Below are 57,671 nucleotides of genomic sequence, written 5' to 3' on the forward strand. Positions count from 1 at the left end.
CCTGGTCGGCAACCGGATCCTGCTGACCACCGTCGCCGCCGTGGTGCTGGTCGGCACCGTCCTGCCGGCGGTGGCGGAGGCCGTCTCCGGCACCGCACTCGCGGTGGGTCCGGTCTATTACCACCGCACGGCGGTGCCGCTGGCGATCGGCGTACTGGTCCTGATGGGGCTGGCCGCCCTGTTGCCGTCGAGCGGCACGTCACCGGGTGAGACCGCCCGCCGCGCGGTCGGTCCGGTCGCCGTCGGACTGGCCACCATCGCGGTGACCGGCTTGTCGAGCCGTCCCGGGCCGATGGCCCTGGCCGCCTTCGGCTGTGCCGGCTTCTCGCTGGCCGCCACCGTGGCCGGACTGTGCCGCCGGTCACCCGACAACGGTCGCCGGAGCATCCGGTGGGCGCGGCTCGGCGGCACGACGGCCCATCTCGGAGTCGCGCTCGTCGCCGTCGGTGTCGCCGCCTCCTCCACCTACACCGTCGCGGCGCAACGGCAACTCGCGGTCGGTGAGGCGCTGCGGGTGCCGGGTGCCACGGTACGGCTGACCGCGGTTGACCGGGTCCGCACGGACGCCGGAATGGCGGTCCGGGTCCGGCTGACGCTCGGAGCGGTAGACCGCCCCGACGGGACGCTGGTACCGGAGCTGACATACCACCCGCATCACGACACCACTGTTAGTCTCCCGGCCATTCGGTCGGGACCACTGCGGGACACCTACACCACCCTGCTGGCGGTCTCGGCCGACGGCCGGTCCGCCACCGTCCGGCTGGCGGTCAACCCGATGGTCGCCCTGATTTGGGCCGGCGGATCGCTGTGCGTTCTCGGCGGGCTGCTCGCCCTGGCCCGCCCGTTCGGGCGCAGCCGATCCGTCTCCGGAAGTCGTGCCGGCCGCGACCGGTCGGGGCCGCCGGCGGCGGTCAGCCGTTCCGGCGTGGCGGTACCGGACGGCCCGGGGGAGGTGCCGTGATCGCGTTTGTTCATCGGCGACGACCGGCGTTCTCGCTATTCCGCCTCCGACGGCGGCGGACGCCCCTGACGCTGGTGCTCGGCCTGGTGACGGTGCTCGGGGCGGTCGGGCTGGCTGGCACCCGTGGCGGTGGCCCGGCCGTCGCGCCGGGCGGCGCGGGTGCGGTCGCACCGTCACTGGCCGGACGGACCCTGGCCGGTGCCCCGTTCGACCTCGCCGGGCTGCGGGGACAGGTGGTGCTGGTCAACGTCTTCGCGTCCTGGTGCGGCCCGTGCCAGGACGAACTGCCGCTGCTGATCGACGCGGGACGCCGGTGGTCCGGGCGGGACCTGCGGATGGTGGGCCTCGCCGTCAGGGACAGCGAGGTGGCTATCCGCGCGCTGCTCGACCGGACGGGTGCCCGGGACCTGCCCGTGCTGCCCGATCCGGCCGGCGTTACGGCGGTGGACTGGGGGATACGCGGGGTACCGGAGACGTTCCTGCTGGACCGCTCCGGACGGATCGCCGACCGGATGACCGGGCCGGTCACCACCAGGTGGCTCGACGAGCGGCTGACGCCGCTGTTGGAGTCATGACTCCCCGTCGATTCGCCGCCACCATCGGCCTGACCGTTCTCGTCGTCGCCGCGCTGCTCGGCGTCTGGCGCTCCGTGACACCGACCGGCGACGGTGATCCGGCCCGGCGACTCGCCGCCGAACTGCGCTGCCCAACCTGTCAGGGCGAGTCGGTGGCGGACTCGCGCTCGCCGATCGCCGCCGCGATGCGCGAGGTGATCAGCACCCAGCTCCGTCAGGGCCGTGGTCCGGACGAGATCCGCTCGTATCTGGTCGACCGCTACGGGTCGGAGGTGCTGGCCGCGCCGCCGGTACGGGGCTGGGGGCTGCTGTTGTGGAGCACGCCGGTACTGGGCTTGGCGCTGGCCCTGGTACCGGCCGTTCGGGCCGCCCGTCAGCGTGCCCGCGCCGGTACCACCGGCACCGGGCGTCCGAATCCGTCCCGGCGCGCTCGCGCCGGCCATCGACTCCGGCACGGTGTCACCAGCGTCACCGCTGACCGGCTCTGGCACCTCGGCGCCGCCCTGGTCCTCGCCGTGGTCGGCGCCGTCGCCCTGGCGGCGCCCCACCCCGCTCCGCCGAGCCCCGTTCCCGCCGACCCTGTTACCGATCAGGTGACGCTGGCCCAGTCGTTGGAGACACAGGGGCACTACGCGACAGCGGCCGAGATCTATCGGACGGTGCTGGACCAGCGACCGGCCGACGAGATCCGATTGCGGCTGGCCTTCACACTGATCCGACTCGAACAGCCCGGCGAGGCGGCACGCCTGGCCAGAGCGGTCCTGGCCCACCGCCCCGACAGCCCGGACGGCCTGCTGATCCTGGGACTCGCCCAGCGCGTGACCGATCCGGACAGCGCGAGCGTGACGCTGCGCCGCTTCCTCACCCGGGCGCCGGACCATCCCGCCGCAGCCGAAATCCGCCGACTGCTCGGTAGCGGCTGAACCATCGAGATCCACGAGACAGGCACTACCGGCGGGCGGTCCGTACCGCCGCCAGGAGGTTGCGTAGCTCGGCGCTGAGCCGGCTCGTCCGGCCACCGGCCGCGCTCAGCCGGGTGAGCCCGACGACGGTGAGGAGCACACCGGTGCCCAGGTATCCGGCGGCCAGCAGCAGCGCCGCCCGCCGCGGTGTCCGATCCGACTCCGCCAGCGACAGCACGGCGGCGGATGCCGATCCGAGCCCCAGCACGACGGCGACACCCGCCCCGGCCAGCAGCACGGCGCCCACTCCGGCCCGGCGCAGCGACTCCGCCAGGTCACCCCGGAACCGCGCCGCCTCCTGGACGGCCAACTCCCGGATATCCCGGACGAGTCGATCACCGGGTGACGCCGTCCGGTCAACCGCCTCGCCCGGCCCGTCCGCCTGATACACGCCCTCACCTCCTTGCCCCCGGGGCTACCCCGGCAGCAGGTGTTCATGCCCAGCCCAGCCAGCGCTCGACCGGTCACCCCTCGGGTGTCCGGTCGACGCCGTCCCACCCGCTCGTCCGGTCCCGGAGTTCGTCAACGAGCAACGTGTCACGCCCGACACCGGATCGGTAGGCCGAACGCCCGACGAGTTGTGCCACCACCGGCGCGGACACCAACTGGAACAACACCACCAGGACGAGGGCGAACATCTCGCCGCCAGCGATCTGCGGGGCGACCCCGACACAGATCAGCGCCAGACCGGGCACCTGTGGTTTCGTCGCCGCCTGCAGCCGGGCGGTCGCGTCCGGCAGCCGGGCCAGACCCAGCCCGGCCAGGACCGCCAGTACCCCGCCCGTCACGAGGGCCACCGCCGCCAGTACCTCACCGGCCAGGGTCAGCGGGCCCATCACGCCCCCTCGGTGAACCGCAGGACCGACACCGTGCTGAGAAAACCGACCAGGGCCACCACCACAAGCAGGATCACGTTGGCAGCGGCATCGCGCAGCGCGGCCTCGACAGCTATCCCGCTGATCACCACGACGACCAGGGTGTCGAGGGCGACCAGCCGGTCGTGCAGGGTCGGTCCACGGAACAGCCGTACCAGGGTTAGGAAGCCGGCCACCGCCAGCAAGCCGGCGGTGACGACGAGGGCACTACGCACGATCGCTCCCTTCCGATCCGGACTCCTGACTCTCCGGGATGTCCTCGCCGAGCGTTCTCAGCACGTCGTGGGCCGCCCGGCAGGCGTGGCGGCGAGCCCGTTCCAGTCCCTCGCCACCGCGTACGTCGAGGACGAAGACGTAGATCTCTCCGGCCTCGGGGACGACGCCGAGCACCAGCGTTCCGGGCTCGAGAGAGAGCCGGTTGACCACCACGGTCAACGCGGTGGCCGACGGGCGGCCCACCGGCACCGCCAGCACCGCCGATCGGGTCCGCGGCCCGTGGGCCAGCGTCGCCCAGGCCACCTGGACCGACGAAGCCAGGACGTCCGTCGCGAACCGGACCAGCGACATCGGCAGCCGACGCCACCGTGGACGCGCCACCACCGGTAGTGCGGGCAGCCGACCGGCGGCGAGGCACAGCGGGCCGACCAGAAGCGCCGAGCCGATTGCCAGCAGACTGCTCGACCCCCAGAGCAGCAGCCAGAGCAGAGCCAGCCAGACGGCGAGGGCCAGCCGCTCCAGGACGCCGTTCACTCCACCTCCCGGTGGCCGAGCACCGCGCCGCGGTAGCCGTCCCGGTCCAGTAGGTCGGCTGCCGCCCGCTGGCTCAGGGCCGCCAGCGGCCCGGCGGTCGCCGCGACCGCCAACCCACTCAGGACCGCGGTCAGCGCGGCGAACCGCATGACCCGACCGGGCAGACGGCCACCCGGGGAGCCGGCCGCCGTCGCTCCGCCGGCGTCGACGGGGGCGGCCGACCGGCTCCAGAAGACCCGCAGCCAGATCCGCATCAGCGCGGAGAGCGTGAGCAGGCTGGTGAGCAGGGCGACGGCCGCGGTGGCGAGTACCGCCGGACCGGCCTGCGCCACGGCTGCCTGCAGCAGCGCGAGTTTTCCGACGAACCCCGCGAACGGCGGAAGACCTCCGAGGCTGAACGCCGGAATGAGGAACAGGGCCGCGACCACCGGCGCCGTCGCGGCGAGTCCACCGAGCCGGGCCAGGGAAACGCTCTGCCGCTCCCGTTCGATCAGGCCGCTGACCAGGAAGAGCGCGGTCTGCACGGTGATGTGGTGCACGAGGTAGAGCACCGCACCGGCCAGCCCGGCCACCGAGAAGATAGCGAGCCCGAAGAGCATGAACCCGACGTGCGAGACGAGCGTGAAGGACAGGATCCGGTTGAGGTCGTCCTGGACCAGTGCCCCGAGCACGCCGACCAGCATCGTCAGCGCGGCGATCACCAGGAGCAGCGTCCAGGGCTCCTGCCGGGGGAAGAGGAGAGTCTGCGTCCGGATGATCGCATAGACCGCCACCTTCGTGAGTAGCGCCGCGAAGATGGCGGTCACCGGAGCGGCGGCGGTCGGATAGCTGTCCGGTAACCACCAGTGCAACGGGACCATGGCGGCCTTGATCCCCAGCGCGACGAGCAACAGCAGCGCCAGCAGGCCACGCGTGCCGGGCGGCAGGTCCGCCGTGACCGCGCTGAGTTGGGCGAGGTTGACCGTCCCGGTGACGGCGTAGACGAGTCCGATCGTGGTGAGCAGCAGGATCGAGGCCGTCAGGCTGGAGACGACGTATGTCAGACCGGCCCGGACCCTGTCGCGGGTCGCGCCCAGGATGATCAGGACGTAACTCGCCATCAGCATCACTTCGAATCCGACGAAGAGGGTGAACAGGTCCCCGCTGATCAGCACCAGGGCGATTCCCGCGAGCAGGACCAGGTAGGTCGGGTGGAACACCGAGGGCACGTCTTCGACGCGGCGTTCGGCGCTGCCCTGCCCTACTGCGAAGACCAGCACGACCAGGCACACCAGGACGGCGACGACGAGGACCAGTGCCGAGAAGCGGTCCGCCACCAGGGTGATGCCGAGCGGCGGCTGCCATCCTCCGACCTGGATCGACTGGGTGCCGAGGCCGTCGACCCGGACCAGGAGTAGGACGCTGTCGATCAGTACCACCGCCAACACGCCGATCCCGAGGATCCGCTGCACGACCAGGAAGCCGGCCAGCAGGGCGGAGGCGCCGGCGGCGAGCAGCGGGACCACTACGGGCGCCGAGACCAGGACGGCACCGCTCACGGCCACTCCGCATCAGGCTGCCGGCCACCCAGCCGCCGGTCCTCGACGTCGTCCTGCACGCCGTCCTCCCGGTAGAGCCGCACACTCCGGTCCGTCAGCGCCAGTAGGAGGGCGGTGACCGCGAACGTGATGACCACGGCGGTGAGCGCCATCGCCTGCGGTAGCGGATCCGAAGCGTCCGTCGGGGTGGAGGTGCCGGCCTCGGGAACGTGCTTCGCCGGGCCGCCGGACAACAGCAGGGTGAGGTTGGCCCCGTGGCCGAGCAACACAAATCCGACCACGATCCGCAGCAGTCCGCGTTGCAGCAGGAGGTAGCTCCCTCCGGCGAAGAGCGCCCCGACGATCAGGGAGAGGCTGAGATTGCCCTGGCTCACCGCGCTTCCTCCGCCGACCGGCCCTCGCTGGACCGGCTCCGGTCGTCCTCGCCGAGGCCGCGCAGCACGTCCAGCACGAGACCGATCACGATCGACGCGATTCCTGCCTCGAAGAGCAGCGACGTAGTCAGCTCGAGGTGCGTTACCGGGCCGAAGGTGACCGTCCAGGCGGCGCCGGCGAGGAGTTCGCCGGTCAGCAGCAGGCCGGCTACGCCGTAGCCGGCACAGGTGAGCAGGCCGGCACCGAGCAGGACCTTGGCCGGGACGGGTGCTGCCGCGTCGACCTCGCCGGGACCGCCGGCAAGGCGACGCAGCACCAGGCCGAGGCCGGCGACAAGCCCGGCCGCGAAGCCGCCGCCGGGACGGTGCAGACCGACCAGCAGCAGGTAACCGGCCACGAGCAGCACACTGGGGTACACCATCCGGGTGATGACCTCGAGCAGCACGCTGCGCTGCTCCGGTCGCTGCCGGTCGGCGGCGAGCAGCCGCCGGGAACGGGGCTGGCCGGCGCTCATCTGGTTCCCTCCACGGTCTTGCTAGGGCCGCTCGCCGGTTCCGGGTCTCCGTCGCCAGCAGGGCCGGTGCGGGAGTGACTGGGCCCGGTCCTGCCTCGGCTCGCGAGCACCAGCCCGGCGATCCCTGTCGACGCGACCACGAGCACGGTCACCTCGCCGAGGGTGTCGAGTGCCCGGAACTCGGTCAGAATCACGTTGACGACATTCGGGCCACCCGCCTCCGGCGCCTCCCGGAAGTAGCCCGACGCCGCGCGGGACGGCACGCGAGCGGCGGTCATCGCCAGGGTGACACCGGCCATGAACGCTCCGAGCAGCAAGGCGACGCCGGCGCGCAGCAGACGGGCCGGGGTACGTGCCTGGCGCGTCCTGGGGGGCATGCGCCGCAGTACCAGAACAAAGAGGATCAACGTCAGCGTCTCCACCAGGAACTGAGCCAGCGCGAGATCCGGCGCTCCGTGCACGACGAAGAGCCCGGCGACGAGGTAGCCGACGGCCGAGAGCAGCAGCACCACGACGAGCCGCTGCCGGGCCAGAAGCAGTGCCAGCACGCCTGCGGCCAGTCCGACGCCGAGTACCGCCTGCTCAGGCGCGTCCCAGGCACGGATCTGGCGAGGAAGACCGACATCGGCCAGGAACACGGCGCCGGGACCCAACACCACGACGGTGATGATCACGATGAGGTATCTCGGCAGCGACCCCACCTGTGTGCGGGCCGTCAGGACCCGGGCGGCGGTGATGACGGCTGTGACGAGTCGGTCCTGAACGAGCAAGGCGCCGACGATGCGAGGCCGCAGGAACCTCGCCGCAGGCGTGAGTGGCCTTCGCAGCAGGTGCAGGAGCACGCCCGTGATGAGAGTGAGAAGGGAAAGTCCGAACGGCAGCCCGACGCCATGCCACAACGCGAGCCGGTAGTCCGCGGACGACCCGGTGTAGACCTCCGCGTAGCGGGCGCCGATCGCGCCGGCGGCGGCCGGCAGGCAGCCGAGGGCCAGCCCGGCTCCTGCGCAGGCAAAGGTGGTCGTCAGCGACCAGCGGGACACGTGCCGCAGACGGGCCGGTACGCCGGGGCGATCGGCGAACACGCCCTGGAGGAAACGCACGGTGTAGGCGACCGTCAGCGTGGACCCCACGAGCAGACCGACCAGCACCCATGCTCCGCCCAGACCGTGCCCGATGAACGCGTCGAAGGCGGCTTCCTTGCCGAGGTATCCCACCGTCGGCGGCAGGCCCGCCATGGAAAGGCAGGCCAGGACTGCCACCAGCACAAGTCCGGGTGAAGCGTGTCGTACTCCGCTCAGCTCGCGCAGATCCCGGGTGCCCGCCCCGTGGTTGACGACCCCGACCACGAGGAACAGCGTCGACTTGAACAACGCGTGGGCGAGCAGGACTGTAGCGCCGGCCAGGGCGGCGGTCCGGGTGCCGGCCCCGACCAGGACGAGGATAAAACCGAGTTGTGCGATGGTGCCGAAGGCGAGCAGTCGCTTGAGGTCCGTCTGGACGAGTGCGCGGGTACCGCCGAGCAGCATCGTTGCCAACCCCACTCCGAGGATCAGCGGACGCCACGTCGGAACGTCGGCGAAGCCGGGCGCCAGCCGGGCGACGAGGTACACCCCGGCTTTGACCATCGCCGCGGCGTGCAGGTAGGCGCTGACCGGTGTCGGTGCCACCATGGCCTCGGGCAGCCAGGGATGGAACGGAACCTGGGCGGACTTGGCCACTGCTCCAACGAGGATCAGGACGACGGCGATCGACACCGTGGGACCTCGCGGCGGCGCTGCGAGCAGTGCGGAGATCCGGTATCCGCCCGCCGCGCGTGCCAGGAGGATCAGGCCGAACAGCATGACAAAGCCGCAACCGCTAGTCACCAGTAGAGCACGCAGGGCGGCGCGGCGCGCCGAACGGTGCCGACCGGAGTCGGCGATCAGCAGAAACGAGCAGACGGTCGTCAGCTCCCACGCCACGTACAGCGCAAGCAGGTGATCGGCCATGACGAGGGCCAGCATCGCCCCGGCGAAGAGCACCAGCGCGGCGCTGACCTGGCCCAGCCCGTTTCGTCGGCCGGCGAAATACCGGACCGCATAGAGCAGGACGACGGTACCGACGCCGCTGACGACCAGTCCGAGCAGCAGGGCCAGCGCGTCCAGCCGCAGCGACAACTCGAGATTGAGCGCCGGGGCCCAGGCGAAGGAGAACCTCCGCTCCTGGCCGGCAAGCACATCTGGTAGCGCGGTCAGCAACCATCCGAAACCGACCGCGGGGGCGACCGCGCCGAGGGCCAGGACCCGGGCGCCCCAGCGTCGAGCGAGCCCGGCGCAGGTAGCCGCGACGAGCAGGTGTATTCCGAGGACGGCCGCCATGCCGAGCTATCGGGCGAGTTCGGGCCGAACAACAAGCCGCGGATGAATCGACACGGCATTCTCTCCTTCGCTGATCCTACCGTTCCGCCCAGCTCTGGTCGGAAACGCGGCATACCCGCCGACTTCCCCCGAAAACCTGCCTCGGCAACGAACGGGTGGATCTGCACCAGCGCTCACATTCGCCGCATGCGGTGGCGCGGTGTGTGCGAGGATGAACGGGCATATTGGCGGAAATCGGACGAGGTGGACGAGATGAAGGTCCTACTGGTGCATCCGAGCGTCCTGATGTACTCGGAGCTGTTCCTCCGCCTGGAGCCGTTGGGTCTCGAGTGCGTGGCCGCCGCGCTACGGGAGGCCGGCCACGACGTGCGGCTCGTCGATCTGCAGACCCACACCAAGGCCGAGCTGGCCAGGGAATTCCTGAACTTCGGGCCGGACGCGGTCGGCTTCGGGCTCAACTACCTGGCGAACGTTCCCGAGGTCATCGAGCTGGCTCGCTGGTTCAAGGAACAGCCGCCGTCGCCCTACGTCTTCGTGGGCGGGCATTCGGTCTCGTTCATCGCCGAGCACATCCTGGGGCAGGCCGAGGGAGTGATCGACGCCGTCGTGCGGGGCGAGGGAGAGACCGGCTCGGTGGCGCTGCTGGCCGCCGAGCGCGACGGCGCTGCCCACGAGGCACCCGGCGCCGTGACCCTCCAGGGCCGCGGTCCGCAACCGAAACTGCTGGACTCGATCGACGCGCCACGCCCGGCCCGCGACCTGGTCCGCCGCCGTAACCGCTACTTCATCGGGGTCCTCGACCCCGCGGCCTCCGTCGAGTTCACTCGGGGCTGCCCCTGGGACTGCTCTTTCTGCTCGGCCTGGACGTTCTACGGCCGCAGCTACCGCAAGGTCTCCGCCCCGGTCGCCGCCGAGGAGATAGCCAGGATCAGTGAGCCCGGCATATTCATTGTCGACGATGTTGCCTTCATTCGACCCGAACACGGGCACGCGATCGCAGCCGAACTGGAGCGCCGCAAGATCCGCAAACAGTACTATCTGGAGACTCGGGCCGACGTACTGCTGCGGAACACGGACGTATTCGCCCGATGGAAGAGACTCGGCCTGAACTACATGTTCCTCGGCATGGAGGCACTGGACGCCGAGGGACTGGACCTCTTCCGCAAACGCATCAGCCCGGACGAGAACATGAAGGCGCTGGAACAGGCCAGAAAGCTCGGCCTCTCGGTCGCCATCAACCTGATCGTCGACCCGCAGTGGGACTGCGAACAGTTCCGACTCGTCCGCGAATGGGCTCTGAGTGTGCCGGAAATCGTCCACCTTTCGGTGATGACGCCCTACCCGGGCACGGAGATCTGGCACACCCAGTCCCGAGAGCTCACCACCTTTGACTACCGGCTGTTCGACATCCAGCATGCGGTGACGCCGACCCGGCTGCCGCTGCACGAGTTCTACCGGGAACTGGTACGCACGCAGTCGGTGATCAACCGTAAGCACCTCGGTGTCGTCGCGCTGGCCCGGACCGCCGGACTGGTCTCCCGCCTCCTGGCGCGTGGCCAGACCAACTTTGCCAGGATGCTGTGGGGGTTCTCCCGGGTGTACAACCCGGGTCGGCTCCACGCGGAGCACCAGCGGCCGGTCCGATACCAACTTCCGCAACCCCAACCGCAACCGGTGGGGCCGCGTGATCGCAAACAGCTCTACATACACCTCGACCGCCCCGCCGGGCCGAGAACGGCACGGCTGCGCTCGAGGCATCCTCCCGTGACCAACGCCGCCACCGACTCTCCCGAGTCGGGAACCGGCGCATCAACCGGGTCCTGCACATCATGACCATCGTCCAGCTCCGCCGTGGCACTCCCGGCCGCGCCTACTACCGGCGCCGCCTCGCCGAGGGCAAGACGACGATTGGAAGCGTTCCGTGCGCTCAAACGGTGGCGGCGATTCCGGTGCGTCCAGCCAAGCCGTTGGAAACGGCTAGTGATCGAGGCATGCACACAATGTAATGGTTGCCAATAGGTTCCGGAGCGGTTCTCACGGAATCCGACACAGCTAGTGCTATGACTGGAGCCGTTGGCCGGGTTGCACGACGCACCGGTCAGCGTTCGCGGTTCGGCCGTGGTTAGGAGTCGGACTGTCGGGAGAACGATTGATGAGAGTCAGCGGTGTGATGCATCCGGCGCCGGGCGTTGACTGTGCGCTCGACGCCGGTCCGCAGTGCCTACTTCCTCTTGTTCTTGCGGGTCACAGCCGAGGAACGTGTACGCCATGCCGAGTGGGTACGGCGCTGCACCAGGTGCCGGCCCGCTCCGGTGTAGCCCGCCAACCAGCATCTTCGCGTTCAAGGATCTCGGAGACGTCCGGAGCTTGGACGGGCTTGGCGATGTAGTAGGTGGTGCGGTCACGCAGCTTGACCTTCAGCGCCCGTTCGGCGGCCGGGCCGCTGGTACCGGTCGCCTCGATGTCGCGAGTCATGCCGTCGTGGTCGCGGAACCGGGCCCGGGCGCGAAACCGGTTGGGCCGGAGCTTCTCGGTGCGGATCTTGCCCCAGGTGCCGATGGGCAGTTCAGGTCGTGCCACGGCTTACCGTTCCGGGTCGGTGTGGTCGTCGAGCCAGCGCTCGATGTCGCTGCGCCGGTAGCGCAGGGTGTTGCCGACGCGGATGGCGCGTGGGCCCTTGCCTCGGCTGTGCCAGGCGTAGAGGGTGTTCTTCGGCTTGCCCAGCCAGACGGCGACATCGTCGATGGTGAGCAGGGGGTCGGGCCGCCATTCGGGGGCGGTCGACGCGCTCATGGCCGGTCTGCCGTGTCGGACGGGCCAGGCGGCGGGAGCGGTTCGCCAGGCGGCATGGACACCGGTGCGGCGTGCGAGTAGGGCGGGCATGGATCGGGCGTCCTTTTAGCGCGTACCTCAGATTGGGATTCGTCAAAGTCATTGCGGCTGGTAGCGCCTGTTGGCGCGGCGGCACCGTAGCTTGACTCACCGCCATCGGTCGATCCTGTGCTGACATCGTTCTCCGCGATTCGGGTCACGTCGCGGGAACCGTCGTGGCGTCGTCTCGTGAGTCGCTGGGGGTCGTGATCGGTCGGAGTTGGGGCAGATTCAGCCATCGCGACTCCCGGAGCGGTAAAGACCATCAAGTCGACGTGGAAGCCTTGGTCGCCGTGACCGGGTGATCTGGAACCAGGTGGGCGTGCCCACCGGTTCCCTCGGTCGCCCACCGTGTGTGGGTGGTGCACGCTACTGGACTATTGCGGGTCCGATCAGTCCGGCACCGGGCCGGGGTGGTTTGCCAGGCGTGTCGCCCGCCGGACGGGTCTCTGGACTATTGCGGGTCCGATCAGTCCGGCACCGGGCCGGGGTGGTTTGCCAGGCGTGTCGCCCGCCGGACGGGTCTACACGCTGATGAGTTCGAGGCTGCGGGCGGGCCGTGGTGCGCACTGGTGCTTCGAGCCGCCGTCGATTGTTGTCAATGGGCAGGATGCTTGGGCCAGGTCCAGGCGACTCTTGCGATTGCGAGGAGGATCGTCATCTCGATGACAGTCCCGAGGATGTAGTAAATCCACGTTCCGCCGACGATCGTCACGGCCACGGATACCACATAGATCAGGCTGACGACGATGTTGGCCACTCTGTTTATCTTTGCTCGGGCGAAGAGCGAGACGATGACCATCAGGCATGGAATCACGATGAAGATCGTAGTGAAGACGAGGAAAGCCTGATTGATCTCTAAACCTGTGCCGGATACCTTGCCGGCGAGTACTCCGTTGATCACGTCGGCCCGGAAGAAACCGAAGATGTCGACGTACGCGAACACGAAGAGCAGGGAGATCCATAAACCACAGAGCGCGACCTTCACATCCACCTTCGTATCGTGAAGCTCTGTTGCCCGATTCCTGTCCACCGACGGTCTCCTTCTGTTGGTGAGCCGAGTAGAGCCGAACGGTTTCCAGTTTCGAGAGGACCGACGCGGAGCACACGAGTCCTGTGGCCAAGGTTGACCTGGCCGATGGGCCAGGTCAGGGACTGTTCCTGGGGCTGTCCCGCCGCCATCGCGCAATCGCTACTGTGACAGTCATGTGGAATGCCGCGACGGCGGTGTGGGCCGAACCCGCCGGGAAGAACCCGCCGGCGCGCGGCCGGGACGACTGGGTGTTCGCCGCGATCGTGATGGCCGGAGTCGCGCTTGAAGCGGTCCTGCGTCGTGATCTGGTATGGCGACCGGTCGCCGTCGCCTTCGGATGCGGACTGGCGGTTGCGGTCCTGTTCCGGCGAACCCATCCGCTGTCGGTCGTGGCGTTCGCCTTCGGCACGTTCGCGGCGCTGGATGTGGCCACGTTCGTCGCGGGCGCCGAACCGGTGGTGTTGCACAGCGGATGGGCTGTGTTGATACTTGCCTACCCGCTTTTCAGATGGGGTGCTGGCCGCGACGCCGCCATCGGGCTCGCCATCATGGCTGTCGCTGTCAGCGCCAGCGTCAGCACCGATTTCACCGGGGTCGCCGAGACGATCGCCGGGACTGCGGTGTTGCTGTTCACGGCGGCACTGGGGGTGTCCATCCGCTACCGGGTCACAGCTCGCGAGCAGATGGTCGAGCATGCCAAGCTGCAAGAGCGAGAGCATCTGGCGAGGGAACTGCACGACACCGTCGCCCATCACGTCTCCGCGATCGCGATCCAGGCTCAGGCCGGACTGTTCCTCGCGCGGTCGTCGTCGCTCAGCGGGGCAACCGAGGCTTTGGAGACCATCGACCGCGAGGCAGCCCGAACGCTCGCGGAGATGCGCACGATGGTCAGCGCACTCCGGGACCGCCAGAAGCGGCCCGCCATGGCCCCCCAACGCCGCATTGCCGACATCGAACGTCTGGCCGCGAACAGCACCGACTCGCTTCGCATCGACGTGGAGCTGCGCGGTGAACTGACGAATCTCCCACCGGCTCTGGAGGCCGCCATCTACCGGGTCACGCAAGAATCGGTCACCAACGCCCAGCACCACGCACAGCAGGCAACCCGGGTCGAGGTCACCGTGATCGGAAGCGCCACCGACGTGCAGGTGACGGTCAGCGACGACGGCGCCCGCACCACGCCCGCCCCGAACCAACCCGGGTACGGGCTGGTCGGCATGACCGAGCGAGTCACCCTACTGGGTGGGACGCTCACGGCCGGACCGAATCCGGATCGCGGTTGGGGCGTCCGGGCGGTTCTCCCACGCCACGGCACGGCGATATGACCATTCGCGTCCTCATCGCCGATGACCAGGGCATAGTCCGTGCGGGACTGTCAACAATCCTCAACGGTCAGCCTGACATCGACGTGATCGGGCAGGCCGCCGACGGACGTGAAGCCGTCACGCTCGCTCGCGAACTGCGACCCGACGTCTGCCTACTCGACATTCGCATGCCGAACCTCGACGGCATCGAAGCCACTCGCCTGCTCGCCGGACCAGGAAACGCCGATCCGATCGCCGTCGTGGTGATCACCACCTTCGACACCGACGAGTACATCTACGGAGCCCTCAAGGCAGGTGCCCGAGGCTTCCTCCTCAAAGGCGCCGAACCCGACCAACTGATCCAGGCAATCCACGCCGCAGTCCGAGGCGATGTGCTCATCGACCCAGGGGTCACCGGTCGACTCCTCGCCACTTTCTCGACCAACACCCCCGCCACCGCGCCCGCCCAACCCATCGACGCCCTCACAGAACGTGAGGAGGACGTGCTCCGCAGGGTCGCGCGAGGAAGGACCAACGCCGAGATCGCCGAAGAACTTCACATCAGCATCAGCACCGTCAAGTTCCACGTCACCAGTCTCATGACCAAACTCGCTGCCCGAAACCGAGTCGAACTCGCCATGTGGGCCTACGAAACGAACCGCATGAAGTAGACCGCCATCGGGCAACCTCGGCCGGAATCCCGGCAATCCGCGATCCCTACGGTCAAGGCGTGGACCAGACATGCCGGACAATCCAAGCAGCAAGCCGCCTGCGCATGATCACGTGCACGCACATCGGCAAGAGCGTGCGCCGGCCAGGCTGGCTGGGTGCACGGGTGTGTCAGACACACACGAAGGGCTCTGGCTCACATTCGGTGGTAACGGTCGGTAGCGGCGCCGCGAGCCGTGCTCGCGAGCCTCCGGCGCTGACTCTTCAAGGCTGGTCGGCTTCGAGGGAGAAGACCAACCATGATCCGCAGGAAGCTTTATCCCGTTCCGTCCAATTTGGTCACGATCGTCGCTCACGCAAGCAATCCGCTACACGCCGCTACCACCGAATGTGAGACAGGGCCGAATGTGAGACAGGGCCGTTAGTTGTACACACCCACCGGCGGTGGGTAGCTCGGGGTTGTCCGGCCGTCGGCGCGGAAGCTCTCCGGTGGACCGAGGTAGCTGGTGCGCAGGCCCCCGGTGTCCAGGATCAGTTTCTGCACCACCACGGTGGGATCGACCAGCCAGAACTTGACGGTGTGTTTTCCAGGGGTAGCCACGGTGAAGGTGGTTGAGGTTCGGTTGACGGCGTCGAGGGTGTTGCGTGCCCAGCCGTTGTTCATGGCGGTGTCGTCCGACCCGGTGGCGGTGGTGGCATTGATGACCTTGGGTTCCTGGTCGTCGATGGAGATCGCGTACTTGAGGCCGTCGCCCGGCCGGACGTTGTTCCTCGGTGACAGGTACGACCACAGGGTGACCGCCCCCGCCTTGGTGAGGTTCACGTCGTACTCCAGACGGGGGCTGTTGCCACCCGGGGTCTGGTTGGGGCCGGTGACGGAGCTGGCCCGCATCCCGGACTCGGTACGCCCGATGTCCGGGACAACTTGCCAGGAGACGCCGTTGCCGTTGACCGCGGTGGTGTAGTGGTCGGCGTCCATCGAGACGTAGCCGCCGGCCTCCACGAAACCGGTGAGCGGTGCGGGCGGGTTGGTGGGCTTGATGACGGTGGCCTGGACGGTGACGGTCCTACCCGCGCCGGTGACGGTGATCGGGACGGTGGTGGTGCCGGCGGGGGCCTGGCTCCAGTCCACGCTCAGCACTGAGCGGGCCTGCTTGCTGACGGTGCCACTGCTGTTGGTGGCCTTCAGCCAACCGACCGAGGGGGTGACCCGGTAGGTGAAGGCGGTGGTGCCGCGGTTGAACACGTCGATGTACTGCGCCGGTGCGGTCTGGTACGGGCTGAATGCGGGCAGCACCGGTGTGCCGGACGCATTTGGCCACCAGTTCAGCGACCCGTCGATGGCGACGCCCAACGATGCCGCGCTCGGGACTGTGATCCGTTGGACCGCTGGGTAGATGGCGTCGATGGCCGGTTCGTTCCAGCCGTTCCCGATCTTCGCGACGTCCCCGTAGCCGAATTTGGCCTGGGACTGCCAACCCGTCCACTTTCCACCGGCCAGGGTGGTGTTGTAGTAGGTCTGCATCGCCTTGTCGTCGTTGAACCGTGCCTCCGCGGTAGCGGCGAGATCGTTGGTCGAGGCTCGGCCCTGGGCGGCGTAGAGCCGGTTGAGGAACTGGGCTTGCCGTAGGTGGTACATGTTGGCGGTGGCCTTGATCGCGTAGTAGACCAGGCCGTAGTAGGCGTCCTGGTCCGCGGCCGGCAGGCCGGCCTTGATCTGGTCGGCGCGGGCCAGCAGGGCGTCCCAGTCTGCGGTGACCCGGTTCAGTTCGTCGTAGTTCTCGATGCTGAACGGTGTCATTGTGTCGTCGACCGTGACCGTGCCCGTGCTGCCCGTGTACCGGCGGTTGGTCGCCTCCGGTTTGCGGCGGGCCTGCAACCGGCCGTAGTCGTAGACCAGATCACCGACCGCGGCGGCTGCGGCGCCACCGAAGTTCTGCGCCGCGTATCGGCGGGTCCAGTCATCGATGCCGTCCGCCTGCACGGAGTTCGGATCCCAGGCGTAGTCCAGGAAGAATTGCGTTGGAGCCTCCTCGTTCTTCAGGTCACCGGCATTGACCACCCACAGCCGGTCGATGCCCGAGGTGTAGGCGGTGTGCAACTGCTCCCAGGTGTTCGCCAGGTTGATCGTGTCAACCCATTGGTAATTACGGCCGAGGCCTTCGTAGTCAAAGTGGTAGTACATGCCGTAACCGCCGGCGCGGGCCGGCATGCTGCGGTCCGGCACCTTGCGGATGTTGCCCCAGTTGTCGTCGGTGAAGACCACCGTAACGTCGTCCGGCGGGCGTAGCCCTTGGTCCCAGTACCGCTGGACCTCTTTGTAGAGCGTGAAGACCTGCGGGATCTGGTGCAGCGGCTTGCTGCTCTCCTCGTCCAGGATTTGCCGTTCGGCGGAGATGATGTTGCGCATCAGGTCGATCCCGGGGCCGTCGGGCAGGCTGGTGTCACCGTTGCCACGCATGCCGAGGGTGACGACGCCCTCGAAGCCTTGCTGCTCCATCCGCTTGATGCCGTCTCGCCAGTACGCCTTGACCGCGGTGGAGTTGTTGACGAAACTCCACTGCCCGTTGCCGCCGTACGCGTTGGGGTGGCGGTTCCATTCCTCGATTCCGCGCATCATGGGCGCCTCGTGGGAGGTTCCCATTACCACGCCGTACCGGGTTGCGGTCGCATGGTTGTCCGGGTCGTCCTCGGCGAACGCTCGTCCCCACACCGCCGGCCACAGGTAGTTCGCCTTCAAGCGCAGCGCGGTCTCGAAGACCTTCTCGTAGTACTTCTTGGTCAGGCCTGCGGGGCAGCAGGGCGCCAGACCGGGTCCGAACGTCGCGCGCGCCCAGTTCCCGGTCGACGGGTTCTCGTCATTGATGAAGAACCCACGGTACTTCACCGCGGGGGTCCCCTGCGTGTGCACGCCCGGGGTGACGTAGATCGTGCTGTTCTTGCGGGCCGGCACATCGTTCCAGTACCACCAGGGCGACACCCCGATCCGCCGGGACATGTCGTAGACGCCGTAGATGGTGCCCCGCTGGTCGCTGCCGGCGATCACCAACGCCTTGCTGACCCCGGGCAGTGGGTTGTCCACCACCTGTTGCAGCGACGTCTCCCACTTGCCCCGCACCGTGCTGACATCGAGCTTGCCGCCGGACACCAGTCCGTCGATGAGGCGACTCTTCCCTATCGTCCCCACCAGGACCGCTTCGCCGTTGGTAGGCGTCGTGTTCGACAACGCCGGCTGTACGCCGGTGACCTTCTGCACGTCGCTGCGCAGGTCGTTGACGACCCGGACGACACCGGCGTAGTCGCCGCCGTCCACGACCAGTGGCGCGGCCTTGCCGTCGCCCGCCACCGCGAAGCCGCCGCTGACCGGCTCGAACGAGATGTACTCGCCGTCGGCTGCGCTGGCCTGCTGCGATGTCGCCACCACGGTTGCCGCGGCGACACCGACCAATAGCAACGACAGCGCGCCGGCCACAGCACGCGGTCGTCGACGCCCGCGCCGTCGACCGACGGGCTTTGCGTCCACGCTCCAGATCCGTTTCATACTGCCTCCTTGTTGGATGACCGCGCACGACAGAAGCCCACGGGCTATGCCGCCGCGCAGCTGACCGTGACGGCGCTTCCGGAGCCGGTGCCCTGGAAGCCGAAGCTGGCCGACGCCCCAGGGGTGAGCGTGCCGTTGTAGGTCGTGTTCGAGGCCGTCACTGTGCCGCGGGTACCGGTGAACATGGCGTTCCAGCCGTTGCTGACGGCGGTTCCGGACGGAAGGTTCAGGGTCACGCGCCAGCCGCGGATCAGTGCAGAGCCCGCGGTGACGTCCACACCGGCGACGAAGCCGCCGTTCCACGAGTTGGCGACCTGGTACGAGGCCGAGCATCCACCTTGGGCAGGGCTCGAGGCGGTGCTGGAGGTCGGCGGCGTTGAGCTGGGCGGCACGGGTGAGGTGGGGACGACGGGCGTATCGAACAGCGAGGTCGGTACGGCGGCCCCCAGGGCCGCGTACCCGGCCTGGTTCAGGTGCAGGTGGTCACCGGTGTCGTAGGCCGGCCGGATGCGGCGAGGGTTCGACGGGTCGCGTACCACCTGGTCGAAGTCCAGCACGGCATCGAACGCGTTGCTGGTGCGGATCCATGAGTTGACCGTCTGGCGAGCGGCCTCGTGGGCACCGGCGTCGTCGTCGTGACCGCTACCGCCGAACGGGGTGATCGTGGCCCCGTACGCCTCGATCCCGGCGGCGTGGGCGCGCGTGATGAACGTCCGATACGCCGCGATTAGATCGTTCGCGGTGCTCGGCGATCCCCTGGAGCCGAGATCGTTGACTCCCTCGAAGACGATTAGCCACTTGACTCCACTCTGACCGAGCACGTCACGGTCGAAGCGTTGCAAAGCGGTGGGGCCGAGACCTCCGCTGAGCACCGCGTTGCCGCCCGCAGCCTGGTTGGCGACGGCGACATCGGCCGTCGCGCTCTGCTGCTGCAGGCGCTCGAACATCTTGTCCGGCCACCGGTCATTGCCGTTCGTGGTGGAGCCCCGGCCGTCGGTCAGTGAGTCGCCGAGCACCACGACCGCGCCGGTGTCCGCCGACGCCGACACGTCCAGGCCGCTGACGAAGTACCAATGATCGACCGCGGTGGCGTTGGACAACGTCGTGTCGTTGAGATGGTTGCCCCGCACCAGATACGACGTCGTGCGGGACCCGGGGTGCGAGGTGATGCTGCCGGATGACTGCCCACTCGCGAGGTAGAGCGTCACGGTGAGGTTGGCCCCGCTCGGCACGGTCTTGTCCAGCGGGTCGGAGATCGCCTCGGCGCCTACCGGGACGGTGATCGACGGCTGGCCCCCGAAGGTGACCGGCTGGGCGGTGCCGGGCTGGATCCCGCTCGCTCCGGCCATCCCGCCGGCCGGTAGCGCGACCGACGCGGCGGTGATCGGCAGAACAGCGCCGCCGAACACATTGTTCAGGTGCAGGCGGAACCGTGATCCGCCGACCGTGATGCGGATGGTCTGGCGCAGTGTGGTGTCCGCCATCACCTGACTCCCCTGTGTGAACGGCGGGGGCGGCATGTTCGACGGCTCGGTGAGCTGCGGCATGGACGTCCAGGTCGCCACCCAGTGGTCCGCCTCGGCGTTCGCGGCCAGTGCGTCGGCGGCGACATTCGGAGCGGCCGTGACGGCGGCGGCCGACGCCACGCCGAGGATCGCTGTAGCGACCGCCGCTGTGATGGGGACCGGAAAGAACCTGAATCTGAGCATGACCCACCTTTCTGCGACGAACGTTTGCGATCGACGCCACGCCGAAAACACCGGTGCTGCCCCTGGTGTCAACGCCCCACAGCCGACGATCCGCACTGGACTCCGAACGCCGGGAGCAGGTAGCGGTGAGACCGCTGCCGGCGTACCCGGTGCCCTGGAAGCCGAACTCGGTGGAGCCACCGACCGGAATCGACCCGTTGTGGGAGACGTTGCTGAACTGCACGGCGCCGCTGGTACCGGTGCGGTCCGCGTTCCACGAGTTGGTGACCGCCGGGCCGGACGGCAGGTTCGCGACGACCCGCCAGCCGTTCACCGGCGCCGAGCCCCCGCTGGCCTTGACCGTGGCGACGAAACCACCGCTCCACGAGCTCAGCGACACCGAGGCCGAGCACCCAGCGGGCTGCTGGGACACCGGCGGCTGCGGAACGGGCGGCTGCGACACCGCGGCTGCGACGTTGGGCCCCGGGTCAGATTCGGCGTGGTCCAGGTACGCCAGTCCGCCAGGCTGCCCGACGCCTTGCAGGAAATCCGCATGGCGCCCGGATCGTTGCCGGTCTTCAGCAGGAACTTCTTGATGGTCTGCGTCAGCGGGGTCTTCCACTCGGGCCGGTTGGCGCAGTGGCTGCCACTCGCGACGTCGGACCAGTAGGTGATGTTGGAACCGGCGCCCAGGGCGTTGTAGACCTCGGCACCGCCCAGGGCCGCCTTCGGACCCAGGTTTTTTGATGTGCGGATTGTCCATGACGAACAGACCGCGCGGCGCCACAAGAGCCAGCCACCAACTCGTGGGTGTCCACCGGCAGGTTGTTCGGAGCGCCGGTGTACGAGCCGAAGGCGTCACCGAACCACGGCTACTCACCATACGCGCTGCCCAGCCTCTGGCCCCCCTCGGCGCTTCTCACCGACGTATCGCTCGGTCAGCCTCTTGATCTCGGCGCGCCGGCAGCGCCAGTCGGCGGTGCTGGTGATGCGAGTGCCGTCGATCCGGGTGAAGGGGTCGGGGGGGTTGGCGTTGGCGGGGGTGGAGCCCGGCAGGCTCACCGGGCAGTCGGCGCCGTCGTCCTCGACGCCGACTGCGGCGAGGGTGACGGTCTGGGCGTTCACGACGAAGGTGATCGCGGCGGCGTCGGTGAGGGCCGCCGCCGCGAACGCGACAAGCCTGGTACGGCACCCGGAACGGCCCGAGTCGATGATCACCGGGTTTCTCCTTGCGGGTTTGGGACGGAAGGGGCGGTGAGCAACCGGATGATCACGGATAGTCCCGTTGGTTGCCGCGAACCTCAGCTATATCGACCATCGCCGATGAGTGTCGACGTCGTCAAGATGGTACGGCGAAATTTCGCGAAAGTTCGCATCCTGGGTCGCAGCGCTTCGCTCAGGTTCAATTACTTAAAGTGATTGAACGTCACGGCAATCCGTTCGCTTGAACCCTCGACACGTGCGGCGCCAGGTCGTGACACAAGGACGACGACGACCTATGAGCTGGCTCATTGGCCAGCTCATGGAGCGACGCCTTGCCCAATGCGTTAGACGGACGGTGATGACGAGGCAACTTCTGTAGTTGCGCGAAATGTTATCGATAACATTTCTTTCGCACCCGGCGTAGCCGGTATCGGTTCGTCGGTCGGACGTAGGTTGGACGTAGACTCCGGCCGTGAGCGAGCACGGCCGACCCCTGCCCCGCCGCAAAGCTCGCCGTGGGGATGTACACATAGCGACGATCGCCGAACTCGCCGGCGTGTCACCACCCACCGTGTCGAAGGTCCTCAACGGCCGCAGCGGAGTCGGGGAGCAGACCCGTCAGCGAGTCGAAGCGCTGCTACAGGAACACGGATACCGTCGGCCGTCGGTGAGCAGGGCGACACCGGCGCTGGAAGTGGTATTCGGATCGATGGTGGGCTCCATCGCCATCGAGATCCTGCGCGGAGTGCAACAGGTTGCCATCGAGCGCGACTGCAGTGTCAGCTTCACCGACATACGCCCACACGACCGCTGGCTGGAACCGCTGCTGCTGCGACAGCCCACCGGCGTCATCGCGGTCTGCCCCCTACTCACCGGCCAGCACGCCGAACTGGCGGCCAGTGGCGTTCCCATGCTGGCCCTCGACCCGGTCGGCGGTCTGCCCGTCCCCGCGGTCGGATCAAACAACTGGAGTGGCGCCCTGACCGCGACCCGACACCTGCTCGAACTCGGTCACCGGCGGATCGCAGTGATCACCGGGGCCGTCGAGTACCTTTCCGCCCGAGCCCGGCTGGACGGCTTTCGAGCCGCCCTGGACCACGCCGGCATCCTGTTCGACGAGAACCTCGAGCGCCGCGGCGTCTTCACGTTCGACGGTGGACGGAAACCCGCCCAGGAACTCTTGGCGTTACCCGAAAGACCCACTGCCATCGTATGCGGCGACGACCTGCAAGCCATGAGCGTTTATGAAGCGGCCCGACAGGCCGGCCTACGCATACCCGACGACCTCAGCGTGGTCGGCTTCGACGACATCGACCTGGCAGCGTGGCTCGCGCCTCCCCTGACCACAGTGCGCCAACCATTCGCCGAGATGGGCGTCACCGCAGCCCGACTGGTGCTCGAACTCGCCGACGGCAAGATCCTGGAACAGGACAGGTACGAACTCGGCACCACCCTCGTCGTTCGCGCCAGTACCGCGCCGCCCCGATCCTTTTGAGCGTCCAGGCGACGCCGGGTACGATCTGGACCGCCTGGCCGGGCCGACGGGGGTCCGCGCAACAGATGGAGACACGATGAGCACGACCACCAGGGAGACGACCCAGGCGACGCGGGTTAGCAACGGCCGATCTTTCTGAGGATGACTTTCGGCCGGAGATGATCGAACAGGATGTGCGAGGCCTGACCCGCCAGGAGCCCGTGGTTCTGTGCCTCACGGCCCTCGATGAGCCTCCCGCCACGTCCAGGCCTCTGTGCGTGGCCGGCACCTGCTTGGCGATCGAGGAATGCCCAAAGAGCGAAGACCGACGTCGGCCTCGACCAGTACCAGGTGCGGCCTTACGACCCCGGCACTGCCGCTAACCCTCGTACTGGCCCACGCCTACCTCGACGTCCACCCGGCACCCCGCCACGACGTTGGCAAAACCGTCGAACGCGAGTGCACTCTCACCGCCCGACAACAGCAGAGACCTTAAAGAACAAGCCGAGTGAGAGCAGCGGTACCTGTCCTTTTTGGAGCGTCGTATCGCGACGCTGCGCCTGACGGCTTGGACATGCGAGAGACCGCCGAAACAGCTGGGTAGGTCGAAGTCGACGCGGCAATCGATCGGCGATCGTCACCCTGGTCGACCGGCACAGCCGCTACCTGCTGCTGGCGCAGCTACCTGACGGCCACGACGCCGCCGCGGTTCGCGACGCCCTCACCGCGCTGCGTAGCTGCCGGCAAGTGCCCGGCACACACTGACCTCGGACCAGGGCACGAGCTGGCCCACCACGAGCACATCGCTGAAGAGCTGACGCAGAATTTGTTCTTTGCCTACCCGGCGAGCCCGTGGCTGCGCAGCACCAACGAGAACACGACCGGGTTGGTGCGCCATTACTCCTGAAGGGCACTGACCTGTCCATCCACGGCCCGGAGGAGCTTCGCCGGGTGCAGGACCGCCTCAACAACAGACCTCGCATGACCCTTGGCTGGCAGTCCCCAGCCGAGATCTTCGATGGAGCAGTGAGACCATCATGACCAGCAGCGTTGCGACTATCGATGGAATTGGCCGGTTTGGGAAGTCGACATCACTGACCCGCATGATGGCGTACATCATAGGTGCGCAGCCGGCCGCACATGCCGAAGCGGCGGGTGGGGCTGCCCGGCGCCTGGAGCAGCGCGGCGGTGCGCAGGTGACTCGCGTATCCGTGCTCGAGCGCGTCGAGTACGTGGGCGGTGTGGCTGGTTTCCCGCGCGACAGTCTCCTGCCAGGTGCGGCGCCACCCGGCGACCAGAGGGCGGACGAGGGCGGCCGCGGTGTCGTAGAAGCGTTCGAGGGGCTTCGGGTCGCCACCCTGGAAGCTGCGGGCGAGCTGGTGGAAGCCTTCGACCGCGAGGTCACGCCGGCGTCGTGCGGCGGCGTCGAGTTCTGACTCGGGTGCTGTGTCGGGCAGCGTCGCATGTTGCCGGTAGCGGGCGGGGTCGGCGACGATCTCGGTCGGGAAGGTCATGACCGCGTCGCCGGCTTCGGGGAGGCCGGCGTTGGCCATCACGACCACGACGCGTAGGCCGCCGTGGTTGATGGCGCGGTGGATAGTGCCGGGCGTGAACCAGACGGTGCTGCCTGGTTCCAAGGGTGTCTCACGGGGCCCGGAGAGGTCGAGGGTGTGCAGTGCGCCGTGTCCTTCGACCACGACGTACGCCTCGGTGGAGGCGGTATGTAGGTGTGGGGTGCCACCGGCCAGCCCGTCCGGGCAGGTGCTGGTGTAGACGTCGAGGTGGGTGACAGAGGTGCCGCCGGGAAAGGTCTTGCTCATCTGGACAGCTCCGGTAGGGTCGCGGGCCGCAGAATGAACCGGCCGAGTTGCGCGAGATGGGATCCACCAGGATCTCGACGACGGTGCTTGTCAGAGATTGCGAGCCCGGTTGGACATATCCGTCAGTCCCGCCGAGGCGCTGGGCCGACAGACTCGCGGATGATGATCCGATTAATGGGGCCGTGGGAAGGCAGCGAGGGTTGTTCGCCGCGTACTGCGGCGAGGAGTTTGTGAATCGCTTCATGGCCCTGAGCTTCTCGATCCACCGCGACCGTAGAGATCGATGGCGAGGCGTAGCGACCCATGTCGAAGTCGTCCCAGCCGAAGACGCTGACGTCGTCCGGGACGCGCCATCCTCGCTCCAGTGCCGCCCGGATGGCACCCATGGCGGCCAGATCGTTGGCCGCTATGACGGCGGTGACCTTGGAGCCGGCCGGGAGCCCTTGGACGGCCTCGTACCCGGACTTGCCGGACCAGTCTCCCTCAGCCACGCCATGCGACGTGAGGCCGAGTTCCTCGATCGTTGTCTCGTAAACCCGTACCCGGTTGCGCGCCGAAGTGTAGGTCTGAGGGCCCGCTACGTGAAGGAAGTCCCTATGCCCGAGTGATGCCAGATGCTCGACGATGTTCCGAACTACCGAGGCGTCAGCAAGGTCTCCCTGACTACGCAGTTCGTCGTCGTAGTCGCCGGTGGCGATGATGGGCACGGGTGATCGACTGGGGTCCAGGTCGAGCGGACTGAGGGAGAGCACTCCCTCGACGCCGCCGCTCGACGCAAGCTCGAGGACGCGTTCGGCCCGGGTGCGGGCGTCGCCGGCCAGCGTGACGATCTCGAGCTGATAGCCCTCGGCCTGGGCGATCGTCGACGCGCCGCCGAGGAACTGCGAATGGAGCAGGCCGGGCCGGGACGGGAGCACAATCGCGAGGCGGCCACTGCGCCGCGTGCGCATCGATCGAGCGACGGGATTCGGGCGGTAGTTCAATGCCACCACGATTGCCTCGACCTTGGCTCTGGTGGTCGGCTTCAGACTGTCGACGCGACGGAAGTAGCGAGACACCGTCTGATGGGAGACGCCGGCCTTCCTCGCTACCTCGTGGATCGTGATTCGTGGTGGACCAGGGGCGGTCATCCATGTCCTCTCTACGGCGGCGTCATCAAACCTAGCCGATGAACCGTTGACACGGAAGTGATCGATCACTAGCGTCCGTCGCCAGAAAGTGATCCATCACTTTCTGGCGGCTCAGCCGCCGGACTGCACCGAAGCGAGGGAGTCCGACGTTGCCTACTCCTGTCCGAGTCGCCGTCCTGGGCGCTGGTGGGATCGCCCGAACGAGCCATCTGCCGGCCCTGCGGGAGATGGGAGCCGCCGTCGAGGTCGTCGCCGTGTGCGACGTCGACGCCGAAGCCGCGCGGCAACTCGCCGAGGACTGGGAGATCCCTCGTCACACCACTGACTTCGACCAGTTGCTGGCTGACGACGCCCCGGACCTGGTGATCGTGTGTACACCACCGTCTGCACACCGCGAGGCGGTCGTCACCGCCCTGGCATCAGGCGCCTGGGTCTGGTGTGAGAAGCCCCCGGTGCTGTCGCTGGCGGAGTACGACGAGATCGCTCGTCATGAGCGCAAAGGCGGCCCGTATGTCAGCTATGTCTTCCAGCATCGCTTCGGATCTGCCGCCCGACGGCTGCGGGAACTCGCGTCCAGTGACGCCTTGGGCAAGCCACTCGTTGCCTTGTGCAACACCCTCTGGTATCGCCCCCACGAGTACTTCGACGTGCCGTGGCGCGGTCGATGGCAGACCGAGGGCGGAGGCCCGACGATGGGCCATGGAATCCATCAGATGGACCTGCTTCTGTCGTTGCTCGGGGACTGGACCGAGGTCATGGCGACCGCCGCGACACTGGATCGTGACACCGAAACCGAGGACGTCTCTTTCGCCATCGTGAGATTCCGGTCAGGCGCGCTCGCCTCGATCACGAACAGTCTCCTTTCGCCGCGCGAGACAAGCTACCTGCGCTTCGACTTCACTCAGGCGACAGTCGAGGTGGAGCACCTGTACGGCTACGACAACACCAACTGGCGCTGGACCCCGTCGGCGACAGTCGAGGCGGCTCTGGCCAACTCGTGGCCGCCTACCGAGGATCGGCCCAGCTCTCACGCTGCCCAGTTGCGCCAGTTGATCGACAGCTATCGGTCTGGTGAACGACCGGCCGCAAGCGGACCCGATGGACGCCGCGTGCTCGAGCTCGTGGCGGGGCTGTACCAATCCACCTTTGAACGTCGGGCGGTTCGACGCTCAGAGCTCGATTCCTCGAACCCCTTCTACGGATCGATGGCCGGACACTCGCCCACCACGTTCACCGACATCCTCAAGCCGAAGGAGGAAGAGAGCCATGCCTAGCGCGCTCGATCTGTCTGTTCGCGAAGAGGACAAGACGCTCATCATCAGATACGGCGACACCGAACTCGGCCGTTATGTGTTCATCCCCGATGCTGCCGCTTACGAAGCCCCCAAACCGTACATGCATCCGATCCGAAGCCTCAGTGGTGTCCCGATGACGGTCTACCGGCCTTGGGACCACCGTTGGCACAAGGGCCTGCAGATGACCTGGTCCCACGTGTCCGGGCAGAACTTCTGGGGCGGGCCGACCTACTCTCACCCTCGCGGCTACCAGGATGCCGACAACCTCGGTCGGATCGATCATGTCAGGTTCGAGAAGGTGACCTGCAAAGAGGGCCGGGCGGTGATCGACGAGCGGCTTTCCTGGATCACCTCGACGGGGTATCCCTGGATCGACGAGCACCGGCGGCAGGTCATCCACGACGTCGATGCCGACCGCGGACTGTGGGCGCTGACCTTCGAAACTCGGCTGACGAACATCGCTGGGCGATCGCTCGACTTCGGAAGCCCGACCACCCACGGACGCCCCGAGGCGGGGTACGCCGGCCTCTTTTGGCGTGGCCCACGCTCCTGGACCGGTGGCAGGATCGCCGGACCCATGCCGGCTGCCGGTGGCGAACTGATGGGAAGCGACGCGCCTTGGCTCGCCTTCAGTTCCGAGCACGACGAGGTCGATCGTGGCGGGACCGTCCTCACCATTGCCGGTCATTCGAGCACGGACGTCCCGATCAGGTGGTTCGTTCGGCGGGAACCTTTTGCGGCCATCGCGCCATCGCCGTCTTTCGAAGAGGAGTTCACCCTCCTCGAGAACGAATCGCTGCAACTCCGTCACAGGTTCGTGTTCATCGACCACATCTGCGATCAGGAAGAGCTGACGAGGCTGAGCGCCGAGTTCGCCCTATGACCCCCGGATGCGCACTTTGCCCCCGAGCTCGACGCACATACCGAAACCCCGGAACCTCGGACAGTGTTAGGAGGTGAAGCAACATGAGCCTGGCAGAGCTGCAGCGGCTGGCCGCGCGAACCCAGAAAGGTTCAGCCAGCCAGACGCCGGACAACAAAGCCGCACTGGTGTTCCTCGGACCGTGGGTGCTCGGCTTGCTGTTACTGACTCTGGGTCCGATGATGATGTCGCTGTACCTGGCGTTCACTGATTACAATCTGTTGCAGGATCCGAAGTTCATCGGCCTGGACAACTTCGAGCGAATGCTCGGTGACGACCGGCTTCACCAGGCGCTCAAAGTGACCTTCACCTACGTGCTCTTCGCGGTCCCGGGGCAGCTCGTGGTGGCGCTTCTGTTGGCAATGGCCTTGGACCGTGGAATGCGCGGGCTGACGTTCTATCGGTCGGCTTTCTACCTACCGTCCTTGCTCGGCTCCAGCGTCGCAATCGCAGTGTTGTGGCGCCTGATCTTCGGGGGCGACGGACTGGTCAATCAGCTACTCCGGCTATTCGGCGTGGACGCTACCATCGGCTGGATCTCGAACCCCGACACCGCCCTGTGGACAATCGTCCTGCTACATATCTGGACCTTCGGCTCCCCGATGATCATCTTCCTTGCCGGGCTGCGTCAGATTCCCCGTGAATACTACGAGGCTGCGTCTACTGACGGCGCCGGACCGGTGCGGCAGATGCGGTCGATCACGCTGCCGCTGTTGACGCCGATCATCTTCTTCAACCTGGTCCTGGCGGTCATCAACTCGTTCCAGGCCTTCACCCAGGCCTTCGTCGTCTCCGGCGGCACGGGCGGCCCTGCCGACTCGACCCTTTTCTACACGCTGTACCTCTACCAGGAGGGCTTCGGCGCCTTCCGCATGGGATACGCCTCGGCGCTGGCCTGGCTGCTGGTCGTGCTCATCGGGGCGTTCACCGCCCTCAACTTCTGGGCCTCCAAGCGTTGGGTTCACTACGATGACTGACAACTCCGCTCCCACGCTTTCCAAGCAAACGCCCGCCCCACTGCCGTCGGCGACCGAGGCGGATGATCACCGGGCCGGTACGCGATCCAGGAGACGACGCCCGTCCAGGCAACTGGTTCGGCACGCCGTGCTGGTTTCCGTCGTCGCGGTCTCGCTCTATCCCGTGCTGTGGTTGATCGTGAGTTCCCTGCGCCCTGACGGCCACATCTTCAACAACCCGTCACTGGTTCTGAACACGTTTGCGGCGGAGAACTACACGCATGGCTGGAACGCGCTCGGGCGACCGTTCAGTCTCTACCTCCTAAACTCGGCGGTCGTGGTGCTCGGTGCGGTGGTGGGCAACCTGATCAGTTGTGCGATGGCGGCGTACGGATTCGCAAGGTTGCGGTTCAAGTTTCGGAAGCCGGCCTTCGCGATCATGCTGGTGACGATCATGGTCCCCTTCCACGTGGTCGTCGTACCTCAATACATCCTCTTCGCCCAGATCGACGCAAACGATTCGTTCCTGCCGCTGATCCTGCCAAAATTCCTCGCGACCGACGCGTTCTTCATATTCCTTATGGTGCAATTCCTGCGAGGTCTACCGCGCGAACTTGATGAGGCGGCGCGGATCGACGGTGCCGGCCACGGTCGCATCTTCTTTCAGGTCCTTCTGCCGCTGATGAAGCCCGCACTGGCAACCACAGTCATCTTTACGTTCCTGTGGACCTGGAACGACTTCTTCAGTCAACTTGTCTACCTGACGGATCCGAACCTCTACACCGTCCCGGTCGCGTTGCGCTCGTTCATCGATGCACAGTCGCAATCGTCGTTCGGGGCGATGTTCGCAATGAGTGTTGTGTCGATTCTGCCAATGCTGCTGGTGTTCACATTCGGCCAGAAGTACCTGATCCGCGGCATCGCGACGACCGGTGGCAAATAGCAATCGGCGGTCGGACAGCGGCCGTTTGAAGAGGAGTACCCGAGAGAAAAGGACGTGCCATGCAATCCACCCCGACATTGCGCCGCTCGTTGGCCGCGCTGGCCGCTATCCTGGCCGGCGTCCTGACCCTTGCAGCCTGCGGTACCGCGGACAATTCCGGAGGCGACTCGAAGCTGTCTGACGGCGAAGTGACCCTCCGAGTCACCTGGTGGGGCGCGGACAACCGTCACAAGCGCACAGCGGACGCCATCAAGACCTTCGAGAAGAAGCATCCCAACATCCACGTTCAAGCCGAGTTCGTGGACTGGAGCGGGTACTGGGACAAGCTCGCGACGTCGACGGCGGGTGGCAACGCGCCGGACGTCATGCAGCTGGACCAGATCTACCTGGCCTCTTACGCAGACCGGGGCGTACTGGCGGACTTGGAGAGGCTTTCCCAGCTGCGCACCTCGGACCTGGGCTCGGCCCTGGACATGGGCCGATCGAACGGGACCCTTCACGGGATGCCGATCTCGACCACTCCCACTGCGGTTCTCGTCAACCAGGACAAACTCGACGAACTCGGTCTCAAGCTACCGGATACCAACACCTGGACCTGGCAGCAGTTCAACGAGTTTGCCAGGTCGGTGACAATGGCTTCTGGCGGAAAGGTCGTGGGTATCGGGCCGTGGAGCTACGAGTTCTCGCTGCAGCTGTATGCGCGCCAGCGCGGCGAGTCGCTGTTCACTGACGGACAAGTCTCGATCAGCTCCGACACGCTCGCCGGGTTCTACCAGCAAGCCCTGGACTGGACGACGTCGGGAGCAGCCCGCTCGGCCTCTCAGATCGCCGAGCAGACCGGGGTACCGCTCGACCAGACCGACATGGCGACCGGGAAGTCGGCGATGGCCTTCGTTCCCGCGACGACGATCAGCGCATACTCAGCGGCTTCCGGCGGCGCGAATCTGCAGCTTGTGAAACTTCCCACCGACGACGCGAACGCCAGGCCTTACATGTACCTCAAACCGGGGATGTACTGGGCGGTGTCATCGCGTAGCAAGCACCCTGCTGAGGCTGCCCTCTTGGTGGACTTCCTGGTCAACAATCCCGAGGCAGCCACGATCCTCGGCATGGAACGGGGCATACCGGCGAACCCCAAGATCCGAGACTCGCTCGCGCAGTCGCTGAGCCCCAACGAGCAGAAGGCCGTGGCCTACGTCCGATCCCTCGAGAAGAACCTCGGGAAGCCGCCGGAGATCGTGCCGAACGGCGCCAGCGACATCGACCCCCTCATCCAGCGCTACCTCATGGAGGTTCTGTTCAAGCGACAGACCCCGAAGGCAGCCGCCGAAGGCCTGATCAAAGACCTGCGATCGTCGATCGACGCCGCCAAATAGTGTCGCCCTCGTATCGGCCGATGAGGGATTTGGCCAGCGAGCCGAGTGAGGAATTGCGGCTTAGATCGTGAATCCCGGAGTGGGTCAATCGCCATCGCGACTGCCGCCGTCGTTCGGACCTGCACCTCTCCCTGTTGATTCATCCCACGGAAGCACTCCCCGCAATCGAGGAGAACATCATGAATCATCGAAAATCCTTGATCGCCCTGGGGGCGGCGAGCGCAGTCTTTGCTGGTTGCGTTCTCCCAGCCACCCCGGCCTCTGCGGCGCCAGCGACGTTCAGCGTGAACTTCGCCGTTGACGAGGGTCCAGTACAGCACGCTGCCAGCGGATTTCTCCACGGCATCAGCGCCACGTCACCCGAGCAGTACCTTGTGGACGGCGTCAACGTGACAGCGATCCGCGGTGCGGACTACCACCCGAACCTGCCCAGTCTCTACGACCCCGCCACGAACGCACGGGTCGAAGCAACCGGTGCGGACACGATGGTGGGCCTGTACTACTACCGCTCGGATCCGACGAACCCCCTGCACACCTATTGGCCGGGGGATGGGGGTGACTGGCAGACATGGCGGGACATCGTGACCAACGTGTACACGGAGTCGGTTACTCGCGGCTACCATGTCGACTCCTGGATCGCCTGGAACGAACCGAACCTGCAGTGGAACACCAGCGCGCATCCCTACAGCCGCTTCCTGCAGACGTTCGATGTCGCTCACGACACACTCAAGGCGATCTCCCCGGATATCAAGATCCAGGGACCCGAGATCTATGGTTTCAACTTCCCCCTGCTCACCCAGTTCCTGGACTACTGCAGGGCGAACGACTGCCTGCCCGACATGCTGACCTGGCATGAACTCTCGTCCACACCCAGCAACGTCGAGGCGAACACGGCGCGTATCAAGCAATGGATGGTCGACAGCGGCATCCAGCCGATGCCCTTGGCTGTCACGGAGTACCAGGGTGGAGGCTACGGGTCACCGACGCCATACAACGTCGGTGACAACGTCGCCTGGTTGGCACAGATCGAGCGCTCGACGGACAACGGTCTTGCCTACGGGCTGTACTCGGCTTGGGAGTGGAACGGCGACGACCCGAACTTTCGCGCGACCCTGGGTAACGCCACGGCCAGGTCGGCAGACCTGCCCAGGGGAGTTTGGTGGAACTACAACACTTACCGTGAGATGACGGGTCGGCGCGTCGGTGAGACCTCCAGCGCCGGTGTCGACGGGTTCGGAGCCGTTGACGCCTCGATGAAACGGGCGACCTTCCTCGTGGGAAACCAGGAGGCCACCAGCAAGGAGATCGACCTGAGTCTGGTGAACCTTGATTCGGCGCCGTACCTGGTGCGTAAGGGCAAGATCCACCTGACGGTCTCCAAAATTCCCAATACCGGCACGGTCACTGAACCCACGCAGGTGATCGACGCCGACTTCCGGGTGAAGGGAGGCAACGTCACCCTGCCACTTCCATCGTTGCCGGGTCAGGGTGCCTATCGCATCTCCATCTCGCAGGCGGTGGCCGAGATCAAGACCGTCAGCTATGAGGCCGAGAGCCTTCCTGCGGCTGCTTCACCGGCCGTCCCGTATCGAGTCATCGACGACCCGCGGGCCAGCGGAGGAGCGGCGACCGTGCTGGACGCGGACTCCGTCGGGAGGTCGGTGCGATATAGCGTCGCCGCGCCGACTACCGGCGTGTACGACGTCAGCGCGACGCTGAAGAAGGCGACTGCTCACGGGATAGTGCAGCTGTACGTCAAGGGAAGAGCGTACGGAGGGCCGCGAGACGAGTTCGGCACGACGGAGCAGTACTACCGGTCAGGCTTCGGCATGATCCCTCTCGACCGTGGACCGAACGTGCTGGAGTTCCGCGTTGTGTCGCGTCACCCGCAGTCGGATTCATACAAGTTCGTCCTCGACAAGCTGGAACTGAAGAAGGTCGGCTGAAGTCACTTGCTGGGAGGTCGCTCGACTGGGTGGCCTCCCAAGCAGCGTGGACCCACGGTCAGACACTGGGCCTTTTTCATCCTTGAGCCTTTTTCATCCTTGATAGGTCGGGTTCTCGACGTGGTGCAGGGCCAGGATGGCCTGCAGGATCGTGGTCGTCCGGGACGGGCTGCAGCGCAGCTTGGTCAGGACTTTCCAGATCTTGAGGGTGGCGACGGCGCGTTCGCCACGGGCGCGGATGCGGGCGTGGGCCTTGTTCACGGCCTTCTGGCGGTGTGACAGCTTCGGTCGGTGACGATGACGCTTGAACGGGGTGCGTACGCTGCCGCGGGCGCCTGTCGGGTAGCGACGGCGCATTGCTGCGCCGCCGCCCCTCAGAACCGTACGTGCGCATTCCTGCGCATACGGCTCAAGCAAGCCCTAAGGCGCATGGGCAGGCAGAAGTGCTGGATCACTGTCGCTGTCGACGCTGTTTCGGTGCGAGCAGTGGGTGTGTATCAAGCGGAGCGCGACGGGTTCGTCCGACGTGCCGCGTCCCGGGTCGGCGGTGATCGCGCGTCTGCGGACCGCCTTGCGGGTCACTTTGAGCCACTGTTCCCATTCCTGAGGATTTTGTGGCTCGTGGTCGGCGTGCAGCAGCAGCCCTCCGCAGAGCGGGCATCGGCCGTGTTGTGCCTGTAAGAGGCGTAGGTCGGCTCTGCCCAGCGGGGGTTTGCGTTTGCGTCGCCGCCCGGTCCAGTAGTCGGCAAGGGCGGGGTCGTCCGGAGACGCTCCGCCCTTGACCATCTGGTGTCGGACGATCTTCGCCCAGGCGAACTTCCTCAGGTAGGCGCCACTGTCGCGGTGCCCGAACACCCATCGGTCTCGCCTGGACGGGTTGAACGCGCCGAAGTACTGGTTCATGATCCAGTACTTCGATTTGTTCGGATGGGAGAACGTGGCCCATTTGTGGGCCAGCTTCCACATGTGGTCATCCAGCGCGGCGAACGCTTCGCTGGACACCACCTTCCGGTAGTAGGCCGACCAGCCCCGAATGATCGGGTCAAGTCGATGGATCATTGCTTCGGCGTTGGCCCCTCGCAGGGCCCGCGTCTCGGCGGTTAACCGTTCCCGGATGCGTCGCAGTGCGACCATGCTCGGGTTGATCAGCAGCTTGCCGTTTGGGTATCGGCGGACGTTGTCAATCCCCTGGAATCGTGGAGGGCTCCGTTAGGCGGCCTGGACCTCCAGGGCGCGGGTCTCTGATCGTTCGTAGTCGATGGGTGAGCGCCAGTCGCAGACGGAGTGCCGGCGGCGCCGGTTGTAGAACTCGGTGATCCGGGTGGCGATCTTCAGGCGGGCCTCGGTGCGGGTGCGGAAGTGGCGGCGGTGGACGTACTCGACCTTGATGGTGGAGAAGGTGGCCTCGGCGACGGCGTTGTCGAAGCACGACCCGACCCGCCCCATCGACTGGCGTACCTTCCAACGGGCGCAGGTCCGGGCGAAGTCGGCCGAGCAGTACTCGGCCCCTGTCGCTGTGGAAGATCACCCCGTCGACGTTGCCGCCTCGGGTGACGGCGGCCATGTTCAGCGCGGCGGCGACCAGGCCGGCGTCGTGGTGGGCGCCCGTCGCGTAGCCGAGAATCCGACGTGAGTACAAGTCGATGACCGTCGCGAGGTAGAGCTTGCCCTCGTCGGTGCGGATCTCGGTCATGTCGCCGCACCAGGCGACGTCCGGCGCCGGCGCGGTGAACGCCCGCTTGACCAGGTCCGGCGCGGCCGGACGTGTGCCCTGGCGAGTCAGGCTCCGGCGGCGACGCCTGACCCGGGCGGCCATGCCGGAATCGGCCATGAGCTGCGCGATCGTGTTGTCCGAGACCTGCCAGCCCTGCTCACGCAGCTCGATACCGATGCGGGGACTGCGGTAGGTGCCGCCCGAGTCGTGGAACACCTTCTGGACCGCGGCCGCCAGCCGGACGCGCCGGTCGTCGCGGCGGGTTGGCGGCCGGTCACGCCACTTGTAGAACCATGACTCGGACACCCCCAAAGCCCGACAGGCCACCGCGTGCGGCACGTCGTGCTCGGTGCGCTGGGAAGCGATGAAGGCGGCCACGCTCACCGGCCCGTCGCTTCCTTGACCCACAGGACCACGGATCGCTTGAGGACTGTGAGGATCAACTGGTGCCGCCCGGTGGGCGGGGGCTGACTCAGCTTGACACTGGCCCTGCGGGCGCCTTCGTGATGACCCGTCGACCTCGCCACGGGCGGCACCGACCTCGGCCAGCGCGGATGTGTCCCGATAGGGGCCTCGTCGATGCACCGTCACAGTCCTGACCACCGCGTCTGGTCGACGTCAGTCCCTGACCCCGCGTCGAAGGATCTGGCTTGACCACCGACACCCCGACCAATACCGCCACCGTGGATGAGGAGATCATCCTGGGGGTGGACACGCACAACGATGCCCACGTCGCTGCAGTGATCACTGTGCTGGGCGCCCTGGTGGGCACCCGCACATTCCCGACCACCACCACCGGCTACACCGACCTGGTGGACTGGGCCCGCCGACACGGCCGGCTGCGCCGCGCCGGCGTGGAAGGCACGAGTTCACACGGCACCGCACTGACCCGGCATCTGCATCGCGACGGGCTGCAGGTCATCGAGGTCAACCGGCCCGACCGTGCCGTGCGCCGCCGACGGGGCAAGACCGACGCGGTCGACGCCGAGAACGCCGCCCGCGCTGTACTGTCCAGTCAAGCCACCGGCCTGGCCAAGAGCGGCGACGGCGCCGTGGAGATGATCCGCATGTTCAAGATCGCCAAAGACTCGGCGGTCAAGGCCCGCACCCAGGCCATCAACCAGCTCAAGGCCGTGCTCGTACGAGCCGACCCGACGCTGCGGGAGTCGCTGAACGGCCTCGGTCGCGTCGCGCTGATCCGCGCCTGCGCGACCTTGCCCACCACCACCGAACACAGCACCCACGCGGCGACCAGCACCGTCCTGCGCAGCCTGGCCCGCCGCGTCCTGGCCCTCACCGACGAAACCCGAGCCCTGCAACAGCAGATGAGCACCGCCATCACCGCCTGCGCCCCGCAGCTGCTCGACCAGTACGGCATCGGCCTCGACACCGCCGCGGCGCTGCTCATCACCGCCGGTGACAACCCCGACCGGCTGACCAACCAGGCCGCGTTCGCCGCCCTCTGCGGCGTCAACCCCATCGAGGCGTCGTCGGGCAAGACCACCCCGACACCGTCTCAACCGCGGCGGCGACCGACGCGCCAACAGCGCCCTCTACACCATCGTCCTGACCCGACTCGGCCGCGACCAACGCACCCGCGACTACGCCACCAAACGCTCAACCGAGGGCAAATCCACCAAGGAAATCATCCGCTGCCTGAAACGCTACGTCGCCCGCGAGATCTTCCCCCTCATCACCGCAGCCCTGCCACCAGCACCAACACCGACCCAGACGACTTGACAACCATAGGGGCGTCATCACGCTCCATCGCCAACCCGGCGTTCTCCCGCCGCAGCCGGGCCAGCTCCGCCCGCTCGTCCTCGGCCAGCTGCCCCGCAGCGGCCTCACCGCGAGTCTCACCGTCCCTCTTCACCCAGTTGGCCAGGGTCCCGCTGTTGATCCCCAAGTCACGGGCGACCTGAGCGATCGACTTACCCGTCTCACGCACGATACGCACCGCGCCCGCCCGGAACTCCGGATCGAACTGCCGTCTCGTCCCAGCCATGAACCTCTATCCCTCAAGCTCTGGCCCCCACGCTACGAGGGGAAGGGCATAGCCCCAGATTGTTGAGGTCGCGGGCGATGGCGGCGTTGAGCTCCACATCGTCCAGGCGCGACTGGAGCCGCTGCTGGTTCTCGGTGATGGCCGCGGCGAAGGCGGCACGCGCTTCCTCGTAGCGGCCGGCCGCGTACAACTCCTCGCCCGTAGCTCGCTTTGTCTTAAATGGATTCCAGCGCGCCATCGCCCGAGTCTACCTCCACCTTCCCCAGCCAGACCCTGATCACAAAGGTCTCTAGCTGGTCTAGAAGGGCGGGTGTTCAGGTTCAGGGGTGGGAGATTGGCGGATGTCGGCGGTCCAGTCGTCGATGTCGTCGGGCCATGGTGTGGGGCGGCCGTTGTCGTCCCAGAAGCCAGTTTCGGCGTCGGCGGCGTGCAGGGCGGCATTGAGTCGCTCGCGTTCGGTTCGCTTCGGGATGTCGAGGCCGGGTGCCGGATTGGTCATGCGGCCTTCTTCTGGGACAAATCCGCGACCTGCAAGCCGAGTACGGCGAAGGAACCTCCCAACGCATCGCAGTGGAGAACACCAACCTGAAGCAACGCGTCCGCCAGCTCACCGAGAACAACAGGCTGCTCGACCAGAAGCTCCAGGCGGCCCGCTCCAACAACCGTTTCCTCGACAAGCGCCTCGCCGACATCGAAGCCGAGCTCGTTGACAACCAGATGCCCCGGCCGGTCGCCCCGGTCCTTCGTGACGTCAGGTCTTCATCGCACAGATGTATCGGCCGCGGACCGCGCGATGTCGCGGGCGAGGTGCGAGGTACGCAGCCCGACCGACCGCAGTCGGCGCAGGTCTGCGGGCGTGTCATGCATGAGCTGGACGTGAAAGTAGTTGACATGCTCCAGGACTGCGAACAGTGCGAAGGCAAGTCCTGGCCAGGAGGTGCGCCCAGGATCCATCGCGGCGGCTTGTCCAGTGGCCACGAGGCCAGCGGCCAGGAGTAGCGGGTTGACGATGCGGGCCGCGCGAAAGGTCGCCAACGCCGGAAGGTGTCCTCGGCGAACGCTTATCTGATGCAGCTTGGCCACCCAGTACGCGGCGCCCTCGATCAGCAGTAGCGCAAACAGGCCGAAGCCGACCAGGTTGGCTCCCGTAGCGGGTAGTCCGACCAGGCCGAACCATACCCAGCCTTGCAGTGGGATGTTCATCAATTCCAGGGCGGCCAGCGAGCGCAGCCGGTGAACAGTCCGACGAGGTGTTGCGCCGGTGGGGGCGGTTTGCACGCTAGCCATTATGGATCATGATTGCCTGCGCTACACGTCCTGTCATGCCGCGATCCGCGCCTGAGGCATCCACTAGTGCGCTGACCATGAATGTTCACCGGGTTGGCGTGTTGGTGTGGTCGCAGCAGCCGGTGCCACTGTGAGGGGATCTGGTGAGGGTCCAGTGGAGGTGGACCAGACCCGTTGGTGTGATGATCTTTGCGATGGCAAACTGCCTTCATGGCTGAGCCTGTGACCGATAGGTCCAAACATCACCGTTTCTGGCTGGTGGCTGTGGTGTTGGTGCTGGGCTGGCTGGCGCTGGCCGCTTCGTACTACCTGGTGTTGCCGTTGTTCGGCGTGCTGTCGATGGTGACGTGGTCGTTGATCTCGGTCTGTTGGCTGTGGGTGATCGTCGTACCGGTACTCGCTGCTGGCAGGCTGGTGTGGCATGGGGCGGTGCGGCTGGCAGTGGTCGTGAGCTTGCTGGCCGCGCTCACCGGAGCCGCCTTGTGGACATTGGGCCTGCCGCAACGCACTCCGGAGGGCCAGTTCCGACAGCACCGCGGTGACCTTGCACGGTTGGCTGCCGACTACCGGGCCGGGCGGGTCAACGGCGATACTGCCCTGCCCTGGCGGCTGCGATTTTTGTCCGTGGATGGGCGGGCTCATCACCGCTGCGGGTCGACCGATCCGCAGACCGGCCGCAAGGACTGTGCGCTGTTTCTGCTGCTGTGGCAGGACTGGCGCGCCGAGAGCGGGATCGGGTTTGCGTACTACCCGACGCGGCCCGGCCCAGACGCGTCAATCCTTACGGCCGAAGGTGACATTGGTGAGCCTGTTGGCGAGTTCGGAGCGGGCTGGTGGTTGGTGGGCTAATGGCCCGCTGATCGGATGGTCGACGCCGGCAAGAAGATCGTCGGACGTAAACGCGGCATCGTCACCGACACCCTCGGCCTGCTCCTCGCCGTCATCGTCACCGCGGCCAGCGTCAGCGACAACACCATCGGCGTCGACCTCCTTGATCAGGCCAAAGCCGCGCATCCCGCCCTGGCCAAGACCTGGGTCGACGCCGACTTCAAGAACAAGGTGATCGAACACGGTGCCACCCTCGGCATCGACGTCGAGGTCGTCGCCAAAGACCCGCACGTCAAAGGATTCTCGGTGGTCGAACGCCGATCGGTCATCGAACGCACCCTGGGCTGGATCATGCTGCACCGGCGCCTCGCCCGTGACTACGAAGCCCTACCCCACAACTCCGTCAGCATGATTCGCATCGCGATGATCGACAACCTCACCAAACGGGTCACCGACGAAACCACCCCAACCTGGCGAGACATCTGAAGATGACATCACTCACAAAATACTTGAATCAGACGCCCTCTTGGAATACATCGACACCTGGTACAACACCCGCCGGAACCAACGAGCTCGGCTACCTCAGCCCGGACGAATACGAGACCGCCTGGCAAACCTACACCGAGCCAGATAACCTCACCCCTGCCCGGACCGGCGGCAGACAACCACCGGCCGGAACGTCCACCCTCACCTTCGCCAAGAGCGATCCCCGGCAGACCGGACAACCCCAGCCCGGCGTCGACCTCGACTACGTCGACGTGATCCTCGCCCGGTAGGAAGAGGCTGGCGTAGCCACCGGTACAGCTTGCCCTGCCGGTGGCTGCGCGATCTTACGTCGGAGAGACAGCCCGGGCCTCGCGGGCACCGGCCGGGCATGCAGGCGCACACCGTCGCGGACATGGCCGCCGGAGCCCTCCACAGTCCAGGCCGCCCGTCCCACACCTACCGCGACGCGATGCCGTCGTCGACGCGTCGGTTTCCCGACCGGCGAGCAGACGCGGTGCGGGCCGCCGCGCTCAAGCGGCGGCCCGCCTGTCCGGCTGTCCGGTCTGCCCTACCTGTGGGGCGAGGGCAGCACGGAGGAAGGCTCGACGACGTCGATGATCGCGGTTATCGCGCCCCGTTCGGTCATGCCGGCGACGACCACCTCGCCGGGCACGTCGGTCGCCCCCGGCGGCAGGGCCTGCCAGCGGACGGGGACGGCGGTGAAAGTGTTGGTCGCGGTGGTGAGCACGCGGATGGTTGACGGCAGTGCCGGAACACCGCCGACCCCGGTGGCCGTGTAGACGACATCCTCCAGGATGTGCGTGGCGCGGCTGGCGTTGTACACGTCGACGGACGCGTGTGGCTCCCACGTGTTGGACAGCTCGGGTACGGCGTGGAACATGCTCTGGAAGCCGGCCGGCTCCCAGACCAGCACGCCGGTCCCGTGGTCGTCGACCACGTCGTTGACGGCCTGGAACACCCGCTGGATCGCGTCTGCCTGGCCCTGGATGGTGCGCGGGAACGGCGAGTTGGGCATCGGCGCACCGTCGCCGCCGGACGCGGGGTAGGCGGTCTCCGCCACCTCGATCTCGTACTCGGGGTACGTGGTCGCGATCGTGTGCAGGTTCAGTTCCAGCGCCTCGGGCGTGCCGTGCCACTCCGGGTAGTAGGAGATGGCCAGCACGTCGGGGTTCTGGCCCTTGGCCTTCACCCGGGTGAGGTACTGGTGCCAGAACTCCATGGTTTTGGCGAGCCGGTTCGGTCCGACGATCACGTGGATCTCGACCTTGGACGTGGGGGATGCGTCGCGGACGGCCTTGATCCCGGCTGCGGCCAGAGTGGTGAATCGGTCCCATGCCTGGTCGTAGAGCTGCTGCTGGACCGGGTCGGTCGAACCCCAGTACTGCCACAGCAGGCCGCCGCCGGGCTTGGACTGGTAAATGTCTGCCTGGTCGACGAAGTACGGCGGGTTGGTCGTGCCGATGAGGGCTGCTTCGCTGCCGTACAGGAAGCCGTTGATAATCTCGTTGCCGACGGCGACCTTGTCCGGTGTGGTGCCCTGTCGGATCAGCCGGCGCAGGTAGTCGGCGGTGAAGCCGTACACGGCATCGCTCAGGTCGTCGAACTCCAGCTCGGCCCAGGCGCGTGGCTTTGGTTGCTTGCTCGGGTCGGCCCAGGAGTCCGCGTAGTGGAAGTCGATGCCGAGGCCCATGCCTCGATCCTTGATCCACCGTGCCGACTCCAGCGAGCGTTCCGGGCCCTGGCGGGGGATCGGCGCCAGTGCGCCGGTGCTCTCGTTCCTCGGTTCGTTGAAGATCCGCAGCCGCGCGTACTGCATGCCGCGATCCTTGGCTACGTCGAGCAGGTGCGGCCCGGCGCCCCGGTCGGCGGCCAAGGGGTCGACCCAGTAGTGGCGGGTCTGGAAGTCGTCCACCCAGGACATGTCGGCGCCGAGCACCAGGTCGTCGCGCAGGTAGTTGAAGACCTGGATCTCACTGACCCCCACCCTGGCGCGGCCCGGCACACCATCGACCGTGAGCCGCACGAAGCGGGTATCCGGGCGGGTGAACAGGTGCACCGCTCCGCGGGAGACGGTGTGGTTGCGGGATCTGTCGGCGACCGTCTTCCACCGGCGGCCGTCGGACGACGCCTCGACGACGTACCGGTACGCCACCCCGCGGTCCGCGAACATCACCTTGACCTTGCGCAGGTTGTCGTAGGCGCCGCCAAGGTCGACGGTCAACCGCTGCCGGGCGCGGGGGTGGTCGGCGTACCAGGATGTCGTCGGGTCGCCGTCGATGGCCAGCCGGGCGGTGGAAGCGCCGCTGGTGGCCGTCGCCGAGGCCCAGAACTTCGCGGCGATGTTGCTCTCGATCGGCTTGATGTCCACGTCCCCGAAGACCGCCTGCGCTGGCGTGGGCGCCGCAAACATCCCCATGTTCACCAGGGCCGCGACTGCGGTCACCGCCACCGCCGTGCGGACGGGGTGTCTGATCCCCATGCCTTCTCCTCACCATGCTGGCGCAGGCACCAGACCGGTGCCGTACGTTGAGGGTCGTCGATTGACAATTTTGCGTCCGACGATAACACTTTCTGATACATCCGAATGGGAGCACTCACACGGCACTGAGCCGGGCACACCGAGCCACGTCGCCATGCCGTCCTGGCTTGCCATTTCCTGCACTACCGGCGTGGGCAGGCCGGTAGGTGGCTCGCACGGCGACCGGTCACAGGGGGCGCCCGAACCACCTGGAACTCCACGAAGGAGTCACCTTGTCGATGCGACGACGTACTTTCCTGAAGGTGAGCACCGCTGCGGCGGCGACCGCTGGAGGTGTGGCCCTGCTCGGCGCGTGGCAAGCGAACGCCGCCCCGGTCGGCGCCCTGGGGACTGCGCCGACAACGCCGTTCGCCGTAGGGGTACGGCAGTACAACTGGACGCGGGGAAGCCGTCCGTGCACGACCTACGTGTACTACCCAGCGACCGGCAACCCCGGCGGCAATCCGGTCACCAACGCCCCGGTGGCCGCGGGTATCTTCCCCGTCTACAACTTCACCCACGGGTACCAGAGCAGCCCGCAGAATTCGCTGTTCATCATCCGGGTGCTGGCCGCGGCCGGGTTCGTGGTTCCCGCGCCGCACTTCGAGCACAACTTCGACGACGTCAACAACGGCAACACCTCCCGGGACGTCTCGGAGATCCTCACCCGCACGTTGGCGCTCAACGGCAGCGGACCGTTGGCCGGGCACATCGACACCAGCATCGGCGTCGGCGTGTCCGGGCACTCGCTGGGTGGCATGACCACCCACGGCCTGCTGACCTCCTGGCCGGACAGCCGGATCATCTCGGCCAACCCGCAGTCCTGCGTCGACATGGGCAACCCCGCCAGTTCGGTCCGAGCCAAGGTGTTGTTCGTTCACGGCGACCGTGACGACCTCACGCAGTACTCCTCGGCCCGGCAGGCGTACGCGGAGTTGCCCGCGCCCAAGGCGTTCCTCACCTTTGTCGGTGGCAGCCACACCAGCTTCTGGAGCGACAACCGCTTCCCGGCCACCGTCGTGGACTGGGCACGCTGGACCATGTACGGCGACACCGCCGCCCGCGACCGCCTGCCGGCCGACGCCAGCGGATCCGGTACCAGATGGGAATTCGTCCCGGGCGCCGACCCGACCACGGGTCCGACGACCCCGCCGGTGACCACGCCGTCCCCGACGACGTCGGCACCCGGGGGAGCGGTCAGCGCCACATACCAGATCACCAACACATGGCCGGGTGGGTTCCAGGCCGAGGTGACCGTGTCGGCGGGCAGCCTGCCGATCAACGGCTGGACCGCCCGGTGGACCCTGGCCAGCGGCCAGGCTATCAGCCAGGTCTGGAACGGCACGTTGAACATCAGCGGCTCGGCGGTAACGGTCCGCAATGCCTCGTACAACGGGTCGCTGGCGGCCAACACCTCGACCACCTTCGGCTTTGTCGCGTCGGGCTCGCCGTCGACCGCAGCTCTGACGGTGACCACGCCGTAGCACGGCGCCGCCCGTCCTCACCTTCCTGACGGTCGTCCGCCGTCAGGGTGAGATTCTGGACGACGAGAAGTCGTAGTCGGCGTGGCGTAGGTAGTAGCCCGGGCAGTTGACGAACTCGAACGACACGTACCCGCTGATTAAACTGGACAGGCCCGGTACCGGCCACCACTGCGCGTCTTCCGCCGGGCGTCTGCTCCAGAACGACGACGGTCGACCTGGCCGCTTCGGCGCTGGCAACAGCGGCTCCAGCACCGCCCACCAGGCGCCGGTAAGGTCGAACCGCCTCGTCACCGCTAGGGTGTCCGCGAGGTCTCCGGTTGTCAGGTTCTGCCTGGTCGCCCAACCATCTACCGGAGACCTCGCTACAACTTGATTTCCGACACGCGGAGATCCTCATGCCAGTTCAAGCCCTGGCGCCGACTTCGAAATCCGACCCGTGCCGGTCGGCGGCAGGGGCGGTCGTCACGATCCCGATGGATGGACCGCTCCGTGTCGATCCGCCGGCTGAGGGCCGGCGTAGCTGATGTCCGGTTGGGGTGGTGTGGCCATCCGGTGGCCCAAGAAGTAGTCGACGTTGCTGGACTGTAGGTAGCCCTTGAGCGTCATGCCGTTGCGGTAGGCCGGGTTGTGGGCCAGGGTGTAGAGCCTGGTGTCGGTGGGCCGGTTGGTCGTGAAGATGACGAGTTCGTCGAACTCGGGGCTGGGCAGCACTACCTCTTCGCGCCAGTCGCCGAGGATGTCGGCAATCAGGGTCGGGTAGACGCTGTTCCCCAAGCCGGTCGCGGCGCCGTAGTCAGAGGTAGTCACCAGCCGAGGCAGCGCCCAGGGTACGGCCGGATTGGCGAGATCCCACTTCTCGATCCTGGCGTCACGTCGCTCCGGGAACGGGTCGGCGTTGAACAATTCTCGGAGCGGGTCGCCGTCCCACCACACGCCCATGTGCGGCCACGGCTGCTTCGTAATGTCGGGCTCGACCAACCGGTTCGACGCGGCGTTGTAGAGCCCGGTGGGTATGCCCTGTTCGTAGTTGACCTCGCCGTTGATCGACCAGACCTCCATGCCCGGGTGGCGCGGGTCGATGTCGGCGACCATGCCGCGGCCCGCGTCCGCGCCGGGAGCATCGCTGGTGTGCTTCCAGATGATGGCGCCGGTGGCGGCGTCGTAGTAGTAGTCGAGCAGCCCGTCCGGGTGGTCCTGCTGGATGCCGTACCCCTCCAGCCCAGGCCGGTTGGGGTCGATGTCGGCGATGAACCACCGGTCGCCGTGGATGATCCCCTGCCCGCGGAGGTTGTAGCGCAGGGTGCCGTCACCGTTGAGCATGAAGCCGATCTCGCCGACCTCGTCGCGGCCGTCGCCGTCCACGTCAACGATGCGGGTGTTGTGCCCGTCCGGAAGGGGCTGGTTGCCGCGCAGGAACTTCCACTGCTGCGTCAGCGAACGACCGTTGTACCGCCAGGCGGTGAACATCAGGTTGAAGTCGCCGCTGCCGATGCGGTTCTTCATGTATGCGACCAGGCAGGGGGTGGAGCCGTCGAGGTAGCCGACACCGAAGCGGGCGTACATCGGCCCGTCGACGAGGTAGTCGCCCGGAACCGGGGCGATGGCTCTGGGGGCGCCGGTCCTACCATCGAGAATGGCGATGGACTGACGGACGTTGTCGGTCTCGGTGTGCGTGGTGCCGTCGCCGAAGGTGACGCCGTTCGCGACCCGGATGGCCACCTCGGCGCGGCCGTCGATGTCGAGGTCGTAGACGGTGACGCCGTCGTTGTGGCCGACGTCGACGGTGGCTGAGCCGCCCTCGATGTTGTTCTGGTCGACGCTGTTCGGGCCGAGGTCCATCTGCCACAGGAAGGTGCCGTCGCTGCGGTAGGCCTCGATCTTCTGCGGAGCGGTCTGCCGGTCCAGGACGTAGTCGTAGGCGCCGTCGCCGTCGAGGTCGCCGACCCAAACGAACTTGATCGGTCCGCCGGTGCGGAGCGGGATGCGCACCGCCGGCTCGATCGCGTGGTTGGCTGACAGGGCGAACGGCCGGCTCGGCTCCTGCGGCCGGTTGCCGACCACCGGCCGCACTCGATAGTGGTGAGACCTGCGCAGGTCGGCGGTGCTGTCGACGTAGTTGGTCCCCCCGGTCAGAACGCTGCGGTTGAGCTTGCGGTAGGGGCCACCGTCGGTGGAGCGTTCGACATCGAAGCCGATGCCGTTCAGGTCGAGCCCGAGCAGGCGCCAGCTGACCAGCACCTCGCGATCGCTCGCTCGCACCGCGACCACGCCGCGATCGAGCCGCTCCATCGGCCGTGCACCTGCGGCTGCGTGGGTTTGCGACGCCGGCTGCGGAGCCGCGGCGGACGCTGCTGGTCCCGTCGCCACCCCGAGCACCATGCTGGCCACGGCACAGAGCGCAAGAGTTTTCCGGCGACGAATATCGTCGCGTCGGTCGTCTGTGGTCAAGGACTTCCTCCAAGTGTCAGGGACGGGCCGCCTGCGCCGCGTCGCTTGTGCGAAGTCGGCGGTGTGTTTGAGGAGTGGCCGTCACGTCGCGCTCGACCGCCTCGTCCTCGGTCTTGCTAGTGCTCGTACCGGGCACGCGAGCGCGGTGGTGTGGATACCGGGTCGGATCACCAGATCCTGCTCGGGCACCGCGTTGTTGCGGCTCCTACCGCCGCCGAGTTGCTGTGCTCCTGGGGGCGGCCTGCTTCGAGAAGTGGGTGGTGTCGTCGGTGACCTGGCTGACCTTCGATCGGTCGGGTCGAGTCGTTCGGCGTGGGCGGCGTGTCGATGAGCGGACGTTCTCGGCGGGGGAGATCGCCGGTCTCGGCGGAGGTGCTTCCGCCGCTGTCGCCGGAAGGTCGTGACGGGGTGGGCACTCCGATACTGGGATGACTACGGCGGTGAGCGGGAACGGTGTCGCATGGAAAAGCTCCAAGCAAGCGCTTCCACGAGGGGTGACGGGTCGGCGGACGGCGTGATACAGGGACTCCGGCTGGCTGTGGTGCCGGCGCATCCAGCGGGTGTGCGGTCGGGCTGCAACTACAGTGACCAATGCATACCGGTAGCAGGATTGAAACGTTTTCCTAGGCGCAACGCAAGACTGGATTGTGGACCTCGACGTCACCGATGCGTAGATCTGCAGGTAGAAAGCGCCTTGAGGAACCGAGCCTGGGTACGACGTCGCCTCAGTGGACCCTGGCGACGTAAACCGTTACCCTCACGATTGCCGCCTGTGTCGAAGTCCGTCACAGCCACTCGTTGATCGCGGGGAGGTGGATGGTGGCTTCGTACCGGGCGGCCAGCTTGTCGAAGCGCGTCGCCACGGCCCGGTTGCGCTTGAGCCGGTTGATCCCGCACTCCACGGCGTGACGCTGCTGGCAGATGTGTGGGTCGAAGGCCGGAGGACGGCCGCCCTTTGGAGCCCCTTCGCTCGCCGGTGGGCGTCCTGGTCGGTCTTGCTCGGGATGGTCGCGGCGATCCCTCGCCGGCCTAGGTAGGCACGGTTCGCTTTCGACGTGTACGCCTTGGCGGCCAGGACCCAGTCCGGACGGGTCCGCGGCCGGCCGGTGACCGGGCGTGGGGGCGCGGATGGGGGCCAGGACCGGGATGAACTGCGGGCTGTCACGCGGTGCCCGGCGCGGTCAGCACGATGGCGAGGGGTTTCTGACCTTTGGCGCAGCCCAGGTGCAGCTTCGTGGTCAGCCCACCGTGGGAGCGGCCGAGTGCATGGTCGGCCGGCTCGACGCTGACGCCGCCGGGTGGTTCGGCCTGCAGATCCCCCTCTTTCCGCGCGCCGGCGGCGTGCTGCTGGTGAGCGCGGGCGCTGGTCGAGTCAACCGACACGTCCCAGGTGATCCTGTCAACCGCATCGCCGAGGGCTTGCAACGCGGTGAGGACCCGTTTCGAGGTGCCGTCGCGCCGCCACCTGCGGAACAGGGCTTACACCGCCGACCAGGACCCGTACTGCGGTGGAACGTCCCGCCACGGAGCACCCACCCGGATCCGCCACCGGATCCCGTCGATCAACTGCCGCCTACTCCACAACGACGGTCGACCTGGCCGCTTCGGCGCCGACAGCAACGGCTCCAACTTCGCCCACTGCCCGTCGGTCAGGTCGAACCGCCTCGTCACCGCTAGGGTGTCCACGAGGTCTCCGGTTTCATGTTCTGCTTGGTCGCTGAACCATCTACCGGAGACCTCGCCCATTTTCGATCTCCGACACGCGAAGATCCTCAAGCCACCTCAAGCCCCGGCACCGACTTCGACACAGGCCCTAGATCCCTTTCGCCCTGACCGTCAGAACGCCAACACAATCCTGGAGACCACGCTGAACGAGGAAGCAGTGCGACCGGGGCACGGACCTCGTCGTTGACCGATGGTCGGTCGGCACGCCTTGAGTGGCTCCAGGGTCGTCGCTGGATGCGTCAGCGCCAGGCCAGCAGGGTTGCTGAGGTGACGATCCGACGCGGTCGCAGCATGTGGGGGAGAGCATGGTGCCGATGACCCGGCCGCGTCGACAACGGCTCGAACAGGCGGCGCTGGAATGTCTACCGCCCGTCCGGGCGATGCCGCAGTCATGACGTCAACCGATCGGCAGCGCCTAACCGGACGCACCGGGGCCTGGGCGGTGTTACGCGATGCGGTGCAGGTCCCCGCCGTGGATGATGCCGCGCAGCGGCTCTCCCCGGACGAAGCGTCCGACCTCTGCCACGGTGAACTCGCCGAGGCGGCGTAGCTCGTGGCCCTGCGAGCCGGCCAGGTGCGGGGTGACCAGCACGTTGGGCAGGTGCAGGAGCGGGTGGTCGGGTGGCAGTGGTTCGGGGTCGGTGACGTCGAGCACGGCGTCGAGGCGGCCACTGGTGCAGTGGATCGTGAGGGCTGCGGTGTCCACGAGGGACCCGCGGCCGGTGTTGACGAGGACGGCACCGTCCTTGAACAGGTCGAGCCGCCGGGTGTCGAGCAGGTGGTGAGTCTCCGGTAGCGCTGGTGCGTGGAGGGTGACCAGGTCGCTGCGGCGGCACAGCTCGTCGGTGTCCACCAGCTCCGCGCCGAGGGCGAGGGCCTGCTCGGCGGTGACGTGCGGGTCGGCAAGGAGTAGCCGTACGTCGAAGGCACGTAGTCGTTCAAGAACGAGCCGGCCGGTGCGGGATGCGCCGACGACGCCGACCGTGCTGCCGTAGAGTCCCGTGCCGACGCCTGAGCGCCAGTCGCCGGCGGCGCGGTCATGCGCGTACCAGTGGGCTCTGGTGAACACCCGTTTGGCGGCGAACACGAGTGCGGCGACGGTGTACTCGGCGACCGGTACCGCGTTCGCCTGCGCGGCCGAGGAGACGGCGATGCCGTGGGCGAACACGGCTGGGTCGACGTGTTTCTTGACCGAGCCGGCGGTGTGGATGACCGCCCGCAGCCGTGGTGCGGCGGCGAGCACGGTGTCGTCGATGCGTGGGCAGCCCCAGCCGGTCAGCAGGACGTCCACGTCATGTAGTGCGGCTGCGGCAGCCGCCGTTCCAAACGCCGTGAGGGTGGCCTTCGGTTCGAGCCGTACCAGCCTCCGCAGCCGGTCCAGCACGTCCGGCGGGAACAGGTCGGGCAACGCCCAAGGCTGCATGGCGAGGAGCGCGAGGGGGCGTTCCGGCACGAGCGGACCTCCGGTTGGTCAGTGATGTAAACGCTTACGCGACGCCGAGCCTAGGTTGCTGAAGCAGAGCGGTCCACCTGTTGACTAGGCAGCGTAAGCGTTTTATCTTCGTGCCACCTTGTTTCGGCTCGATGACGACGGTGACCACGGGAGGCTGCGGACGTGAGTGCGATCGATGCCGAGCGGCCGCCCGAAGCGGGGCGTTCCGGAGAGTCCGCAGGGCCTCGTTCGCAGGGTGGGCCCTCGGGGAGGCGACTCGGTCATCGGCAGCGGATCCGCCGGGACTGGCTGTTGCTGTTGTTGATGGTGCCGGGCATCGGCTACTTTCTCGTCTTTCATTACGGCGCGTTGTTTGGTAACACGCTGGCTTTCGTTGACTACGTGCCGTTTCTCGGTGTGACGGGCAGCCAGTGGGTCGGACTGGCGAACTTCCAGCAGATGTTCGGCGATCCGGACTTCTGGAACGCGGTGCGTAACACGATAGTCGTCGCCGGGTTGCAGTTGGTGTTCTTCTTCCCGGCGCCCTTGGCGTTGGCGTTGTTGCTGCACAGCCTGGTGGGTTCGACCATCAAGCGGTTCGTGCAGAGTGTGGTCTACCTACCGCACTTCCTGTCCTGGGTAATCGTGGTGGCGCTGTTCCAGCACATGCTCGGTGGTGCCGGGGTGGTCAACGGTTGGCTGGGTGACCTGGGCCTGGGGACGGTCCACATCATCGGCAACCCGGATGCGTACAAGCCGCTGGTGATCGCGCAGGTGATCTGGAAGGAATGTGGTTGGGCCACGATCATCTTCCTGGCCGCCCTGTCGCAGGTCGACGACCAGCAGTACGAGGCGTCGGCGCTGGATGGCGCGGGTTGGTGGCGGCGGTTATGGCACGTGACGTTGCCAGGCATCCGGCCGGTGATCGTGTTGTTGCTGGTGCTCCGGTTGGGAGAGTTCCTCGACGTCGGATTCGAGCAGTTCTTCCTGCAGCGGCAGGCGGTCGGCCCGGAGGCGGGGGAGGTGCTGGACACGTTCGTGTACTTCACCGGCTTCGCCAACGGCGAGTTCGGGTACGCGGCCGCGGCCGGTCTGTTCAAGGGGGTCATCGGGGTGGCGTTGGTGTACACGGCGAACAAGGTCGCGCACCGGCTCGGCGAGCAGGGAGTGTACCAGCGGTGAAGCATGTCTATCCCGCATGGCAGGGCCGTCCGGGACCGGGCGTCCGGATCGCGAAGGCCGTGGCGCTCGCCGTCGTCGTGACGCTCGTTCTCTTCCCGTTGTGGACGGTGTTGGCGACGAGCCTGGCCACCCCGCAGGACGTGATCGCAAACGGCGGCTGGGTGGTGTGGCCGGAACGGATCACCTTCGAGGCGTACTCGGAGATCCTCGACGGCGGTATCGTGACGCGTGCGCTGCTGGTCAGCGCGGCCGTCACGATCATCGGCACGGCGTTGAGCCTGACCTGCACGGTCTTCCTGGCCTACGCACTGAGTCGACCAAACGTCTACGGCGGACGGCCCCTGCTCCTGCTCGTCCTGTTCACGTTCCTGTTCCCGCCCGGGATGATCCCGCTGTTCCTGGTGGTCCGTACCACCGGCCTATTCGACCAGTACGCGGCGCTGATCCTGCCGTTCCTGATCAACGTTTTCAACCTGGTTGTCATGCGCGGCTTCTTCCAGGCGATACCGGCGGAACTGCTGGAAGCAGCGCGTATCGACGGCGCCGGCGACTGGTCCATCCTGTGGCGGATCGTGCTGCCGCTGTCCAAAGCAGTCCTGGCGGTCGTCGGACTGTTCTACGCCGTCGCGTACTGGAACCGCTTTTTCGAGGCCATCATCTACTTCAACGACCAGACGAAATGGCCGATCGGCACGGTCCTCCGCCAGTACGTAACCGGTGGCGCCGACATCTCCGGCGAGGCCGGCGCCGCGACCGCTCCACAATCGACACAGATGGCCGTGGTCGTACTCGCCACTGCACCCATCGTTCTCGTCTACCCGTTCCTACAACGCTACTTCGTCAAGGGCGTACTCACCGGCGCTCTCAAGGCCTGATCGCCCCTCACCAGAGAGGACGGACCGCATGACTGTCCACGTTAACCGGCGGTCGCTGCTGAAACTCGCCGGCGCCGGCGCCCTCGCCGGCTTCGCCGGTCCACTGCTCACCGCATGCGGCGACGGCTCCGGTGGTGACGTCAGCAACGCCGGCAAGGACCTCGCCCCATGGCCCACCTACACGCCGTTCGCCGGACCGCCGCCGGACGCGCCCGGCGACGAGTCGGGTGTACAGCAGCTCTACCTGAACTACCCCCAACAGGTGGTCAAGTCGGTCAGCGACACCGTCGGGGACGGTTCCGAGGTCACCGCGATGGTCATCACCTACGGCGCCCCACCCAGACCGCTGGAAGCGAACCAGTACTGGCAGGCGATCAACAAGGCTCTGAACGTCAACTTGAAGATCATCGTCGTCCCGGACGCCGAGTACGGCCAGAAGATGACCACCCTGATGGCCTCCGGCGACGATCTGCCCGACATCATCATGTTCAGTCAGCTGGCGCTGCCCCGCTCGCACGAGTTCATCCAGGCCAGTTGCGCCGACATCTCCGATCTCGTCGGCGGTGACGCGATCAAGGACTATCCGAACCTCGCCAACATCCCGACGCGTGCCTGGCAGGCCATGGGCCGCATCGACGGCAGGATCTTCGGCGTGCCCCTGGAGCGCCCTGCGCCCGGCAACAGCCTCTTCGTCAACCGCACCGCCCTCAACCAGGCCGGTGTTCCGGTCGACTGGGACACCGACGGCTTCATCAACGGTCTCAAACAGGTCACCGGAAACCGCCGCTGGGGCATCGCCGGCTCCAAGCCACTCTTCGGGGGGCTCGGCGCCGTCACCTACCACGCCGGCTCGTTGGGCGCCCCCAACGGCTGGCGACTCGACGGCGACAGCTTCGTCAACACCATCACCACACCCCAGTTCGAAGAGGCACTCGGCGTCATGCGCAGACTGGCCGAAGCCGGCACGTACCACCCCGACAGCCTCTCCATCAGCTCCACCGACCTGCAGACCTTCTGGCACAACGGCACCGTCACCTCCATGACCGACGGCTTCGGCTCGGTCAAACTGAGTACGCTGACCAAAATCGACAACCGGTTCGCCCTTGACCTCGGCCGACCCTACGGGCCCAACCCCACACCATGGCGAGGCACCGGTTACTTCGGCCACGCCGCCTTCAAGAAGGCCAGCACCGACCGAATCAAGATGCTGCTACGGATCTGCGACTACCTCGCCGCCCCGTTCGGCACCAGCGAATACGAACTCGTCAACTACGGGGTCGAGGGAGCTCACTACACCAAGGAAAGCGGCGGCATCAAGACCACCGAGCTGTTCAAGGTCGAAAACAGCGACAACGTCCCGGTCAAGTTCATCGCCGTCGCGCCGGCGGTGCTGTATCTGCCGGGCTACCCGGAAGCCGCTCGCGCCGTCTACGACTGGGAGAAGGCCGTACTGCCGAAGTCCGTCGTCGACCCCGCGCTCGGCCTGCGATCCGCAACCCAGACCAGCAAGGGCGCTGAACTGCTACGGATCGTCGGTGACAGCAGCTCCGCGATTATCTTCGGCCGCGCACCGGCCAGTTCCTGGAAAGAAACGATCACTCAGTGGCGACAGGCCGGTGGAGACAAGGTTGCTGAGGAACTGGCCACCGAGTACGCCGCGGCCAAGTAATCCATCCCGTCCGGCCCCGCCTCACCTGAGGCGGGGTCGGACCGAGTCGCGTACCACCAGATGCGTGCCGAGGATGACATGCGGCGGACTGCCGCTGCGCGCCTGATGCTCCAACGCCAGCCGCACCGCGGTACGCCCTACCTCCTCATTTTCGCGGGCGCGCAAACTGGATCAACGACCGCGCCCGCCCGCTGGTGTGGGTCTTCGACGGCAAGCAATACTCGCCGAACGACCTCACCAAACTCATGCTGGGCCAAGTCATGAAGGATGTACCTCGCGTCAACGGACAGAGCCGCTGGTTTATCCCCGAGCGCGGATCATTAGCCGAGATCGCCGCCCAGGCGCGGACGAAGGCCTGCCTTGGGCCGAGCGTCAACGCGGCGATGCTGTGCTCGGCGCCGGGCACGGCGTTGGCGAGGGCAGCGGACGCCCCGGCCACGCCACGTTCGATGACGACCGGGTCGAGATGCTTCTTCACGGTACCGGCCGCGTGGATGCAGGCGCGCAGTCTCGGCGCGCGGTCGAGCACCTGCCTGTCCATGCGTCGGCAGTCCCATCCGCTGATAAGGATCTCGGCCCGGCCCAGTGCCTCGACGGCCGACGGGAGTTCGAAGGAGGAGATCGTCAGCCGTGGGCTGATGTCGACGGTTCGACGAGCAGGTTCATCACGTCGGGGGAAGGCTCCGTCACGTGCCCAGGGCGCAAGGGCGAAGATGGCGGGAGGTCGTGCGCTGGGGCGAGCTTCCTGTCTGGCGGGCCGGCTGAAGGTTTCTACCTGCCAGGCGGGCCGATGGACTCGCGGACAACCACGTGCGTCCCGAGCATCACATGGTCGTCCACCGGTCCCTGTCGGTCTCGGCGTAGTGCGAGTCGAACGGTGGTGCGCCCGAGTTCGTCATGCGGCAGGCGCACGGTGGTCAGGCCGATGTCGCCGGCGGGCGGCAGGTCGTCGTACCCGACCAGCGAGACGTCGTCGGGTATCCGCAGGCCCCACTTGCACAGCGCCTGCCTGGCTCCGGCGGGGACGAGGTCGTTCGCCGCCTGGACGGCGGTGAAGTCCGGTGGCCCACCGGCGAGCCGGTCGCACATCAGCTGGTAGCCGTCCGTCCGGTCGAGCCGGGCGCTGGCGACCTCGATCATGGGATCGTGGGCGACGTTTTGAGCGGCAAGCCCTTCGCGGTAGCCCGCAAGACGTGCCTCTGAGGTGGTGTAGCCGGCGTTGTGGCCGAGGTAGAGAATGCGTCGGTGGCCGGCCGACAGGAGTTGGCCGGTGGCGGCGCGGGCATCGCCGGTGTTGTCGTGCTCCACGACGACGGCCGGGACGTCGGGCCCCGATCGGTGGCCGTCCGCGGAGGACGAGCTGGGAGCTGGCGGCGGCCAGGGCGCGGGCGTATCCGGTGACGCGCTTGCGGTACTCGTCGTTGTCGACGACGTTGCCGACCAGGATGACCGCCTCGGCGTTCTCCTCGAGCATGAGTTCGAGCGCGGCGAGTCCGCGCCGTAGGTCGCTGCCGGTGGTGCTGATCAGGCAGAGCCGGCCCTCCAGCGCGGCCTGGGTTTCCACCGCCTGTGCCACGTGCGCGTAGAACGGCGACACGACGGAGTTGAGTGCGATTCCGACGTTGCGGGTGCTGATCCCGGCCAGCGCACGTGCGTGCGTGTTGGCGACGTAATCGAGATCCTCGACGGCCCGAAGGACGCGCCGGCGGGTCGCCGGGTTGCTCGGGTAGGTGCCGGCGAGGACCCAGGAGACGGTGGCGATCGAGACTCCTGCGGCACTGGCCACATCGCGGATCGTGGCCCGACGTGCCGGGGCGGCCGGCGAAACGGACCGGCGGGACATGTGACCTCCGAAGTGCAACGGGTGCAACCGCTTAGATGCCTCTGGCCCCTGATCGGGGTGGACCTCGGAGGGTCGGTGGCAGACGCAGACCGAGCGCCGTGGAGATTAAAACGTATCCTATGCGGCGGGCTCCGCCGATCAACATCCTTGACAGCGGAATCAGCCTGTGGTGCTATCGGACACCAGTAAACGGTTCCATGCCGGAGCATCACGATCGTGTTTCCGGCGACGAGCCGTCCGACGTCACCCCGATCGTCACCCACACTTTGCCACGAGCTGCGAACACCCGTACCGACCGCCTGTCGGCCCGACTGGTCGATGGGTTGCTCACACCGTCAGCCGAACCGGCGCGCCCGCTGGCGTCCGGTCTCGCGAGGAGTTGACCTGTGGCCCAGATCAGCAGACGTACCGTGCTCGCCTCTGCCGCCGGGGCCGTGGCGGCGTTGCCCTTCGGCAACGGGGGACCGGCCAACGCCGGGCTCCCCGCGTCGCCCCCGGCGCCGGCCGGCCCGCCGCCCAGCGGCCTGACCGGGCACGACCCGGTCGCGCTGCGCTGGCTGGAGAACGGCACTCCGGCCGAACTCGCGGGCGGAACGACCTGGGGCGTTCCCTGGCCGCGTGGCGCGTTCGCGCCCGACCAGCAGTTCTCGCTCACCACCGACGCCGGCACCGCGATCCCGATGCAGTCGTGGCCGATCGGATGGTGGCCGGACGGTTCGGTGAAGTGGACGGCGCACGCCGTCAGCGGCGCCGCTCCGCCGGCCGGCGCCTACCGCCTGGCCGCCGGCGCAGCGGTGCGGCCGGAGGCCGCCGTCACCGTCGTGCAGAACCGAAAGCAGATCGAGGTGCGCACCGGCGCGGTCACCGTGACGTTCAACCGGTCCGGTGACACCCTCGTCGACACGATCCGTCGCGGCGACCGGGTGATCGCGGAAGACGGCCGCCTCGTCGCCTCCGCGCAGGACAAGCCGAGCACCGACGGCGCCGAGTCGATCCGTACCCAGTCGTTCACCGGCGTTGTTGAAACGATTAAGGTCGAGCAGTCGGGCCCGGTCCGCGCGGTGGTCAAGGTCGAGGGCAAGCACCAGAAGGGACGCCGCAGGTGGCTGCCGTTCGTGGTGCGGTTCTACCTGTACGCCGGCTCCGACGCGATCCGCGTGGTGCACACGTTCATGTTCGACGGCAACGAGAACAAGGACTTCATCAACGGGCTCGGGGTGCGGTTCGCCGTCCCGATGCGGGGCGAGCCGCACGACCGACACGTCCGGTTCGCCGGCGCCGGCAACGGAGTACTCGCCGAAGCGGTGCGCGGCATCTCCGGCCTGCGCCGCGACCCGGGCGCGGCGGTGCGGCAGGCACAGTACGAGGGACGCGCGACGCCGGACCCGTCCACCTGGGATCAGCGAGTGACCACGCGGCTGCCGTACATCCCGATGTGGGGCAGCTACAGTCTGCGCCAGCTCACGGCGAACGCGTTCGAGATCCACAAGCGCACCCGGCCCGGCCACTCGTGGGTCAGGGTCGACGGCGGTGACCGCGCCTCCGGCCTCGGCTACGTCGGAACACCCGCCGGTGGTCTGGCGTTCGGGATGCGCAACTTCTGGCAACTGCACCCGACCGAGCTGGAGATCAGTGCCGCCGAGACCGAGCACGCCCAGGCGACGGTGTGGATGTGGTCGCCACGCGCCGCCGCGATGGATCTTCGCTTCTACCACGACGGCATGGGTCAGGACACCTACCCCGAGCAGCTCGAGGGTCTGGAGATCACGTACGAGGACTACGAGCCGGGGTTCGGGACGCCGTACGGCGTGGCCCGGACCACCGAGTTGATGTTCTGGGCCCTGGACGCCACCCCGACCACCGCCCGGTTCGCCGAGCTCGCGGCGGCCACCCGTACCCCGCCGCTGCTGGTGAGCAGCCCGCAGCACAACCACGCGGCCGGGGTGTTCGGGTCTTGGGCGCCGGTCGACCGGTCGGTGCCGGCGAAGGCGGCGCTGGAGGAGAAACTCGACCTGATGCACAAGTATCACCGCGAGCAGGTCGACCAGCGCAACTGGTACGGCTTCTGGGACTACGGCGACATCATGCACAGCTATGACGCCACCCGCCACGTCTGGAGCTACGACGTCGGCGGCTACGCGTGGGACAACTCCGAGCTCTCCACCGACCTGTGGCTGTGGTACCACTACCTGCGCACCGGGGACGCGCAGGCGTTCCGGTTCGCCGAGGCGATGACCCGGCACACCGGTGAGGTCGACATGTACCACCTCGGCAAGTGGCGCGGTCTGGGCACCCGGCACGGCGTGCTGCACTGGGCCGACAGCGCCAAGCAGGTACGCGTCAGCAACGCCGGCTACAAGCGGTTCATGTACTTCCTCACCGCCGACGAGCGGGTCGGCGACGTTCTGCACTCCCTCGTGGACGCCGACCGGACCTTCCTCGTCCTGGACCCGATCCGGAAGATCCGGGAGGGCGAGTACGCCCCGGACCCGGCGGCGCTCGGGGTCGGCACGACCACCGACTGGGGCGCGCTGGCGCTGGCCTGGCTCACCGAATGGGAACGCAACGGCGACCCCATCGCCCGCACCAAGCTGCTCAACGGCGCGACCACGATCGCGGCGATGCCCAACGGCTGGGTCCAGGGCGGCGATCAGGTTCGCTACAACCTGGCCGACGGCCGATACGCGCCCGTCACCGAGCCCAGCGTCTCGGTCGGCAGCCTCAGTTCGGTGTTCGGGCTCATCGAGCTGATGACCGAACTCATCGCGTTGGTCGACGAGCCGGCCGTCAAGGCGAAGTGGGTCGAGTTCTGCCGCCTCTACAACGCGCCGGCGGCGGAACAGATCGCGGTCACCGGATCCAGTTGGGGCAGCCTGAACCTGCGCCAGGCGTACTCGCGGGCCACCGCCTACGCGGCCGTGCAGCTGACCGACCCCGCCCTCGCCCAGCGGGCCTGGCAGGAACTGCGGACCGGGCATGCCGGATATCCGGACAACCACCCGTTCGGCACCCGACGTATCGAAGGGCCGGCCGTGCTGAACCCGGTGGACGAGGCGAGCATGTCGGCCAACGCGAG

The 57,671-nt window shown here is 67.2% G+C and carries 46 protein-coding genes and 10 pseudogenes (2 of these 56 only partly in view); 23 read left to right on the top strand and 33 right to left on the bottom strand.

The window, feature by feature from the left end; all coding sequences use genetic code 11:
* The 3 genes from ACQEVC_RS23870 to ACQEVC_RS23880 form a co-directional block, all read left to right on the top strand.
* Positions 1 to 961, top strand: partial view of a heme lyase CcmF/NrfE family subunit gene (locus ACQEVC_RS23870; RefSeq protein ID WP_432881289.1) — the final stretch only. Its footprint begins 1,061 nt before the window's first position; the window shows 961 of its 2,022 coding nt (coding positions 1,062-2,022); its start codon lies beyond the left edge, outside the window; the stop codon is at positions 959 to 961.
* Positions 962 to 1,035: 74 nt separating this feature from the next.
* Entirely contained in the window at positions 1,036 to 1,536 is a 501-nt protein-coding gene (locus ACQEVC_RS23875; protein WP_432881291.1) for a TlpA family protein disulfide reductase, read from the top strand.
* Positions 1,533 to 2,459, top strand: coding sequence for a cytochrome c-type biogenesis protein CcmH (locus ACQEVC_RS23880; RefSeq protein WP_432881293.1), 927 nt, complete (start codon positions 1,533 to 1,535; stop codon positions 2,457 to 2,459). The genes ACQEVC_RS23875 and ACQEVC_RS23880 overlap by 4 nt, the downstream gene beginning before the upstream one ends.
* Before the next feature lie 25 nt (positions 2,460 to 2,484).
* On the opposite strand, the gene ACQEVC_RS23885 is transcribed toward ACQEVC_RS23880, so the two are convergent.
* The 9 genes and pseudogenes from ACQEVC_RS23885 to ACQEVC_RS23925 form a co-directional block, all read right to left on the bottom strand.
* Positions 2,485 to 2,889, bottom strand: coding sequence for a phage holin family protein (locus tag ACQEVC_RS23885; RefSeq protein ID WP_432881296.1), 405 nt, complete (start codon positions 2,887 to 2,889; stop codon positions 2,485 to 2,487).
* Positions 2,890 to 2,962: 73 nt separating this feature from the next.
* Positions 2,963 to 3,334 (bottom strand): cation:proton antiporter, encoded by a 372-nt coding sequence (locus ACQEVC_RS23890; RefSeq protein WP_432881298.1) that lies wholly within the window; start codon positions 3,332 to 3,334, stop codon positions 2,963 to 2,965.
* On the bottom strand, positions 3,334 to 3,588 hold the full coding sequence (locus ACQEVC_RS23895; protein WP_432881301.1) for a monovalent cation/H+ antiporter complex subunit F: 255 nt from the start codon (positions 3,586 to 3,588) through the stop codon (positions 3,334 to 3,336). Before ACQEVC_RS23895 ends, ACQEVC_RS23890 begins: the two co-directional genes overlap by 1 nt.
* On the bottom strand, positions 3,581 to 4,123 hold the full coding sequence (locus tag ACQEVC_RS23900) for a Na+/H+ antiporter subunit E (protein ID WP_432881303.1): 543 nt from the start codon (positions 4,121 to 4,123) through the stop codon (positions 3,581 to 3,583). Before ACQEVC_RS23900 ends, ACQEVC_RS23895 begins: the two co-directional genes overlap by 8 nt.
* Entirely contained in the window at positions 4,120 to 5,661 is a 1,542-nt protein-coding gene (locus ACQEVC_RS23905) for a Na+/H+ antiporter subunit D (RefSeq protein WP_432881306.1), read from the bottom strand. Before ACQEVC_RS23905 ends, ACQEVC_RS23900 begins: the two co-directional genes overlap by 4 nt.
* Entirely contained in the window at positions 5,658 to 6,035 is a 378-nt protein-coding gene (locus ACQEVC_RS23910; protein ID WP_432881309.1) for a sodium:proton antiporter, read from the bottom strand. Before ACQEVC_RS23910 ends, ACQEVC_RS23905 begins: the two co-directional genes overlap by 4 nt.
* Positions 6,032 to 6,550 carry an MnhB domain-containing protein gene (locus ACQEVC_RS23915; RefSeq protein WP_432881312.1) on the bottom strand — a complete coding sequence of 173 codons (519 nt, stop codon included), beginning with the start codon at positions 6,548 to 6,550 and terminating at the stop codon, positions 6,032 to 6,034. The genes ACQEVC_RS23910 and ACQEVC_RS23915 overlap by 4 nt, the downstream gene beginning before the upstream one ends.
* Positions 6,547 to 8,571, bottom strand: a complete 2,025-nt coding sequence (mbhE, locus tag ACQEVC_RS23920) for a hydrogen gas-evolving membrane-bound hydrogenase subunit E (protein ID WP_432891667.1) — start codon at positions 8,569 to 8,571, stop codon at positions 6,547 to 6,549. Before mbhE ends, ACQEVC_RS23915 begins: the two co-directional genes overlap by 4 nt.
* Positions 8,572 to 8,619: 48 nt before the next feature.
* Positions 8,620 to 8,907, bottom strand: a pseudogene (locus ACQEVC_RS23925) (Na+/H+ antiporter subunit A); the annotation flags it as partial.
* Here ACQEVC_RS23925 and hpnR point away from each other — a divergent pair.
* Positions 8,884 to 10,740, top strand: a complete 1,857-nt coding sequence (gene hpnR / locus ACQEVC_RS23930; RefSeq protein ID WP_432881314.1) for a hopanoid C-3 methylase HpnR — start codon at positions 8,884 to 8,886, stop codon at positions 10,738 to 10,740. The pseudogene ACQEVC_RS23925 and the gene hpnR sit on opposite strands and share 24 nt — an antisense overlap.
* 564 nt (positions 10,741 to 11,304) lie before the next feature.
* Here the strand turns inward: hpnR and ACQEVC_RS23935 are convergent.
* The 3 genes and pseudogenes from ACQEVC_RS23935 to ACQEVC_RS23945 form a co-directional block, all read right to left on the bottom strand.
* Positions 11,305 to 11,487 (bottom strand): annotated as a pseudogene (locus tag ACQEVC_RS23935) (site-specific integrase); the annotation flags it as partial.
* Between the two features lie 3 nt (positions 11,488 to 11,490).
* On the bottom strand, positions 11,491 to 11,700 hold the full coding sequence (locus ACQEVC_RS23940; protein WP_432881316.1) for a helix-turn-helix transcriptional regulator: 210 nt from the start codon (positions 11,698 to 11,700) through the stop codon (positions 11,491 to 11,493).
* 676 nt (positions 11,701 to 12,376) lie between these two features.
* Positions 12,377 to 12,811, bottom strand: coding sequence for a DUF6326 family protein (locus ACQEVC_RS23945; RefSeq protein WP_432881319.1), 435 nt, complete (start codon positions 12,809 to 12,811; stop codon positions 12,377 to 12,379).
* A 173-nt stretch (positions 12,812 to 12,984) separates the two neighbouring features.
* Between ACQEVC_RS23945 and ACQEVC_RS23950 the strand changes: the two genes are divergently transcribed.
* Both ACQEVC_RS23950 and ACQEVC_RS23955 read left to right on the top strand, forming a co-directional pair.
* Positions 12,985 to 14,136, top strand: coding sequence for a sensor histidine kinase (locus ACQEVC_RS23950; protein ID WP_432881322.1), 1,152 nt, complete (start codon positions 12,985 to 12,987; stop codon positions 14,134 to 14,136).
* The gene (locus ACQEVC_RS23955) at positions 14,133 to 14,786 is read left to right on the top strand and encodes a response regulator (protein ID WP_432881325.1); all 654 of its coding nucleotides are present in this window, start codon (positions 14,133 to 14,135) and stop codon (positions 14,784 to 14,786) included. Before ACQEVC_RS23950 ends, ACQEVC_RS23955 begins: the two co-directional genes overlap by 4 nt.
* Positions 14,787 to 15,205: 419 nt before the next feature.
* Here ACQEVC_RS23955 and ACQEVC_RS23960 read toward each other — a convergent pair whose 3' ends face one another.
* The 4 genes and pseudogenes from ACQEVC_RS23960 to ACQEVC_RS23975 all read right to left on the bottom strand — a co-directional run bounded on the left by ACQEVC_RS23960 (position 15,206) and on the right by ACQEVC_RS23975 (position 21,231).
* Positions 15,206 to 18,325, bottom strand: a complete 3,120-nt coding sequence (locus ACQEVC_RS23960; protein ID WP_432881328.1) for a glycosyl hydrolase 115 family protein — start codon at positions 18,323 to 18,325, stop codon at positions 15,206 to 15,208.
* A gap of 44 nt (positions 18,326 to 18,369) precedes the next feature.
* Positions 18,370 to 20,130 carry a GDSL-type esterase/lipase family protein gene (locus tag ACQEVC_RS23965; RefSeq protein WP_432881331.1) on the bottom strand — a complete coding sequence of 587 codons (1,761 nt, stop codon included), beginning with the start codon at positions 20,128 to 20,130 and terminating at the stop codon, positions 18,370 to 18,372.
* Positions 20,131 to 20,227: 97 nt separating this feature from the next.
* A pseudogene (locus ACQEVC_RS23970) lies at positions 20,228 to 20,896 on the bottom strand (cellulose binding domain-containing protein); the annotation flags it as partial.
* On the bottom strand, positions 20,890 to 21,231 hold the full coding sequence (locus ACQEVC_RS23975; protein ID WP_432881333.1) for a hypothetical protein: 342 nt from the start codon (positions 21,229 to 21,231) through the stop codon (positions 20,890 to 20,892). The pseudogene ACQEVC_RS23970 and the gene ACQEVC_RS23975, both read right to left, overlap by 7 nt.
* Positions 21,232 to 21,688: 457 nt before the next feature.
* Here ACQEVC_RS23975 and ACQEVC_RS23980 point away from each other — a divergent pair, with 457 nt between their 5' ends.
* On the top strand, positions 21,689 to 22,711 hold the full coding sequence (locus tag ACQEVC_RS23980; protein WP_432881335.1) for a LacI family DNA-binding transcriptional regulator: 1,023 nt from the start codon (positions 21,689 to 21,691) through the stop codon (positions 22,709 to 22,711).
* 1,070 nt (positions 22,712 to 23,781) lie between these two features.
* Here ACQEVC_RS23980 and ACQEVC_RS23985 read toward each other — a convergent pair.
* Positions 23,782 to 24,510 (bottom strand): cupin domain-containing protein, encoded by a 729-nt coding sequence (locus ACQEVC_RS23985; RefSeq protein ID WP_432881338.1) that lies wholly within the window; start codon positions 24,508 to 24,510, stop codon positions 23,782 to 23,784.
* Positions 24,511 to 24,632: 122 nt separating this feature from the next.
* Positions 24,633 to 25,640, bottom strand: coding sequence for a LacI family DNA-binding transcriptional regulator (locus tag ACQEVC_RS23990; protein WP_432881342.1), 1,008 nt, complete (start codon positions 25,638 to 25,640; stop codon positions 24,633 to 24,635).
* A gap of 149 nt (positions 25,641 to 25,789) precedes the next feature.
* On the opposite strand from ACQEVC_RS23990, the gene ACQEVC_RS23995 reads away from it, so the two are divergent.
* The 6 genes from ACQEVC_RS23995 (at position 25,790) to ACQEVC_RS24020 (ending at position 33,078) form a co-directional block, all read left to right on the top strand.
* Positions 25,790 to 26,914, top strand: a complete 1,125-nt coding sequence (locus tag ACQEVC_RS23995) for a Gfo/Idh/MocA family protein (protein ID WP_432881344.1) — start codon at positions 25,790 to 25,792, stop codon at positions 26,912 to 26,914.
* Positions 26,907 to 27,818 (top strand): PmoA family protein, encoded by a 912-nt coding sequence (locus tag ACQEVC_RS24000; RefSeq protein ID WP_432881347.1) that lies wholly within the window; start codon positions 26,907 to 26,909, stop codon positions 27,816 to 27,818. The genes ACQEVC_RS23995 and ACQEVC_RS24000 overlap by 8 nt, the downstream gene beginning before the upstream one ends.
* An 83-nt stretch (positions 27,819 to 27,901) precedes the next feature.
* The gene (locus ACQEVC_RS24005) at positions 27,902 to 28,834 is read left to right on the top strand and encodes a carbohydrate ABC transporter permease (RefSeq protein WP_432881349.1); all 933 of its coding nucleotides are present in this window, start codon (positions 27,902 to 27,904) and stop codon (positions 28,832 to 28,834) included.
* On the top strand, positions 28,827 to 29,756 hold the full coding sequence (locus ACQEVC_RS24010) for a carbohydrate ABC transporter permease (RefSeq protein WP_432881352.1): 930 nt from the start codon (positions 28,827 to 28,829) through the stop codon (positions 29,754 to 29,756). The genes ACQEVC_RS24005 and ACQEVC_RS24010 overlap by 8 nt, the downstream gene beginning before the upstream one ends.
* Before the next feature lie 59 nt (positions 29,757 to 29,815).
* Complete coding sequence (locus ACQEVC_RS24015; RefSeq protein WP_432881355.1) at positions 29,816 to 31,132, top strand: ABC transporter substrate-binding protein; 1,317 nt, start codon at positions 29,816 to 29,818, stop codon at positions 31,130 to 31,132.
* A gap of 179 nt (positions 31,133 to 31,311) precedes the next feature.
* A complete protein-coding gene (locus ACQEVC_RS24020) occupies positions 31,312 to 33,078 on the top strand; it encodes a GH39 family glycosyl hydrolase (RefSeq protein WP_432881357.1) in 1,767 nt (588 codons plus the stop codon).
* Positions 33,079 to 33,171: 93 nt separating this feature from the next.
* Here ACQEVC_RS24020 and ACQEVC_RS24025 read toward each other — a convergent pair.
* The 4 genes and pseudogenes from ACQEVC_RS24025 to ACQEVC_RS24040 all read right to left on the bottom strand — a co-directional run.
* Positions 33,172 to 33,414 (bottom strand): annotated as a pseudogene (locus ACQEVC_RS24025) (transposase family protein); the annotation flags it as partial.
* An 84-nt stretch (positions 33,415 to 33,498) separates the two neighbouring features.
* Entirely contained in the window at positions 33,499 to 34,212 is a 714-nt protein-coding gene (locus ACQEVC_RS24030) for a group II intron maturase-specific domain-containing protein (protein WP_432881360.1), read from the bottom strand.
* Between the two features lie 75 nt (positions 34,213 to 34,287).
* A pseudogene (locus ACQEVC_RS24035) lies at positions 34,288 to 34,527 on the bottom strand (integrase core domain-containing protein); the annotation flags it as partial.
* 64 nt (positions 34,528 to 34,591) lie between these two features.
* A pseudogene (locus ACQEVC_RS24040) lies at positions 34,592 to 35,395 on the bottom strand (IS3 family transposase); the annotation flags it as partial.
* Between the two features lie 146 nt (positions 35,396 to 35,541).
* Between ACQEVC_RS24040 and ACQEVC_RS24045 the strand changes: the two are divergent.
* Positions 35,542 to 36,276 (top strand): annotated as a pseudogene (locus ACQEVC_RS24045) (IS110 family transposase); the annotation flags it as partial.
* Between the two features lie 209 nt (positions 36,277 to 36,485).
* On the opposite strand, the gene ACQEVC_RS24050 reads toward ACQEVC_RS24045, so the two are convergent.
* From ACQEVC_RS24050 to ACQEVC_RS24060, 3 genes are read right to left on the bottom strand one after another with little or no spacing between them, the layout of a single operon-like run.
* On the bottom strand, positions 36,486 to 36,797 hold the full coding sequence (locus ACQEVC_RS24050) for a transposase (protein ID WP_432881363.1): 312 nt from the start codon (positions 36,795 to 36,797) through the stop codon (positions 36,486 to 36,488).
* Between the two features lie 13 nt (positions 36,798 to 36,810).
* The gene (locus ACQEVC_RS24055) at positions 36,811 to 37,035 is read right to left on the bottom strand and encodes a hypothetical protein (RefSeq protein WP_432881365.1); all 225 of its coding nucleotides are present in this window, start codon (positions 37,033 to 37,035) and stop codon (positions 36,811 to 36,813) included.
* A 60-nt stretch (positions 37,036 to 37,095) separates the two neighbouring features.
* The gene (locus tag ACQEVC_RS24060; RefSeq protein WP_432881367.1) at positions 37,096 to 37,296 is read right to left on the bottom strand and encodes a hypothetical protein; all 201 of its coding nucleotides are present in this window, start codon (positions 37,294 to 37,296) and stop codon (positions 37,096 to 37,098) included.
* Positions 37,297 to 37,367: 71 nt separating this feature from the next.
* Between ACQEVC_RS24060 and ACQEVC_RS24065 the strand changes: the two genes are divergently transcribed.
* From ACQEVC_RS24065 to ACQEVC_RS24080, 4 genes and pseudogenes are all read left to right on the top strand, one after another.
* Positions 37,368 to 37,796, top strand: a complete 429-nt coding sequence (locus ACQEVC_RS24065; RefSeq protein ID WP_432881369.1) for a hypothetical protein — start codon at positions 37,368 to 37,370, stop codon at positions 37,794 to 37,796.
* A 498-nt stretch (positions 37,797 to 38,294) separates the two neighbouring features.
* Positions 38,295 to 38,933: a hypothetical protein gene (locus tag ACQEVC_RS24070; RefSeq protein ID WP_432881371.1), complete on the top strand. Its 639-nt coding sequence runs from the start codon at positions 38,295 to 38,297 to the stop codon at positions 38,931 to 38,933.
* A gap of 21 nt (positions 38,934 to 38,954) precedes the next feature.
* Positions 38,955 to 39,398 (top strand): annotated as a pseudogene (locus ACQEVC_RS24075) (transposase); the annotation flags it as partial.
* Positions 39,399 to 39,400: 2 nt separating this feature from the next.
* A complete protein-coding gene (locus ACQEVC_RS24080; protein WP_432881374.1) occupies positions 39,401 to 39,688 on the top strand; it encodes a hypothetical protein in 288 nt (95 codons plus the stop codon).
* A gap of 278 nt (positions 39,689 to 39,966) precedes the next feature.
* On the opposite strand, the gene ACQEVC_RS24085 is transcribed toward ACQEVC_RS24080, so the two are convergent.
* On the bottom strand, positions 39,967 to 41,898 hold the full coding sequence (locus ACQEVC_RS24085) for a glycosyl hydrolase 53 family protein (protein WP_432881376.1): 1,932 nt from the start codon (positions 41,896 to 41,898) through the stop codon (positions 39,967 to 39,969).
* A gap of 278 nt (positions 41,899 to 42,176) precedes the next feature.
* Between ACQEVC_RS24085 and ACQEVC_RS24090 the strand changes: the two genes are divergently transcribed.
* Positions 42,177 to 43,421: a cellulose binding domain-containing protein gene (locus ACQEVC_RS24090; RefSeq protein ID WP_432881379.1), complete on the top strand. Its 1,245-nt coding sequence runs from the start codon at positions 42,177 to 42,179 to the stop codon at positions 43,419 to 43,421.
* A gap of 42 nt (positions 43,422 to 43,463) precedes the next feature.
* Here the strand turns inward: ACQEVC_RS24090 and ACQEVC_RS24095 are convergent, their stop codons facing one another.
* The 4 genes and pseudogenes from ACQEVC_RS24095 to ACQEVC_RS24110 all read right to left on the bottom strand — a co-directional run bounded on the left by ACQEVC_RS24095 (position 43,464) and on the right by ACQEVC_RS24110 (position 49,047).
* Positions 43,464 to 43,712 (bottom strand): AbfB domain-containing protein, encoded by a 249-nt coding sequence (locus tag ACQEVC_RS24095; RefSeq protein WP_432881381.1) that lies wholly within the window; start codon positions 43,710 to 43,712, stop codon positions 43,464 to 43,466.
* Positions 43,713 to 43,883: 171 nt separating this feature from the next.
* Positions 43,884 to 45,710, bottom strand: a complete 1,827-nt coding sequence (locus tag ACQEVC_RS24100) for a hypothetical protein (RefSeq protein WP_432881383.1) — start codon at positions 45,708 to 45,710, stop codon at positions 43,884 to 43,886.
* A 944-nt stretch (positions 45,711 to 46,654) separates the two neighbouring features.
* Positions 46,655 to 47,555, bottom strand: a pseudogene (locus ACQEVC_RS24105) (IS5 family transposase).
* A gap of 484 nt (positions 47,556 to 48,039) precedes the next feature.
* A complete protein-coding gene (locus ACQEVC_RS24110) occupies positions 48,040 to 49,047 on the bottom strand; it encodes a hydroxyacid dehydrogenase (RefSeq protein ID WP_432881386.1) in 1,008 nt (335 codons plus the stop codon).
* Between the two features lie 303 nt (positions 49,048 to 49,350).
* Between ACQEVC_RS24110 and ACQEVC_RS24115 the strand changes: the two genes are divergently transcribed.
* From ACQEVC_RS24115 to ACQEVC_RS24125, 3 genes are all read left to right on the top strand, one after another.
* Positions 49,351 to 50,208 (top strand): ABC transporter permease, encoded by an 858-nt coding sequence (locus ACQEVC_RS24115; RefSeq protein WP_432891669.1) that lies wholly within the window; start codon positions 49,351 to 49,353, stop codon positions 50,206 to 50,208.
* 59 nt (positions 50,209 to 50,267) lie between these two features.
* On the top strand, positions 50,268 to 51,083 hold the full coding sequence (locus tag ACQEVC_RS24120; RefSeq protein WP_432881389.1) for a carbohydrate ABC transporter permease: 816 nt from the start codon (positions 50,268 to 50,270) through the stop codon (positions 51,081 to 51,083).
* 262 nt (positions 51,084 to 51,345) lie between these two features.
* Positions 51,346 to 52,752 carry an extracellular solute-binding protein gene (locus ACQEVC_RS24125; protein WP_432881392.1) on the top strand — a complete coding sequence of 469 codons (1,407 nt, stop codon included), beginning with the start codon at positions 51,346 to 51,348 and terminating at the stop codon, positions 52,750 to 52,752.
* A gap of 145 nt (positions 52,753 to 52,897) precedes the next feature.
* On the opposite strand, the gene ACQEVC_RS24130 is transcribed toward ACQEVC_RS24125, so the two are convergent.
* The 3 genes and pseudogenes from ACQEVC_RS24130 to ACQEVC_RS24140 all read right to left on the bottom strand — a co-directional run.
* Positions 52,898 to 53,293: a hypothetical protein gene (locus ACQEVC_RS24130; protein ID WP_432881395.1), complete on the bottom strand. Its 396-nt coding sequence runs from the start codon at positions 53,291 to 53,293 to the stop codon at positions 52,898 to 52,900.
* Between the two features lie 230 nt (positions 53,294 to 53,523).
* Positions 53,524 to 54,060, bottom strand: coding sequence for a LacI family DNA-binding transcriptional regulator (locus ACQEVC_RS24135; RefSeq protein ID WP_432881397.1), 537 nt, complete (start codon positions 54,058 to 54,060; stop codon positions 53,524 to 53,526).
* A 412-nt stretch (positions 54,061 to 54,472) separates the two neighbouring features.
* Positions 54,473 to 54,595, bottom strand: a pseudogene (locus ACQEVC_RS24140) (LacI family DNA-binding transcriptional regulator); the annotation flags it as partial.
* Between the two features lie 386 nt (positions 54,596 to 54,981).
* On the opposite strand from ACQEVC_RS24140, the gene ACQEVC_RS24145 reads away from it, so the two are divergent.
* A protein-coding gene (locus ACQEVC_RS24145; protein WP_432881400.1) for a hypothetical protein crosses the window boundary here: on the top strand, positions 54,982 to 57,671 show its 5' portion. It continues 58 nt past the right edge of the window; 2,690 of the gene's 2,748 nt are visible here — the first part of the coding sequence; its start codon is at positions 54,982 to 54,984; its stop codon lies beyond the right edge, outside the window.

The organism is Plantactinospora sp. CA-294935, assembly GCF_050936445.1.
GTDB lineage: Bacteria > Actinomycetota > Actinomycetes > Mycobacteriales > Micromonosporaceae > Plantactinospora.

What these genes read in the sequence shown, in the direction of transcription:
- ACQEVC_RS23880 (WP_432881293.1), top strand. Translation starts at nt 1,533, where the DNA reads ATGACTCCCCGTCGATTCGCCGCCACCATCGGCCTGACCGTTCTCGTC.
- ACQEVC_RS23890 (WP_432881298.1), bottom strand. Translation starts at nt 3,334, where the DNA reads ATGGGCCCGCTGACCCTGGCCGGTGAGGTACTGGCGGCGGTGGCCCTC.
- ACQEVC_RS23915 (WP_432881312.1), bottom strand. Translation starts at nt 6,550, where the DNA reads ATGAGCGCCGGCCAGCCCCGTTCCCGGCGGCTGCTCGCCGCCGACCGG.
- ACQEVC_RS23940 (WP_432881316.1), bottom strand. Translation starts at nt 11,700, where the DNA reads ATGAGCGCGTCGACCGCCCCCGAATGGCGGCCCGACCCCCTGCTCACC.
- ACQEVC_RS23950 (WP_432881322.1), top strand. Translation starts at nt 12,985, where the DNA reads ATGTGGAATGCCGCGACGGCGGTGTGGGCCGAACCCGCCGGGAAGAAC.
- ACQEVC_RS23955 (WP_432881325.1), top strand. Translation starts at nt 14,133, where the DNA reads ATGACCATTCGCGTCCTCATCGCCGATGACCAGGGCATAGTCCGTGCG.
- ACQEVC_RS23960 (WP_432881328.1), bottom strand. Translation starts at nt 18,325, where the DNA reads ATGAAACGGATCTGGAGCGTGGACGCAAAGCCCGTCGGTCGACGGCGC.
- ACQEVC_RS23985 (WP_432881338.1), bottom strand. Translation starts at nt 24,510, where the DNA reads ATGAGCAAGACCTTTCCCGGCGGCACCTCTGTCACCCACCTCGACGTC.
- ACQEVC_RS23990 (WP_432881342.1), bottom strand. Translation starts at nt 25,640, where the DNA reads ATGACCGCCCCTGGTCCACCACGAATCACGATCCACGAGGTAGCGAGG.
- ACQEVC_RS24000 (WP_432881347.1), top strand. Translation starts at nt 26,907, where the DNA reads ATGCCTAGCGCGCTCGATCTGTCTGTTCGCGAAGAGGACAAGACGCTC.
- ACQEVC_RS24005 (WP_432881349.1), top strand. Translation starts at nt 27,902, where the DNA reads ATGAGCCTGGCAGAGCTGCAGCGGCTGGCCGCGCGAACCCAGAAAGGT.
- ACQEVC_RS24010 (WP_432881352.1), top strand. Translation starts at nt 28,827, where the DNA reads ATGACTGACAACTCCGCTCCCACGCTTTCCAAGCAAACGCCCGCCCCA.
- ACQEVC_RS24015 (WP_432881355.1), top strand. Translation starts at nt 29,816, where the DNA reads ATGCAATCCACCCCGACATTGCGCCGCTCGTTGGCCGCGCTGGCCGCT.
- ACQEVC_RS24020 (WP_432881357.1), top strand. Translation starts at nt 31,312, where the DNA reads ATGAATCATCGAAAATCCTTGATCGCCCTGGGGGCGGCGAGCGCAGTC.
- ACQEVC_RS24030 (WP_432881360.1), bottom strand. Translation starts at nt 34,212, where the DNA reads ATGGTCGCACTGCGACGCATCCGGGAACGGTTAACCGCCGAGACGCGG.
- ACQEVC_RS24050 (WP_432881363.1), bottom strand. Translation starts at nt 36,797, where the DNA reads ATGGCTGGGACGAGACGGCAGTTCGATCCGGAGTTCCGGGCGGGCGCG.
- ACQEVC_RS24055 (WP_432881365.1), bottom strand. Translation starts at nt 37,035, where the DNA reads ATGGCGCGCTGGAATCCATTTAAGACAAAGCGAGCTACGGGCGAGGAG.
- ACQEVC_RS24060 (WP_432881367.1), bottom strand. Translation starts at nt 37,296, where the DNA reads ATGACCAATCCGGCACCCGGCCTCGACATCCCGAAGCGAACCGAACGC.
- ACQEVC_RS24070 (WP_432881371.1), top strand. Translation starts at nt 38,295, where the DNA reads ATGGCTGAGCCTGTGACCGATAGGTCCAAACATCACCGTTTCTGGCTG.
- ACQEVC_RS24080 (WP_432881374.1), top strand. Translation starts at nt 39,401, where the DNA reads ATGACATCACTCACAAAATACTTGAATCAGACGCCCTCTTGGAATACA.
- ACQEVC_RS24085 (WP_432881376.1), bottom strand. Translation starts at nt 41,898, where the DNA reads ATGGGGATCAGACACCCCGTCCGCACGGCGGTGGCGGTGACCGCAGTC.
- ACQEVC_RS24090 (WP_432881379.1), top strand. Translation starts at nt 42,177, where the DNA reads ATGCGACGACGTACTTTCCTGAAGGTGAGCACCGCTGCGGCGGCGACC.
- ACQEVC_RS24100 (WP_432881383.1), bottom strand. Translation starts at nt 45,710, where the DNA reads ATGGAGCGGCTCGATCGCGGCGTGGTCGCGGTGCGAGCGAGCGATCGC.
- ACQEVC_RS24115 (WP_432891669.1), top strand. Translation starts at nt 49,351, where the DNA reads ATGGTGCCGGGCATCGGCTACTTTCTCGTCTTTCATTACGGCGCGTTG.
- ACQEVC_RS24130 (WP_432881395.1), bottom strand. Translation starts at nt 53,293, where the DNA reads ATGGACAGGCAGGTGCTCGACCGCGCGCCGAGACTGCGCGCCTGCATC.